Origin of the sequence: Faecalibacterium gallinarum, from assembly GCF_022180365.1 — a bacterium.
Taxonomy (GTDB): domain Bacteria; phylum Bacillota; class Clostridia; order Oscillospirales; family Ruminococcaceae; genus Faecalibacterium; species Faecalibacterium gallinarum.
The window spans coordinates 55,513-112,771 of record NZ_BQKV01000026.1 but is presented as its reverse complement, the minus strand read 5'-3'; the positions used below and the strand labels follow the sequence as shown (position 1 = coordinate 112,771).

54 protein-coding genes (2 of these 54 running past the window's edge) are annotated in these 57,259 nt (G+C 59.2%); 6 read left to right on the top strand and 48 right to left on the bottom strand.

The window, feature by feature from the left end; translation table 11 throughout:
- The 31 genes from radA to hprK form a co-directional block, all read right to left on the bottom strand.
- Positions 1-685, bottom strand: the 5' portion of a protein-coding gene (radA, locus tag JCM17207_RS03875) for a DNA repair protein RadA (RefSeq protein WP_273494073.1). Its footprint begins 719 nt before the window's first position; the window shows 685 of its 1,404 coding nt (coding positions 1-685); its start codon is at positions 683-685; the stop codon falls past the left edge of the window.
- Between the two features lie 95 nt (positions 686-780).
- Positions 781-1,587, bottom strand: a complete 807-nt coding sequence (locus JCM17207_RS03870) for a hypothetical protein (RefSeq protein WP_238316347.1) — start codon at positions 1,585-1,587, stop codon at positions 781-783.
- 72 nt (positions 1,588-1,659) lie between these two features.
- A complete protein-coding gene (locus JCM17207_RS03865; RefSeq protein ID WP_238316346.1) occupies positions 1,660-2,058 on the bottom strand; it encodes a TIGR04086 family membrane protein in 399 nt (132 codons plus the stop codon).
- 73 nt (positions 2,059-2,131) lie between these two features.
- Positions 2,132-2,452: a preprotein translocase subunit YajC gene (gene yajC, locus JCM17207_RS03860; RefSeq protein ID WP_238316345.1), complete on the bottom strand. Its 321-nt coding sequence runs from the start codon at positions 2,450-2,452 to the stop codon at positions 2,132-2,134.
- Positions 2,453-2,530: 78 nt separating this feature from the next.
- Positions 2,531-3,676, bottom strand: coding sequence for a tRNA guanosine(34) transglycosylase Tgt (gene tgt / locus JCM17207_RS03855; RefSeq protein WP_238316344.1), 1,146 nt, complete (start codon positions 3,674-3,676; stop codon positions 2,531-2,533).
- 62 nt (positions 3,677-3,738) lie between these two features.
- Positions 3,739-4,962 carry a peptidase U32 family protein gene (locus JCM17207_RS03850; protein ID WP_238316343.1) on the bottom strand — a complete coding sequence of 408 codons (1,224 nt, stop codon included), beginning with the start codon at positions 4,960-4,962 and terminating at the stop codon, positions 3,739-3,741.
- 28 nt (positions 4,963-4,990) lie between these two features.
- Positions 4,991-6,124, bottom strand: coding sequence for an endolytic transglycosylase MltG (mltG, locus tag JCM17207_RS03845; RefSeq protein ID WP_238316342.1), 1,134 nt, complete (start codon positions 6,122-6,124; stop codon positions 4,991-4,993).
- A 99-nt stretch (positions 6,125-6,223) separates the two neighbouring features.
- Positions 6,224-7,039, bottom strand: a complete 816-nt coding sequence (locus JCM17207_RS03840; RefSeq protein ID WP_238316341.1) for a GNAT family protein — start codon at positions 7,037-7,039, stop codon at positions 6,224-6,226.
- 55 nt (positions 7,040-7,094) lie between these two features.
- The gene (locus JCM17207_RS03835) at positions 7,095-7,760 is read right to left on the bottom strand and encodes a dTMP kinase (protein WP_238316340.1); all 666 of its coding nucleotides are present in this window, start codon (positions 7,758-7,760) and stop codon (positions 7,095-7,097) included.
- Positions 7,757-8,539 (bottom strand): FAD-dependent thymidylate synthase, encoded by a 783-nt coding sequence (gene thyX / locus JCM17207_RS03830; RefSeq protein WP_238316339.1) that lies wholly within the window; start codon positions 8,537-8,539, stop codon positions 7,757-7,759. Before thyX ends, JCM17207_RS03835 begins: the two co-directional genes overlap by 4 nt.
- 7 nt (positions 8,540-8,546) lie before the next feature.
- A complete protein-coding gene (locus JCM17207_RS03825) occupies positions 8,547-11,123 on the bottom strand; it encodes an ATP-dependent helicase (protein ID WP_373871915.1) in 2,577 nt (858 codons plus the stop codon).
- A gap of 123 nt (positions 11,124-11,246) precedes the next feature.
- Entirely contained in the window at positions 11,247-11,597 is a 351-nt protein-coding gene (locus tag JCM17207_RS03820) for an alpha-helical endospore appendage domain-containing protein (protein ID WP_238316337.1), read from the bottom strand.
- A 77-nt stretch (positions 11,598-11,674) separates the two neighbouring features.
- Positions 11,675-11,980 (bottom strand): YerC/YecD family TrpR-related protein, encoded by a 306-nt coding sequence (locus tag JCM17207_RS03815; RefSeq protein WP_238316336.1) that lies wholly within the window; start codon positions 11,978-11,980, stop codon positions 11,675-11,677.
- 374 nt (positions 11,981-12,354) lie between these two features.
- On the bottom strand, positions 12,355-13,077 hold the full coding sequence (locus tag JCM17207_RS03810; protein ID WP_238316335.1) for an acyl-[acyl-carrier-protein] thioesterase: 723 nt from the start codon (positions 13,075-13,077) through the stop codon (positions 12,355-12,357).
- A 72-nt stretch (positions 13,078-13,149) separates the two neighbouring features.
- Positions 13,150-14,382 carry an ABC transporter substrate-binding protein gene (locus JCM17207_RS03805; protein ID WP_238316334.1) on the bottom strand — a complete coding sequence of 411 codons (1,233 nt, stop codon included), beginning with the start codon at positions 14,380-14,382 and terminating at the stop codon, positions 13,150-13,152.
- 18 nt (positions 14,383-14,400) lie between these two features.
- Positions 14,401-15,243: an ABC transporter permease gene (locus JCM17207_RS03800; protein WP_238316333.1), complete on the bottom strand. Its 843-nt coding sequence runs from the start codon at positions 15,241-15,243 to the stop codon at positions 14,401-14,403.
- Entirely contained in the window at positions 15,243-16,058 is an 816-nt protein-coding gene (locus JCM17207_RS03795) for an ABC transporter permease (protein ID WP_238316332.1), read from the bottom strand. Before JCM17207_RS03795 ends, JCM17207_RS03800 begins: the two co-directional genes overlap by 1 nt.
- Before the next feature lie 6 nt (positions 16,059-16,064).
- On the bottom strand, positions 16,065-17,108 hold the full coding sequence (potA, locus tag JCM17207_RS03790; protein WP_238316331.1) for a spermidine/putrescine ABC transporter ATP-binding protein: 1,044 nt from the start codon (positions 17,106-17,108) through the stop codon (positions 16,065-16,067).
- A gap of 296 nt (positions 17,109-17,404) precedes the next feature.
- Entirely contained in the window at positions 17,405-18,433 is a 1,029-nt protein-coding gene (locus tag JCM17207_RS03785) for a DUF4340 domain-containing protein (RefSeq protein ID WP_238316330.1), read from the bottom strand.
- Between the two features lie 15 nt (positions 18,434-18,448).
- On the bottom strand, positions 18,449-19,891 hold the full coding sequence (locus JCM17207_RS03780; protein WP_238316329.1) for a DUF7088 domain-containing protein: 1,443 nt from the start codon (positions 19,889-19,891) through the stop codon (positions 18,449-18,451).
- A gap of 18 nt (positions 19,892-19,909) precedes the next feature.
- Positions 19,910-20,782, bottom strand: coding sequence for an ABC transporter permease (locus JCM17207_RS03775; protein ID WP_238316328.1), 873 nt, complete (start codon positions 20,780-20,782; stop codon positions 19,910-19,912).
- Positions 20,783-20,787: 5 nt separating this feature from the next.
- Positions 20,788-21,837, bottom strand: coding sequence for an ABC transporter ATP-binding protein (locus JCM17207_RS03770; protein WP_238316327.1), 1,050 nt, complete (start codon positions 21,835-21,837; stop codon positions 20,788-20,790).
- Between the two features lie 205 nt (positions 21,838-22,042).
- Positions 22,043-22,243, bottom strand: coding sequence for a 50S ribosomal protein L31 (gene rpmE / locus JCM17207_RS03765; protein ID WP_005926533.1), 201 nt, complete (start codon positions 22,241-22,243; stop codon positions 22,043-22,045).
- 209 nt (positions 22,244-22,452) lie between these two features.
- Positions 22,453-23,211, bottom strand: coding sequence for a sporulation transcription factor Spo0A (gene spo0A, locus JCM17207_RS03760; RefSeq protein ID WP_238316326.1), 759 nt, complete (start codon positions 23,209-23,211; stop codon positions 22,453-22,455).
- A gap of 172 nt (positions 23,212-23,383) precedes the next feature.
- On the bottom strand, positions 23,384-25,366 hold the full coding sequence (ligA, locus tag JCM17207_RS03755) for an NAD-dependent DNA ligase LigA (protein WP_238316325.1): 1,983 nt from the start codon (positions 25,364-25,366) through the stop codon (positions 23,384-23,386).
- A gap of 160 nt (positions 25,367-25,526) precedes the next feature.
- On the bottom strand, positions 25,527-26,501 hold the full coding sequence (gene pfkA, locus JCM17207_RS03750; protein ID WP_238316324.1) for a 6-phosphofructokinase: 975 nt from the start codon (positions 26,499-26,501) through the stop codon (positions 25,527-25,529).
- A gap of 222 nt (positions 26,502-26,723) precedes the next feature.
- Entirely contained in the window at positions 26,724-30,218 is a 3,495-nt protein-coding gene (locus JCM17207_RS03745) for a DNA polymerase III subunit alpha (RefSeq protein ID WP_238316323.1), read from the bottom strand.
- Positions 30,202-31,149, bottom strand: a complete 948-nt coding sequence (gene whiA / locus JCM17207_RS03740; RefSeq protein WP_238316322.1) for a DNA-binding protein WhiA — start codon at positions 31,147-31,149, stop codon at positions 30,202-30,204. Before whiA ends, JCM17207_RS03745 begins: the two co-directional genes overlap by 17 nt.
- A 34-nt stretch (positions 31,150-31,183) precedes the next feature.
- On the bottom strand, positions 31,184-32,047 hold the full coding sequence (rapZ, locus tag JCM17207_RS03735) for an RNase adapter RapZ (protein WP_238316321.1): 864 nt from the start codon (positions 32,045-32,047) through the stop codon (positions 31,184-31,186).
- 25 nt (positions 32,048-32,072) lie between these two features.
- A complete protein-coding gene (murB, locus tag JCM17207_RS03730) occupies positions 32,073-32,972 on the bottom strand; it encodes a UDP-N-acetylmuramate dehydrogenase (protein ID WP_238316353.1) in 900 nt (299 codons plus the stop codon).
- 30 nt (positions 32,973-33,002) lie between these two features.
- Positions 33,003-33,938, bottom strand: coding sequence for an HPr(Ser) kinase/phosphatase (hprK, locus tag JCM17207_RS03725; RefSeq protein WP_238316320.1), 936 nt, complete (start codon positions 33,936-33,938; stop codon positions 33,003-33,005).
- A gap of 348 nt (positions 33,939-34,286) precedes the next feature.
- Between hprK and JCM17207_RS03720 the strand changes: the two genes are divergently transcribed.
- Genes JCM17207_RS03720 through JCM17207_RS03710 form a run of 3 tightly spaced genes read left to right on the top strand, consistent with a single transcriptional unit; the run spans position 34,287 to position 38,110 of the window.
- Positions 34,287-36,074, top strand: a complete 1,788-nt coding sequence (locus JCM17207_RS03720) for a Na/Pi cotransporter family protein (RefSeq protein ID WP_238316319.1) — start codon at positions 34,287-34,289, stop codon at positions 36,072-36,074.
- Positions 36,075-36,077: 3 nt separating this feature from the next.
- On the top strand, positions 36,078-36,767 hold the full coding sequence (locus JCM17207_RS03715) for a response regulator transcription factor (protein WP_238316318.1): 690 nt from the start codon (positions 36,078-36,080) through the stop codon (positions 36,765-36,767).
- A complete protein-coding gene (locus tag JCM17207_RS03710; protein WP_238316317.1) occupies positions 36,764-38,110 on the top strand; it encodes a sensor histidine kinase in 1,347 nt (448 codons plus the stop codon). Before JCM17207_RS03715 ends, JCM17207_RS03710 begins: the two co-directional genes overlap by 4 nt.
- A gap of 9 nt (positions 38,111-38,119) precedes the next feature.
- On the opposite strand, the gene JCM17207_RS03705 is transcribed toward JCM17207_RS03710, so the two are convergent.
- The 3 genes from JCM17207_RS03705 to JCM17207_RS03695 are packed head-to-tail and all read right to left on the bottom strand — an operon-like array spanning position 38,120 to position 41,422.
- On the bottom strand, positions 38,120-39,106 hold the full coding sequence (locus tag JCM17207_RS03705; protein ID WP_238316316.1) for a hypothetical protein: 987 nt from the start codon (positions 39,104-39,106) through the stop codon (positions 38,120-38,122).
- On the bottom strand, positions 39,103-39,960 hold the full coding sequence (locus tag JCM17207_RS03700; protein WP_238316315.1) for a hypothetical protein: 858 nt from the start codon (positions 39,958-39,960) through the stop codon (positions 39,103-39,105). The genes JCM17207_RS03705 and JCM17207_RS03700 overlap by 4 nt, the downstream gene beginning before the upstream one ends.
- A 1-nt stretch (position 39,961) precedes the next feature.
- Complete coding sequence (locus JCM17207_RS03695; protein WP_238316314.1) at positions 39,962-41,422, bottom strand: spore germination protein; 1,461 nt, start codon at positions 41,420-41,422, stop codon at positions 39,962-39,964.
- Between the two features lie 96 nt (positions 41,423-41,518).
- On the opposite strand from JCM17207_RS03695, the gene JCM17207_RS03690 reads away from it, so the two are divergent.
- The 3 genes from JCM17207_RS03690 (at position 41,519) to JCM17207_RS03680 (ending at position 43,610) form a co-directional block, all read left to right on the top strand.
- Positions 41,519-42,217, top strand: coding sequence for a DUF421 domain-containing protein (locus tag JCM17207_RS03690; RefSeq protein ID WP_238316313.1), 699 nt, complete (start codon positions 41,519-41,521; stop codon positions 42,215-42,217).
- A gap of 4 nt (positions 42,218-42,221) precedes the next feature.
- Complete coding sequence (locus JCM17207_RS03685) at positions 42,222-42,590, top strand: DUF4363 family protein (protein WP_238316312.1); 369 nt, start codon at positions 42,222-42,224, stop codon at positions 42,588-42,590.
- 183 nt (positions 42,591-42,773) lie between these two features.
- Complete coding sequence (locus tag JCM17207_RS03680) at positions 42,774-43,610, top strand: glycosyltransferase family 8 protein (RefSeq protein ID WP_238316311.1); 837 nt, start codon at positions 42,774-42,776, stop codon at positions 43,608-43,610.
- Between the two features lie 96 nt (positions 43,611-43,706).
- Here the strand turns inward: JCM17207_RS03680 and nrdR are convergent, their stop codons facing one another.
- The 14 genes from nrdR to JCM17207_RS03610 form a co-directional block, all read right to left on the bottom strand.
- Positions 43,707-44,168: a transcriptional regulator NrdR gene (nrdR, locus tag JCM17207_RS03675; RefSeq protein WP_238316310.1), complete on the bottom strand. Its 462-nt coding sequence runs from the start codon at positions 44,166-44,168 to the stop codon at positions 43,707-43,709.
- A 57-nt stretch (positions 44,169-44,225) separates the two neighbouring features.
- Positions 44,226-46,571, bottom strand: a complete 2,346-nt coding sequence (secF, locus tag JCM17207_RS03670; RefSeq protein WP_238316309.1) for a protein translocase subunit SecF — start codon at positions 46,569-46,571, stop codon at positions 44,226-44,228.
- A gap of 78 nt (positions 46,572-46,649) precedes the next feature.
- Entirely contained in the window at positions 46,650-47,927 is a 1,278-nt protein-coding gene (locus JCM17207_RS03665) for an aspartate aminotransferase type Ic (protein WP_238316308.1), read from the bottom strand.
- Between the two features lie 247 nt (positions 47,928-48,174).
- The gene (gene clpX, locus JCM17207_RS03660) at positions 48,175-49,500 is read right to left on the bottom strand and encodes an ATP-dependent Clp protease ATP-binding subunit ClpX (RefSeq protein ID WP_238316307.1); all 1,326 of its coding nucleotides are present in this window, start codon (positions 49,498-49,500) and stop codon (positions 48,175-48,177) included.
- 26 nt (positions 49,501-49,526) lie between these two features.
- On the bottom strand, positions 49,527-50,126 hold the full coding sequence (locus JCM17207_RS03655) for an ATP-dependent Clp protease proteolytic subunit (protein ID WP_238316306.1): 600 nt from the start codon (positions 50,124-50,126) through the stop codon (positions 49,527-49,529).
- Between the two features lie 156 nt (positions 50,127-50,282).
- A complete protein-coding gene (gene tig / locus JCM17207_RS03650; protein ID WP_238316305.1) occupies positions 50,283-51,596 on the bottom strand; it encodes a trigger factor in 1,314 nt (437 codons plus the stop codon).
- Positions 51,597-51,791: 195 nt separating this feature from the next.
- Positions 51,792-52,475, bottom strand: coding sequence for a metallophosphoesterase (locus JCM17207_RS03645; RefSeq protein ID WP_238316304.1), 684 nt, complete (start codon positions 52,473-52,475; stop codon positions 51,792-51,794).
- 75 nt (positions 52,476-52,550) lie between these two features.
- Positions 52,551-54,011, bottom strand: a complete 1,461-nt coding sequence (gene thrC / locus JCM17207_RS03640) for a threonine synthase (RefSeq protein WP_238316303.1) — start codon at positions 54,009-54,011, stop codon at positions 52,551-52,553.
- A gap of 76 nt (positions 54,012-54,087) precedes the next feature.
- Entirely contained in the window at positions 54,088-54,453 is a 366-nt protein-coding gene (locus JCM17207_RS03635) for a YraN family protein (protein WP_238316302.1), read from the bottom strand.
- Position 54,454: 1 nt separating this feature from the next.
- On the bottom strand, positions 54,455-55,099 hold the full coding sequence (gene rnhB, locus JCM17207_RS03630; RefSeq protein ID WP_238316301.1) for a ribonuclease HII: 645 nt from the start codon (positions 55,097-55,099) through the stop codon (positions 54,455-54,457).
- On the bottom strand, positions 55,096-56,019 hold the full coding sequence (gene ylqF / locus JCM17207_RS03625) for a ribosome biogenesis GTPase YlqF (protein ID WP_238316300.1): 924 nt from the start codon (positions 56,017-56,019) through the stop codon (positions 55,096-55,098). Before ylqF ends, rnhB begins: the two co-directional genes overlap by 4 nt.
- Complete coding sequence (lepB, locus tag JCM17207_RS03620) at positions 56,016-56,573, bottom strand: signal peptidase I (RefSeq protein WP_238316299.1); 558 nt, start codon at positions 56,571-56,573, stop codon at positions 56,016-56,018. The genes ylqF and lepB overlap by 4 nt, the downstream gene beginning before the upstream one ends.
- 106 nt (positions 56,574-56,679) lie before the next feature.
- Complete coding sequence (rplS, locus tag JCM17207_RS03615; protein WP_238316298.1) at positions 56,680-57,021, bottom strand: 50S ribosomal protein L19; 342 nt, start codon at positions 57,019-57,021, stop codon at positions 56,680-56,682.
- Positions 57,022-57,228: 207 nt separating this feature from the next.
- Positions 57,229-57,259: the 3' portion of a TIGR03936 family radical SAM-associated protein gene (locus tag JCM17207_RS03610; protein ID WP_238316297.1), read on the bottom strand. Its footprint extends 614 nt past the window's final position; 31 of the gene's 645 nt are visible here — the last part of the coding sequence; the start codon falls outside the window, past its right edge; it ends in the stop codon at positions 57,229-57,231.

Here is a 57,259-nt window from a genome sequence, read left to right as displayed (position 1 = left end):
CGCCGTCCTTGTTGACGTGGCCCACGATGAACATGGGGACTTCCTGCTTTTTTGCTACCGCCAATAGCCGCGCGGTGCTCTCCTTGACCTGGCTCACCGTGCCCGCCGAAGAGGAAATGTCCGCGCAGCGCATGGTCTGGATGGAGTCAATCACCACAAGGTCCGGCTTTTCTTTCTCGATCAGGCCGCAAATCTCGTCGATGTCGTTTTCTGCGGCCAGATAAATGTTATCCTGGGGCAGATCCAGACGATTGGCCCGGAGCTTGACCTGCCGTTCCGATTCCTCACCGGTGATATACAAAACGGTGTGCTGGCCGGAGATGGCGCCGCAGAGCTGGAGGAGCATGGTGGATTTGCCCACGCCCGGCTCACCGCTGAGGAGGACCACGCCGCCCAGCACAATCCCGCCGCCCAGCACCCGGTCCAGCTCGGAGATGCCGGTGAGGATTCGGCTTTTTTCTTCGGTGCTGCGGATCTCGGCCAAGCGGTGGGCGGTCAAGCTGGTGACCCCTTCCTGCCGGGGGGCGGCTTTGGCCCCGGAACCGGCGGCTTTAGACGGTTCAGCCACCACATCCTCGTTCATGGTGTTCCAGCTGCCGCAGCTGGGGCAGCGGCCCATCCATCGGGGGCTGGTCTCCCCGCAGTTGGAGCAGACATAGACGGTTTTCAGCTTGGCATCTTTCATGGTTCCGTTTTCCCTCCGGCAATTTGTAGATCGCAATACTAGTATGATACCACGACCAGCCAAAACCCGCAAGAAAATCCCGGCAATGTTCTCCCTCAGCCGGTTCCCAGGCTGTTGGCAAGGCAAGCCAGCCCGGTGGCGATGCCGCAGATGGGCAGCAGGATTACATCGAACATCAGGTACTGCCCCAGCAAAAGCCGGGCCCCGCAGGCAGACCCCAGCCGGTCACGGCGCCCAAAAGCGGCGCGCTGCAAGCGGCTGCTGACCTGGAGCGCCGAGGCGCCAAAGAAACACAGGCAGGCGGCGACCCCTGCCGCAGGCAGCCCGGACAGAAGCAGGTACCCCAAAAATCCGCCCCAGGAAAGTTGGAAAAACAGCTGGAGGCCGATCAGACCGATCCCAAACCCATACAGCATGGTAAACAGATAGATCAATACCGGCCCAAACGCACACAGCCCCAGTACCAGTAGTGCGGTGATTGCCCCCACTACGGTGAGATACTGGACAGCGAAAAGGGTCAGCACCTGGCCCGGCCCCTCCACTGAGAAAAGAGAATACCAGTTGTCCAGATAATAGGCCAGCAGGTTCAGCTCGCTGGTCTCACAGAGGGCGTGTGCTACCCCGGCCAGAGCAGCCCCAAAGAGATAGGCTCCCGCCAAAAAGAGGCAATCCCGGGTTGCTTGTCCTCCCCGGCGGAGGGTACTGCGGGTGAGCTCAGGGGTCTCGAGCGGGGCGGTTCCAGTTTGTTCTGCCGCCGGGGTTTTCTGCGGGGCGGGCTGCACAGCCTCTGCTTTTTGTGCTGGCCGGGGTGCAGGGATTTTTGTATTCTCATCGGAAAAGGTGAGTTTCGCCTCCGGCGCAGGAGCAGTGTTCTGGAGATTTGATTGCTGGTAGACCCACATGGTAACTTGTCCTCCCAATCCTCAAACAAAGGTGCGGCCAAAGGGCCGCACAGTCGATTGACGTTCGTTTCTTTAATAGCGGCGGCGTTTCTTGCCTGCATTCAAAAGCCCAAGATAGCCCCCAATGGCGCCGAACAGGATCACCAGCCCCAGACGCAGGAGCTGTGCGCTGTCCGGGAAATTTCCGCTGGCCGCCGCCTGGGCCGTAAGCAGAGCGGAATAAAGCGCCCCCTGTATTGCGCCCCAAATTAGGCCCCGGGCTTTCTGCAAAAAGCCCATCAGCCAGCCGCTCAAAAGGCTGCCGGCGCTGACGGCGGCGGTGGCAAAAGGCCAGACCATCCCGTGCCCTAACCCCTGGGCTGCCATCAGGGCGGCCAGTGCAGCGGCGCATCCGCAGGCCGCTGCCAGCCCTGCGCCGAACGAGATCAGAAAATGCAGCAAAACAGAAGAATTTATCTTTCGAACACCCATAAAAAATGCGCCTCCCTGCTCTAACTGTATGCAGGGAGGCGCAAAGTTTATTCGGTTCTATGGGCCAGAAAGCTTACTTCTTGGCGGGAGCGTCGTCCATGTTCAGCTTTTCGACTGCGCCGATGGCAGTCTTGGTGAAGCGGATCTTCACCCGGTCGCTGCCGGTTTCCAGCACAAAGCTGTCGTCCTTGATGGCGACAACCCGGCCGATGACACCGCCGATGGTGGTCACCTGGTCGCCGATCTCAAGGTTCTTGCGCATCTCGGCGTCCTTCTTCTCCTGCTTCTTCTGGGGGCGGTAGATCATGAAGTAGAGCAGCACGATCATCAGGCCCAGGGTGAAGAACAGGCTCATATAGCCCTGTGTGGTAGCGGTAGTGGTTAAGAACTGCATGGGGAATCTCCTCTCAAAAAACGTATTTGGTTTAAGGCTATTATAATAGCTTGTCCTGCTGGTTTCAAGGCTTATTTGTCAAATTCGGGTGTCCAGCAGCTTGACATACCGGTCGTGGAACTGGGTAAAGGTGCCGGCGTCCAGTTCGTCCCGGATCCGCTCCATCAGGTGGTTGTAGAACCAGAGATTGTGCATGACAGCCAGCCGCATGCCCAGCAGTTCCTCGGCCTTGAACAGGTGCCGGATGTAGGCGCGGGAGTAATTGCGGCAGGCCGGGCAGCCGCAGTGGGGGTCAATGGGGCGCTCGTCCCGCTCGTACTTGGCGTTCTTGATGTTGATGATGCCGTTCCAGGTGTTCAGGTGGCCATGGCGGGCGTTCCGGCTGGGCATGACACAGTCGAACAGGTCCACGCCGCGGGAGACCGCCTCGATGATGTTGCCCGGGGTTCCGACGCCCATCAGGTAGCGCACTTTGTCCTTGGGCATAAAGGGCTCCACCTTGCTGATGATGTCGTACATCACCTCGGCCGGCTCGCCGACGGCCAGGCCGCCGATGGCATAACCGTCCAGATCCATCTCGGCGATCTGCTTCATGTGCTCCACCCGCAGATCCGCAAAGGTGCAGCCCTGGTTGATGCCGAACAAGAGCTGATCCGGGTTGACCGCCTTGCCCTCCTGCTTCAGGCGTGCCATCTCAGCTTTGCAGCGGGCCAGCCAGCGGACGGTCCGCTCACAGCTGGCCTTGGAGTAAGCGTGCTGGGCGGGGTTCTCGACGCACTCGTCAAAGGCCATGGCAATGGTGGAACCGAGGTTCGCCTGGATTCGGATGCTTTCCTCAGGGCCCATAAAGATCCGGTGGCCGTCCAGATGAGAGGCGAAGGTGACGCCCTCTTCGGTAATCTTGCGCAGCTTGGCCAGGCTGAACACCTGGAATCCGCCGCTGTCGGTCAGGATGGGGCCGTCCCACCGGGTGAACTTGTGCAGGCCGCCCATGTCTGCCACCAGCTGGTCGCCGGGGCGCAGGTGGAGGTGGTAGGTGTTGCAGAGCATAACCTGAGCGCCGATCTGTTTCAGATCCTGGGCCGACAGGCCGCCCTTGATGGCGCCGGCGGTGGCGACGTTCTGGAAAGCGGGGGTCTGGACGGTGCCGTGAACGGTGCGGAACTCGCCCCGGCGGGCGGCGTGCTTCTGCTTGAGGAGCTTGAAGGTGGTGAGTGAAGGCATAGTTTCCAAATCCTTTCTGTGCACGGAGAACAGCCGTGCGTTCTAGCGGCGTGGGTTACCGTTTACACGAGCTTGCGCCGCAGCAGGCTCATGGGGGGCAAAGCGGGGGTGGGGATGGTGTATCGCTCCATGGCGTGGGGGGTGGAGGTCACATTCTCCCCTGCCTCGTTTTTGATCCATTCGGGGGCGAGGGGGATGCAGCTGCCGTCGGGGGTCAGGGCCTCGATGGTGTCGCCCAGCGACCATTTGCCCCGCTGCTGACAGGAAGCTACGCCGTTCTGCCAGTCATCAACGGTGCCGACAAACTCCCAGTCCCGGATATAGGCGGCGCTGTCGGTGTTCTGCCGGGCCTGCTGGGACCCGAAATAGAACCCCGGCGAATAGTGGCGGTGGCTGGTGCGGGTCAGCTCCTCCAGAACACTCTGGGGCAGCTCAAAGTCGTCCGACATGGGGTCGGCAAGATAAGTATCCAGGGCCTTGCGGTAGGCAGCGGTGACGCTGGCCACATAGTAGAAGGTCTTGGCCCGGCCCTCAATTTTCAGGCTGTCCACGCCCGCTTTGCAGATCAGATCCAGGAAAGGCGCGGTGCACAGATCGTTGGCGTTGAGGATGTAGCTGCCGCCCTCCCCTTCGCCGATCTCATACAGCTGACCGGGGCGGGTCTCCTCGCTTAGATAATATTTCCACCGGCAGGGCTGGGCGCACTGGCCCCGGTTGGCGTCCCGTCCGGTGAGATAGTTGGACAAAAGGCACCGGCCGGAGACGCTCATGCACATAGCTCCGTGGACAAACGCCTCGATCTCCAGTTCCGGCGGGGTCTTGTCCCGCAGGATGGCAATGTCCGTCAGACTCAGCTCCCGGGCCAGCACCACCCGCTTGGCGCCCATCTTATAACAGGCGTTGGCCGCGGCATAGTTGGTGATGCCGGTCTGGGTGGACATATGGACGTCGATCTCAGGGGCATAGGTTTTGCAGGCGTCCAGGACCCCTAGGTCGGCCACAATAAAGGCGTCCACCCCGGCCTTGGCCGCCTGGCGAATGGCTTCGGGCAGGCGGTCGGCCTCCTCATTGGTGGGCAGGGTGTTCAGGGTCAGATAAACCTTTCTTCCTCTGGCGTGGGCGAAGATCACCCCTTCTTCCAGCTGTTCCGGGGTGAAATTGGCGGGGGCGGAGCGCATCCCAAATTCAGGCATCCCGCAGTAGACGGCGTCCGCGCCATAGCAGACGGCGTAGCGCAGACGCTCCAGATCTCCGGCCGGAGCCAGCAGTTCCGGGATTTGCAGCATAAAAATGATCCTCTCTTTCCGGGCCCGATCAGAGGGCCTTATTCACTGCCCAAGCAGTTTGGCAGTTGGCGTTGTGCTCGGACAGAGTGCGTGCGTAGTAGTAGTGGCCGGTCAGGTCGGTCACAAAGAAATAGCAGTCCTCTACTTCGGGGTCCGGGTCGGGCCAAAGAGATGCCTTGATGGCGTCCAGACCGGGGTTCGAGATGGGGCCTGCCGGCAGCCCGACACAGGAATAGGTGTCGTAGGCGGCCAGAATTTCCGCCGGGATATTCTCCCATCCGCCAAAATAAGGGGCTACCCAGTTCCAGAGGTAGTTGTTGTCCTCATCGTTCTGGATATAGCTGGAGGCGTTGCTCTGGAGCAGCGGATGGGGGGAATCTTCGGCCAGACGGTTGCGGAACACCTGGGCCACATTGCTGTCCTGGTCGTTGCCGGCTTCTTCCTGAACAAAGGAAGCCAGGGTGATCAGTTCGGGCAGGGTCATCCCCTGCTCTTCCATAGCCTGGTACATTTCCTCGGTAATCATGGAGTCAAACCGGGCATAGAAGGTGGCCACATAGTCGTGGACGGTGCCGTCGTTCAAGAACTCATAGGTGTCCGGGAAAAGATATCCCTCGCACTTCATGAAGCGGCCGGGGGCGTCGGCGTCCTCGGGCACATACTGCCAGAAAGTATATTCGCTGAAATCGCCGTGGTTGGCTTCTTCCAGGAATTCTTCTGCCGTGCACAGGCCGGCGGCTTCCATCTTCTGGGCGATGGCGATGGCGGTGCTCCCCTCGGGGAAGGTCAGCCGGGTGGACTCGGCGGCAGCATAAACCGACAGAGTCTCCACCACCGCGGCATAGCTCTGCCCCTCCTTCAGCTCAAAGGTGCCGTATTGCAGCTGGGCGGCAGCGCCCTGCTCCTTCACATACCAGCGGAACACCAGCGGGAACCGGATTACCCCGGCCTGGCCCAGCGCATCGGCGATGGCGGAGACACTGCTGCCTTTTTGGATGGTTACGGTCACATCGGCCCCATCCTCCCGGCCTTCGATCTCTCCTTTTACCGTGAGGGCCGCCGCGGCTGCTGCGAGGATAATCACCAACAGCAGTACCAGCAACACCTTGGGCCAGAGTCGTTTGTTTGCAGCATGGGCCGCGCCTGTATTCCGTTTGCTCATAAATTTCTCGTTCCTTTAATTTTGTCGTATCGTTTGATGGATACATCCCGAGCTAGGTTGCCCGGGATAAGGGGCGGATATGACCAGAGGGCAGCGGCTTTAATTTTCCAGCATCAGCCGCATATAGGTCTCGCTGACATCGAAGGGCGCCCCCTCAAAACGGATCATGCCGTAATCCATCCGGGTCCCCTCCCCCAAAAAGAGGTTTTGGGCCGCGCCGATGGTGACCACCGCCTTTTCGACGATGATCTCCTTTTCCCGCGCCGCTTCCATCAGAGTTTCGGCGGCGCGGTCATCCTCTGCCAGAAGCTCCACAAAATAGAGTGTATCATCCTGGCGGAAATAGACACCGTAGCCGTGGCTGTCCGAAATAAGGGTGGCCCCCCGGGAGTAGAGATCTCCCAGCACGATGGCCATCTGTTCCGGCGCCATCTGAACGGCGTTGGGGGCGTATTTCTGCCGCAGCTCACAGAGATTCTTGGCGGTTATGGTGTCAAACTCGGCCTGGCTCCAGATGTTCCGGCGGACCGGCCGGTTGAGGCAGCGCAGCGCGAACGCCTGCGCAAACCCGCGGCTGCGGAAAAACTCGGTCTGGGCGGCGCCCGAGGGCACCACTACGGAGAAATCGGCTCCCCGCTGCTTCTGCTGTGCGCAGACAAAATCCACCAGCCCGGCGGCGGTGCCGTTGTCTGTGCTGCAAAGGCCGTAGAGATAACTGCCGGCCCGCCCCCGGATGGAGATGGGAACCGCCAGCACCAAAGCCTGCAACTGACCGTTTTCCTCCGCGACGTATGCGTTTTCTGTGCCGGCAAAACGGCAGATGGCTTTCTCGGCAAAGTCGGCCGGTTCGCCGCGCTTGCATTCCCAGAGAGCTTTCATAGCCGCCAGATCGGACGGCTGCATCAACCGAAACATAATATCAGGATTCCCCTTTCTCTCATTTTTTCCAAAGGGCTGCAAAATGGCCCTGTTACAGTGCGCCGAGCCGCTGGACGATCTCGCTCTGAATGTCCTCGATGGAGCGCATCTGCCCCCCATGGGTGCAGTTGATCGCCTCCCAGCGGTATCTCTGGGCGCAGTATTCTGCCGCGCAGCGGCTGTGGGCCAGATAAGCCAGATCTTTTTCGTGAATATCCTTTTTGCTCTCGTCGCCGTGGTAGCGGCCGGTCATCAGCTGCTGGCTGACCGCCGGGTCCACCCGGAGATAGAACACCCGGTCCGGCGCGGGCAGCCCCAGCAGCCGGAACTCGTAGTCGAACAGCCAGTCGAGGAACGTATCCCACTCTTCCGGCGGGAGCTTCGAGCACTGGTGCACCGCATTGGAGGTGGTATACCGGTCCGCGATGACAATGCCCCCCGCTTCGTAAAAGCTGCCCCAGTTGGTCTTATAGCTGGCGTAGCGGTCCACCGCGAAAAAGCTGGAAGCCGCATAGGCGTTCACATCGTCGGGTTTCTCGCCGAACTGTCCGGCCAGGTACATCCGCACCAGGGCCGAGGAGTCGCTCTCATAATTCGGGAAGGTAATCTCCCGCACCTTTTGCCCGGCCTCCGTCAGAGCCTGGGCCAGGAGCTTTGCCTGGGTGGCCTTGCCGCTGCCGTCCAGCCCCTCAATGACGATCAGTTTCCCCTGGCTCATCGGGCCGCCTCCTGTGCTTTCAGCTGGGCGTATTTCTCCCGCACCTGAGCGGTCCTGCCGCAGCACATCTTGCCCTCCGGGCAGGGGCCTTCCAGGCAGCCGGGGCCGGCGGTGCGGAAGAGATGGGGCACAACCGGATAGACCAGCCGCAGCATTTCGTCGGCCAGGGCCCGGATCTCCCACTGGGCCCGCTCGCAACAGCGCAGCCGGAAAAAGTTCAGCAGGCTGCGGGCGTTCATGGTGACCACCATCTTTGTCTCGCAGGCGTTGGGCAGCACAAAGCGGGCGTCCTCGTTGGCCTGTTTGGAGGCCTTGGCCCGGGCCTGCTTTTCGGGCAGCCCTTCTTCCATCAGGCGGGCGGTGTGGGCCTCTTCCAGCTTGGCGACAAGATCGAGGTAGCGGGCGGCATCCTCTTTCATGCTGTCGAGAAAAGCCGCCTTTGCCTCGGGGATGGCCTCGATTTCAGGGGGAACCACATAGCGGAAATCGTCCAGCCGGACGTACCGCTGGCTCTGGACGCTGAAAGAAGCGATCCGGTGCCGGGTGATCTGGGCCAGCAGCGTCCGGCTGACCCCCTCAATGCCGAAGGTAAAGCTGGCATGTTCCAGGGGGCTGGCGTGGCCCAGATCGCTGAGCATCTCCAGGAAGCGGGCGGCCTTTTCGGCGTCCAGACCATCCAGAAGGTCCTCGATGTGGGCGTCCGAGTAGCAGAGCTTGGCCGCCGCAGCCACCACTTTTTCAGGTTCCGGTGTGTGCGCAATCAGTCGAACCGTCATCATACTTCCTTCACTCCTCCGAAGATACTTTGGTCAGCGGGGCGAAGTTTGCCATTGTCTTTTTGACGCCGACCTTTTCAAAATTGATTTCCACGATAAAATCCCCGGCGGCGGGGGTCACCCGCAGCACCTTGCCCCGGCCAAAGACCTTGTGCATCACAATGTCCCCGGGAGCGTAGCGTTTGCTGCCCGGGGTGGGTTTGGCGGGGGCAGCGGGGGCCGGACGAGAGGCGCCGGGGGTTCCGGTTCCCCGGGCGGCATACCCGGCGCCAAAGCCCCGGCTGGCGGGGCGCTGCTCGCCGGCGTTGTACTCCCGGTTCAGGTAGGCGGCGCGGCTGTAACCGGCGCCAAAGCCGCCGGAAGCCGCTGTCCGGCCCCAGCCCGACGGACCGGAATAGCCCGATGCGCCGCCCGGGACGGTGTCGGAGTAATCCTGCCGCCAGCCGCCCATCCGGCTGGCACGCTCCAGGGCGGGGCTGCAGCTCTCTTCCAGATACTCGGGCTCAATCTCCCGCAAGAACCGGCTGGGCTCGTTGCGGCGGGTCTGGCCGTAGAGCATCCGGCTGACGCTGTTGGAGAGATACAGTTCCTTTTTGGCCCGGGTAATGCCCACATAGGCCAGGCGGCGCTCCTCCTCCAAATCGGCCTCGGAGTACTTGCTCATCTCGCTGGGGAAAACGCCTTCCTCCATGCCCACCAAAAAGACATAGGGAAACTCCAGGCCCTTGGCGGAGTGAATGGTCATCAGCACCACCTGGTCGCTGTCCTCGTTGTAGCTGTCGATGTCGCTGATCAGGGCGATTTCCTCGAGATAGCCCTCCAGGGTGGCGTCCACCCCCTTCTGGTCGCAGTAGTTTTTGACGTTATTCACCAGCTGACCCAGGTTCTGCAGCCGGTCCTCGGCGTCCTCGTGGCCCTGGGCGGCCTGCTGTTCCAGCATCCGCTTATAGCCGGTCAGCTCGATCAGCTGGCTGGCGAAGAGATCCAGGGGGCTGGTTTCCAGCGCGTCGCAGAGCTTCTGGTACATCTGGTAGAAGCTGAGCAGCGGCATCACGGCCCGGGACAGCCGGGCATACTGATCGGCCCGGCTGATGATGTGCAGCATGCTGACCCCCTCCTGGGCGGCCAGCTCGGCGATGGTCTCGATGGTGGTGGCGCCGATCTTGCGGGCGGGTTCATTGATGATCCGACGCAGTCGGACGTCGTCCTGGGGGTTGGCCACAATGGACATATAGGAGTGGATGTCCTTAACCTCTTTGCGGTCGTTAAACCGCTGCCCGCCCACAATCTTGTGGGGGATGCCCGCCCGGGTGAAGTAGTTTTCGATGGGGGCCGACTGGGCGTTCATCCGGTAAAGGATCGCGTGGTCGGACAGATGCCCCCCGGCCCGCAGGTGCTGGCCGATGACGTCTGCAATGTGCATGGCCTCGTCGGACTCGTTCTCAGCCCGATAGACATGAACCTTTTCTCCCTCGCCGTTGTTGGTCCAGAGCTCCTTGCCCTTTCGCTCGGTGTTGTGGCAGATCACACAGTTGGCCGCGTTGAGGATATTGGAGGTGGAGCGGTAGTTCTGCTCCAGCCGGATGGTCCGGGCGCGGGGGTAATATTTCTCAAAGTTGAGGATGTTCTCAATGGTGGCGCCCCGGAACCGGTAGATGCTCTGGTCGTCGTCGCCCACCACGCAGATGTTCTGCTCCGGCCCGGTCAGCAGGCTCACCAGCTGGAACTGTGCCACGCTGGTATCCTGATACTCGTCCACCAGCAGATAGCGGTAACGCTCCTGGTAATACTGGCGCACCTCGGGGTGCTCCCGCAAAAGAATCACGGTCTGGTAAATCAGATCGTCGAAATCAAAGGCGCCCGCATCTTTCAGCTTCTTTTCGTATTGGGCGTAGATTCGGGCGGCCAGCGCACCCTTGGTGCTGCCGGCGTTGGCCTGGGCTGCTTCGGCGGGGCTGACCAGCTGGTCCTTCCAGCGGCCGAGCTGATTCAGCGCCGACTTGACGGGGAGAAACTTGTCGTCTACATTCAGCTCTTTGTAGACGTTCTTCATCACCCGCTGGGCGTCGTCGGTGTCGTAGATGGTAAAACTCCGGGGCCAGCCCAGTTCCTCGGCATACCGGCGCAAAAACCGCACGCAGGCCGAGTGGAAGGTGGAGGCAAACACCTCCTGCCCTGCCTCCTCCCCCAGCATCCCGCACAGGCGGCTGCGAAGCTCCCCGGCGGCTTTGTTGGTGAAGGTGATGGCCATGATGTTCCAGCTGCGGACCGGGCTGCGGCTGAGCATCCCCTCCAGCCAGGCGGGGGCCTGGGTTTTGTTATCCACCGCCGCCCGCAGCGCGCGGACGTCCTCGGCCGTCACCTCCCGGGGGGTCTCCCGGCTGCCGTGGGCACTGCCGAACCGGATCAGGTTGGCGATCCGGTTGACCAGCACGGTGGTTTTGCCGCTGCCCGCCCCCGCCAGGATCAGGAGGGGGCCCTCGGTGGTAAAGACCGCCCGCCGCTGCATCTCGTTCAGACGGCCGAACTGCTGCTCGATGTATGTATCCCGGAGGGTACAAAATTCTGTTCTCAAGTCTGTTGCCATTCAGTCTACCCATTCCTTTTCGTAAATCAAATAACAGTATACCACATTCTCGCTGTATTTCACAGAGCTTTGGCGCAAAAAAGCCCGCCCCGGGCGGGGCGGGCAGGTGCAGATTAAGTTTTGTCAGCAGTCGTCGTTGTCGTCGTCGTCATCGCAGGAAGAATAGCAGAAGTTGTTGGTCACAAACTCCAGCTTATCCTTGAGGGCCAGCTCCAGATTGGCGACGGCGTGGACCATATTGGTGGCGGAGTCGTTGATCTCCAGCAGCTTGCACAGATCCAGGCCGTCCATCTCCATAGCGGTCTGCATCTTCTGGCTCTCTGCGCAGAGGATGTGGCTCAAGGCGTTCTCCTGCATGGCGATGCTCTCCAGCAGGTTGAGGATGACCTCATCCATCGACTTGGAGACAAAGCCCGGGCAGGAGGCGCAGGCGTTGTTCATGGAATTCATGGCGTTTGTATTCGATACTGTCATAGCGTAAAACCTTCCTTTCTGGATATGGGTTTACGCCAATGTATGCACCATCTGCTGCAGATGTGCGCCCTGAACGCTTATTTTTTGGTCTGTTCGCGGCTTTTTTCAATGGTTTGGCGGTATCCGCCCGGCCCGTACTGGATGCAGCGGTTGATCCGGCTGATGGTGGCGGTGCTGATCTCGGCGGATTTTACAATCTGCTCATAGGTGCAGCCGTCCAGCAGCATCTTGGCGGCGGCCAGCCGCTGGGCCATGTCCGAGAGCTCTTTCACCGTACACAGGTCCTCGAAAAAGTTGTAACACTCCTCCCGGGTTTCCAGGCTCAGGATCGCGTCGAAGAGTGCGTCGGTCAGTTCGTTTCGTCTGGGTTTTTTTTCTGCCATATTAAGATGGGTCCTCCCTCCGTAGATTGCCCTATAAGTTCCCCTCCACTTTAGCACAGGAAAGTGACGAAGTCAAGCCGCTGTTTCGGGCAATCCCCACAAACAAAAAAACCCGTCGGAATCGACGGGTTTTTTTGCACACACATTTGAGATATTGCCTGTGCAGCGCAGACCGAACAGCTGAGAAGGAGAGCAGCCGGAGGAGGAATGGCCTGCGCTCAATATCTCTGAACAAGAAGAAAAAGATTTTTACAGTTCCAAGGTTTTGTCCCTTGCTGTAACCATATTGTAACTCTTTTTGGAGAGAATTGCAAGAGGTTTTTGTAATTCTTTTGTAATTTAATCGAAATTCTTTTGTAACCACCCGGGATGGCTTACCATTGGTATTCCAGCTCAAAGGACGCCTGGCCCTCTCTCCGGCCCATCACATACCAGCCCGTCTCGGTTTTCCCCCAGAAGACCTCCATCTCCTGCCCCAGAGGCACTTCCCGGTGGTATTTCACCGCCGCAGAGCGGATCGGCCCCTGCTGGATCACTTCCAGAGGCAGCGCGTCACAGGCGATGTCCAGATAACAGGCGTTGTTGATGTGGCCGTTGATATCGCACCGGGAGTAGCTGGCCGGCCAGATCCCCGCGCTGGTCAGTGTTTCCGCCTTGTGAATGGTCTGAGGCAGCTCATAGGGAATCTCAGGGTTCCAGAGGTTGTCCAGTTGTTCCGGCGGGCGGCGGAGAATCCGCCCGGTCTCGGTGTCCACCAGAATCCAGCGGGCGTCTACCTGAGCGATCACAGTTCCGGCAGTGTCCTCCACCTGTAAAATCCGTTTGTTGGTCCCCCGCCGGCTGCGTTCCGGCAGAGTGGTCAGAAGGAGTTTCTCCCCTTTTTGGGGCACCCGCTGGAATTGCAGCGCCTGTTTGCCCAAAAGGTATGCCAGATGATTGGCGCGGAAAAAATCATCCCCCATGCCTTTGGAGTGGGAATGTCTGGTGGCCATGTGCTCGGCATACCGCAGCAGGGCCGATGGCTTCATTAATCCGCGGTAGTCTACGTCGCTCTCCTGTACCGTGACAGCTTCAGTATATTTAACCCAGTCTTCCATGGTTTTAAAACCTCCCGAATTGTAATAGAAAAAGCAGGCCGCGCCGTTGCTGCACAGCCTGCCCGCGTGGATTTAGTACATGTTCCGGTTTTTCCGGCGGACCTTGCGCCAGATATTGAAGCAGGCCAGGGCCAGCATTGCCAGCAAGAGCAGCAGGAACAGATAGCCGCTGCCCCCTTCGTTGTAGCTCTTCATCTCGCTCCACTTCATATCCAGTTCGCTGTTGACCTCGTCGCTCAGGGCGGTGAACACCTGCTCTTTGGCGGCGATTTCCTCCGAGGGATAGGCGATCTCGCTGTACTTGAGCTCCTCGTCCAGCACCTCCCAAACCGCGTCCATGGGGGTGGTGTAGCCGATGTATTCGGCGTTGGCCGCGCCCACATCCACCTCACACATGAAGTTGATGAACATCTCGGCGGCTTCCTGCTGGGTGCTGGTGGCGGGGATGCACATGCAGTCCACCGACAAAACACTCCCCTCTTCCGGGAAGACCCAGGCCAGGTCCGGGTTGTCGTCGATCATGGTGATGGCGTCGCCGGAATAATAAACGCCGATGGCCGCTTCGCCGCCGATCATCTTGTCGAAAATCTCGTCCATCACATAAGCCTGAACCAGGGGCTTCTGGGCTTTGAGCTCCTCCACCACCTCATCCACCTCCGCGGTGGTAGCGGGGTTGATGCTCTTCCCCATCTTAAATGCGCCGATGGCGTAGGCGTCGCGGCTGTTGTTGAACATCAGGATGTTGCCTGCATACTGTTCATCCCACAGATCGGCCCAGCAGGTGGGCGCCTGCTCCACCATGGTGGTGTTGTAGATGATGCCGGTGGTGCAGAGCATATAAGGCACCGTATAGGCGTTGTCGGGGTCGTAATCCGGGTTGTGGTACTCCTCGTTGATCTGCTGGAAATTGGGGATGTTGTCGTAGTTCAGGGGCAGCAGCATATCCTCGGCGATCATCTTGGCCACCATGTAATCCGAGGGGATGACAATGTCGTAGCTGGCCGCGCCGGACTTGAGCTTGGCGTACATGGATTCGTTGGAATCGAAGGTGGTGTAATTGACCTCGATGCCGGTGAGTTTTTCAAAAGCGGCCACCACATCCACACTGTCGTCCGAGCCGTTGGAGATGTATTCGCCCCAGTTGTAGACATTCAGGGTGACTCCCTGCCCGGCGAAGCGGGTCCAGTCATAGTCGGCCGAGACGCTGATCTCCTCGGTGACTTCGAGGGTCCCCTGGGCCGAAGCCGCCAGCGGGAGCGCCAGCCCCAGAGCCAGCGCCAGCAAGAATGCATAGATGCGTTTCATCTGTCTTCCCTCCCCTTATCATGCGTCTTCACGCGTCGCCTTCTGGTTGAGGCGGTAGCGGCGGCTCTCCATGGCGTTGGACACCAGGATGATGCTCAGGATCACCATAAACATAATGGTGGACAGAGCGTAGATCTCCGGGCTGACCTTTTTGCGGGTCATGGAATAGATGGCAATGGGCAGCGTCTCCACCGTGCCGCAGTTGAAGTAAGAGATCATAAAGTCGTCGATGGAGTAGGTCAGGCAGATCAGGAACGCCGAGAGAATCGCCGGGCTGATCTCGGGCAGAATCACTTTGAAGAAAGCCTGCCGGGGGTCACAGCCCAGATCCAGCGCCGCCTCATAGAGATGGATGTCCATCTGGCGGAGTTTGGGGCTGACGTTGAAGATCACATAGGGCACATTGAAGGCAATGTGGGCGATGAGCAGGGTGGGCAAGCCCATGATGGTATCCGGCAGCCAGGAGGCCCCCACCGCAAATTTCTGGTAGGCCACAAAAAGCAGCATCAGGGAGATACCGGTAATAATCTCGGGGTTAACCACCGGGATATAGGTGATGTTGGTGACAATCAACTGAGACTTGCGGCCCATGGAGGCGATGCCCAGGGCAGCGGCTGTGCCCAGAACGGTGGCGATGACCGCCGAGATCAGGGCGACTTCCAGCGAAACCCAGAGGGCCCGAAGAATGGATGCGTTGGAGAACAGGCTGGCATACCATTTCAGGGTGAAACCGGTGAAGAGAGAATACCCCTTGCTCTGGTTGAAGCTGAAGACGATCATATAGGCGATGGGCAGATACATAAAGGCGAAAAAGAGCACCACATACGCCCGCTGCATCAGACGGAGATGTTTGGTTTTCATCAGGACACCCCCTCCATTTCGTTTTCATCAAAGCTCGAAGTGAAGCTCATGCAGACCAGAACAATGATCATCAGCACCAGGCTCATGGCCGAACCGGTGTTCAGGTTGTAGCTGTTGCCCAAAAACTGCATCTCGATCAGGTCGCCGATCAAGAGGTTTGAGCCGCCGCCCAGCATACGGCTGATGACAAAGGTGGACACCGCCGGGACAAACACCATAGTAATGCCGGTGCAGATGCCGGGCACACTCATGGGGATCAGCACCCGGAACAGGGTCTTGGTGGTGTTGGCGCCCAGATCCTGGGCCGCCTCCACCAGGCTGGGGTCAATCTTGGTCATGCTGGTGTAAAGGGGCAGGATCATATAGGGGAGATAGTTGTACACCATGCCCAGAACCACTGCGCCGGAGGTGTTCAGCATGTTAAAGGGTCCGAGATTGAAAAAGCCCAGAACCGCATTCACCGGGCCGTTGACACTGAGCAGGCCCATCCAGGCGTAGGTGCGGAGCAGAAAGTTCATCCACATGGGCAGCATCACCAGCATCAGCATGATGTGCTGCTTGTTGACCCGCAGCCGGGAGAGAAAATATCCCACCGGAAACGCCAGGATCAAACAAATCACAGTGGCGATCAAAGCCAGCAGCAGGCTCCGGGCAAAGACCGAGCCATAACCGCTGATGGCCAAAAGGTTATCCAGAGTGAAATTCCCCTCTCCGTCGGTCAGGGCGTAGTACACCACGATCAGGAGCGGAATCACGGTAAAGAGGGCCATCCAGACAAAATAAGGATAGGCCAGTTTCTTGTCATAAATTTTCATCCGGCATCACCCCTCACGCGCCATAATGTGGATCTCGTTGGGGCCGATCCGCATACCGATGGTCTCCCCGGGCGTGCAGGCGCGGGTGGAGTGGATCAGCCACTCCCGGCCGTCGCAGTCCACATGCATCTCGTAATGGACACCCTTGAAAATCACGTCGTTGACCACGCCGGTGAGCTGGCCCTCCAGCGGGGTGACAATCTCGATGTCCTCGGGGCGGACCACCACCTGGACGCTCTGCTCGGGCTTGAACCCGCGGTCCACACAGGGGAACTGTGTCCCCGCAAAGGAGACCAGGAAATCCCGGTGCATAACGCCGTCGATGATGTTCGAGTCACCGATAAAGTCCGCTACAAAGGCGTTCTTGGGCTCGTTGTAAATCTCCTGGGGAGTACCCACCTGCTGGATGCGGCCGCCGTTCATGACAACCACCGTGTCCGACATGGTCAGGGCTTCTTCCTGATCGTGGGTAACATAGATAAAGGTGATGTTCATCTCCCGCTGCAACCGTTTCAGTTCCAGCTGCATTTCCTTGCGCAGCTTGAGGTCCAGTGCGCCCAGGGGCTCGTCCAAAAGCAGGATCTCGGGCTCGTTGACCAGGCTGCGGGCGATGGCCACGCGCTGCTGCTGGCCGCCCGACATCTGGCTGATGCTCCGGCGCTCGAAGCCTTTCAGGCCCACAACCTCCAGCATATCCCGAACCTTGGTGCGGATGACGGCCTCGTCCAGCTTTTTCAGCCGCAGGCCGAAGGCGACGTTTTCAAAGACATTCAGATGCGGGAAAAGCGCGTACTTCTGAAACACGGTGTTTACCGGACGCCGATAGGGCGGCACCCCGGTGATGTTCTTGCCCCGCAAATTGACGGTGCCCGAATTGGGCTCCAGAAAGCCGGCAATCAGGCGCAGGGTGGTGGTTTTGCCGCAGCCGGAGGAGCCCAGCAGGGTTACAAACTCCTTGTCGTGAATGTCCAGATTCAGCCCGTCCAGAATTCGCTGGCCGTCAAATTCCACAACAATATCCCGCAGGGATACAATCACCGAATTATCCATTATCTTTTTTATACCTCCCCATATGTTCAGCCGGCTTGGGGCAGCAAGCGCTCTGGCCCAGAGCGTGCCGACGCCCCATCCGGCAGTTCGACAAAAAGTCCTTTAATTTTTATCTTAAACAATCCCCGGGTAAAAGTCAATTCCTTCTGTATCCCCTCTCACCGGTCTTTTTTGAAAAATTGCGTTTTGTCAAAATTTTCTGTTTTATTTTTCTGTATCCGTTTTATATTCTGCCGCCCAGGGTCAAAAAAATCCCGGAGCAGCTTTTTCACCAGCTGTTCCGGGAGGAATTTGTCTTACGATTCGCTTGCAGTTTCGGTGTTCTCTGTGCTGGTCAGCTCCGCCGGGGTGCGGCAGAGATTCTGGACGGTGGTCAGATCCACCCGATAGATGGAGTCGTCCCCTTCCACCCACAGGTAACAGCCATCCTCCGCGATGGAATACCGCAGGTTGACCACCGTATCAAAGGTGGTGGCCCGGACTGTTACCGCCGGAGCATCCAGCCCATAATCCGCCAGGGCTGCGCCGGTGATCTGACCCGAGACGTAACTCGTCAAAGAGGAAAAAATCTGGTCCAGAACGGTTTCGTCTAGTACAGCATCGGGCTCCGAAGTCAGCCGCCAGACGGTGGTGTACTCCACCGCCTCGCTCTCCGCCGATTCGGTGCTGTCCGCTGCGTCTTCCTCCACCGGCTGGGAGACTGCCTGCAAGCAGACGGTGTAGCTCTGATCTCCCTCCGAGACGGTGTACTCCACCTGTTCCAGCTCACTGGAACTCAGGCCCGTGGGGTTAAAGGATTCAAAGAGCGCCTCTTTGGTGTATTCAAAGCACTCCGCCTTGGAGGAAGAGGCGGTATAGATGGCCGTGTCCCCTTCTTTTTGCAGGTAGATGTCTCCGGTGACCGGGTTTGTGTCGCCAAAGGTGAATCGGTTGGTCTGACCGGCTGCCGTCACCTGGACGGTGAGCAGGGGCGATTCCGTGCCGTAGCTCTCCCCTTCCTCTGCGGTCAGCCGGCGCTTGGCGTTGAAATCGCAGAGGGCTGCGGCCATGCTGTTGCAGAGGGTCTGGTTGAGGTGGTAGTCCGGGTCATCCGCCAGAGTCCAGTTCTCTCCGTCATAATTCAGGAGGAGCGTTTCCTCCTGATAGGTGTATTGGATCTGGGTCAGATCTTCCACCGCGAAGCTCGACAGCGGGATGGTCCCCTCCTCGGCGGCACTGGCCGCCTGTTCCGCCTGGGTGTTTGCATTGACCACAAAGGCCAGCGCCGCCCCGGCCAGGAGGATCAGCACCAGCAAGATCCCCAGGGTTTTCTGTTTTGCCTTCAATGCGGCTCCCTCCTTTTATCTTCTGCGCCGGCGGATGGAGACCACCGCTCCCACAATCAGAAGCACCGCCGGGATCAGAATCACAAATACCAGCCCCAGGATGGAAGCCACTCCGCCCGGGATGGTCAGCTGGTCGGCTTCCAGCGCTTTGGATTCAATGAGGATCGAGCTGGACTGGCCGGTGAGAGAGGCTGCGCAGCCCAACAGGAAATCACAGTTGCCCGGTACGCTGAGATAGACATTTTCGTTGTCCATGTTGGCGCAGCCGATCCAGATCACTTCTGCGCCGGTGGTGTCGTTCTGAGCGTAAGCTGCCAGGGCAAAGGGGCCGTCCAGATCCCCTTCCTCTTTTTCCACGGTGGTCATATTGTACCCTGCCGTTTTGCTGTATGCAGAGTCCGAAGTGGTCAGCAGAGCCTCGGAGAAAATACCATCCATCTGGGTCATGGTAATGCCCTGAGCCATCTGAAGCAGAACATAGCGGCTGGTATCCAGGCCGTCCAGGGCGGTGCTTTCTTCGGTATAAGCGTAGTCCGGCAGCAGGTAGTAGTTGTAGCCGTAGAGGCTGTAATTGGGGTCGCCTTCCACCACCAGACCCTCCACCCGGGAGAGGCCGAACTGGGCCAGGACGCTGTCCAGGTTGGGGGTGCTGTAATAGGCGTCGGTCATTACCATCAGTTTGCCGCCGTTTTCCAGATACTCGGTCAGGGCGGCAACCTCGTTGACCAGCCCTTCCTCCGCGGTAAAATCGTTGGCCGGGCAGTTGATGATCAGGAGCGCACAGTCATCGGGGATTTCGCTGCTCAGCAGATTCAGCTCCTGCGCTTCGATGTTCTGGGCGTCCAGAGCATCCAGCAGGCTCTGGGTCAGGGCCAGCTCGCCGTGGTTGGTGGTGTAGTAGGCGGCGCTTGCCTCCCCGCTGGTCAGCCGATAGAGGGCCGAGGTGATCCTGTCCTCCCCCGCAAACTTCACGCTGTAAGTGCCCGAGTAATAGTAATCGGAGTAGTCGTATTCATAGAGATCGGCGGCGTCCAGCACAACGCTGTCCTCCCCTGCGTCCAGGATCAGGCTGCCCGAGGAGACATTCTGGGCGCCGTACTGTGCGGCAAAGGTGGGGTAAACCGCCGGGTCTTTCTGCTCCCAGGTCAGATGGCTGCTCTCGGAGGCATACCGGTCCAGCAGCCGGGTGATGATGGCATCCTCGCTGCCGGTTTCGCAGAGGTAATAGATGGTGATGTCCTGTTCGAGGCTCTGGGTCAGTGCGCCAGATTGCTCGCTCAGGGTGTAGAGTCCGGCCTCCGAGAGGTCAAACTCGGTGTACCGGGTGGGGATCATCCGGACGACCAGGTTCACCAGCACCGCCAGCACCACCACTGCCGCGAGGATCGCTGTGGAGAGCAGCCCGTTCCGAAAAATCCGCCCGCCGTCCAGTGCGGGGGTATTCTGTGTTTTCTTCATGGTGTTTCTCCTTTTCGGTCAGTTCCAGCGGCGTTTTTCAAGGCTCATCCCGCAGAAAAAGAGGAACAGCCCCGTCGCGCTGAGGTAGTACACCAGCGCCGGAATGGAAAAGCTGCCGTTGACAAAATCCTCGAAGGGGGTGAAGAGACACAGCGCCTCCAGCACCGCGCTGAACGCTTCGGTGAGCCAGGTGCTCTGGATCACAAAGAGGGCGGCCAGCCCCATACAGAGCAGCGTAAACACCCCGCAGCCCAGGGTCAGGCTCCGGGTACGGAGCCCGGCGATCAGGGCGGCGGCGGCCGCAATGCCGGTAAAGACGGCCAGCGCGGCGGCGCTGCCGGCATTAAACATACTGCGCAGGCTGGGCATCAGATAGGCCAGCAGAAGCACCGAGAAGCTGGACACCGCAGCAATGATCTGGTTTTCGGTCAGGCCGGAGATGTACTCTCCCATGGCGATGGCCGCGCAGCCTAAAAGGAAATAACACAGCAGGCCGGCCAGGTTGGCGGCCAGAGTGGTGGCGGTGGCGCCCAGAGCCCACAGGACCAGGATCATCACCAGATCCAGCAGGCAGGCCAGGCTAAACACGGCGCACATGGAGAAGAATTTGCCCAGTACAATCCCCCACACCGAGACCGGGCTGGTCAGCAGAAGCTGATCGGTGCGGCTGCGCCGCTCTTCGGCCAGGCTGCGCATGGTCAGCACCGGCACATAGAGCAGCAGCATGAAGATGGTGCGGTAGAGGGTGTAATAGCTGAAGTCCGTCAGCCCATACCCCAGGTTCAGCGCCAGGAAATACAGGCCCGAAGACGCCGCCAGAAAAGCGGTCAGCAGATAGCCCATCATGCCGTGGAAAAAACCGCGGAATTCCCGCTTAAAAATTGCAAGCATGGTCCTTACTCCTCCTCGCCGGCGTCATCCCCGGCCTCTTTCTCTTCCGGGGCGTCCTGGGTGCTTTGGGTTTCGTCCTCGTCGGGGGCGTCCTCCGGCTCATCGGTGTTCGCTTGGTCCGAACCGGCTCCGGTCAGCTCCAGGAAAACATCCTCCAGGCTCTTGGTTTCGGCGGTCAAAGACAGCACAATACAGCCCGCCGCCGTCAGTGCCCGGGAGATGTCTGCCCGGATATCCTCGCCCGTAGCGCTCCGGGCGGTAAGATTGACTTCGTCTTCCTTAAAAGAAGGAGTAACTTCTACCTTTTCCACTCCGGGCAGGGATTGGACGGCGGCCAGCACCTGGTCCCGGGTGCCCAGTGCGGTGGCGTGCACTACGCTGTGAGAGCTCAGGGTTTCGCTCAGCTGTTCGGGCGCACCGATGGCCACCAGCTGGCCCTTGGAAAGGATCAGAACCTGGTCGCAGACCGCCTGCACCTCGCTGAGGATATGGCTGGAAAGGATGACCGTATGGGTCCGCCCCAGTTCCTGGATCAATTTTCGGATCTCGATCACCTGGGCAGGGTCCAGGCCAACGGTGGGCTCATCCAAAATAATAATCTGGGGTTTGCCCAGCAGAGCCTGGGCGATGCCCACCCGCTGGCGGTAGCCCTTGGAGAGGTTGCGGATCAGCCGGGGCAGCACTTCCTCCAGGCCGGTCCGCCGGGCGGCGTGGAGCACCTGGTCCTTTCGGGCGGACCGCTTGACCCCTTTCAGCTCGGCGGCAAAGGTCAGATATTCCTGTACCGTCATATCCAGATAGAGAGGCGGCTGCTCGGGCAGATAGCCGATGCACGCCTTTGCCTGGTCGGCCTCCTCCGGCAGCGGATGGCCCGCGATGGTCACCAGGCCGCTGCTGGCCGAGAGATACCCGGTCAGGATGTTCATGATGGTGGATTTGCCGGCGCCGTTGGGCCCCAAAAGACCGTAGATCTGGCCGTCCTCCACCACGAAGGACAGATCCCGGACGGCGGGGCGGCCGCCATATTCTTTGGTCAGATGCGATACTTCAATCACTGCAAAACGCTCCTTATCCTGTTTGGGCGGTCAGCTGGTGCCGCCTCAACGCACAAAAAACGGTTTTCCATGCAGACATTTTAGGCGGAAAATGTGTTCAAATTAAGGCAAAGGGGTGTTAAATTTGGAATCTTCCCCCCGCAGAAAAAACAAAAAGTGCCGTTCCCCGACAAAATCAGGAAACAGCACTCTACTTTGAGCCAAATTACTTGCGGCCAAAACGCTTGTTGAAGCGCTCAACACGTCCGCCAGTGTCAACCAGCTTCTGCTTGCCAGTGTAGAAAGGATGGCACTTGGAGCAAACTTCGACGTGGATCTCAGGCTTGGTGGAACGAGTCTTGATCACATTGCCGCACGCGCAGGTGATGGTGCAGTCAACGTAGTTCGGATGGATACCCTGTTTCATTCTTTTCACCTCATTTCTGGTTCTGACAGTTTGGGGCCATATTGAAATGTATGCGCCCATCACAACCTTCAATTTCGGCTACCCCGTCGAGCGGCCTTGGAAACGATTGCTGTAATATTATATCACTCTTTTGAAAAAATGCAAGTGGATAAAATAAAAAATTCCTCTCCCAAACCGTAATTTCTGGTTTGGGAGAGGTCTCTCTCACATCAGCCGACCCGCTGCTTTTTGTCCAGCCGCATCTTGTCCGCAATCATGGCGATAAACTCGCTGTTGGTGGGTTTGCCCCGCAGATTGTGGATGGTGTAGCCAAAATAACTGTTCAGAGTATCCACATCGCCCCGGTCCCAGGCCACCTCGATGGCGTGGCGGATGGCCCGCTCCACCCGGCTGGCGGTAGTGCCGTTCTTTTTGGCGATGGCCGGGTACAGCCGTTTGGTGACGGCGTTGATGTAGTCCGGGCAATCCATCGTCAACAGGATGGCGTCCCGCAAAAACTGGTAGCCTTTGATGTGGGCCGGTACACCGATCTGGTGCAGAATCTCGGTGACCGTCAGCTCGTCGCTGTCCACGCTGGTGTGCAGCACCCGCCGCTCGTGCCCGGCAGCCGCTTTGAGAACCCGGCTGACCAGAACGCTCTCGTCAAAGGGTTTTACAAAATAATAAGCGAACCCTTCATCCAGCAGTTCCTGCACCATTTCCTCGCTCTGGAACGCACCCGTCACAAAGAAAGAAGTCCGGCGCTCCCCCGCTGCGTTGTACCGCTGCTTGACGGCCAGGGCATCCAGCCCCGGCATAAAGGCGTCCAGCAACACAACTTGCGGGCGAATCGAGAGCATTTTCTGCAACACTTTCATTCCATCTTTTTCAACGACAGTTACTTCAACGCCCTTCTGCTCCAATGCCTCGCGGCACTGGGCAGTGATTTCAGCTCCGGTATCAGACATCAAAAATCTTATTTTGTCCATGGTTCTTTCCTCCAATGTGTGCTGTTCCCTTAACACAATGGATTTTACCATATTTTACCAATTACTTCAACAGTAAAAAATGGCAATTTTTGGCAATTATAGTCGGAGCCGTTTTGATATATCGTTTGTTTTTTCGTCATTCCCTGGTTTTGAGCGAGTTTCCGGCCTTGGATCAGCTTCCAATAATTGCCAAAAACTCTGCTTCCGAGAGGACCGGCACCCCCAGAGACTGGGCCTTGGTCAGCTTGGAACCGGCGGCTTCGCCAGCCACAACAAAGCTGGTTTTCTTGGAGACCGAGCCGCTGGCTTTGCCGCCGTTTTTCACGATCAAAGCCTCTGCCTCGCTGCGGGAAAGGCTCTCGAGGGTGCCGGTGACCACGATGGTTTTGCCGGCCAGTTTGTCGGTCTTGGGCTCCCCTTTCCAGCGCATATTGACCCCCAGGTCAGCCAGCCGGTGGACCAGATCCGAGGTGCCCTCTTTGGCGAAGAACTCCACCACGCTCTGGGCCATCACTCCGCCAAAGCCGTCGATCTCGCTGATCTGCTCAATGGTTGCCTCCCGGATGGCTTCCATGGTCTCAAAATGCTCGGCCAGCAGGGCCGCGGCCTTGTCGCCGATGTTCCGGATGCCAAACCCAAAGAGCAGTTTGTCCAGATTGTTCTGTTTGGACCGTTCAATGGCGGCCAAAAGATTGTCGGCGCTCTTGTCCTTGAATTTATCCAGGGTCAAAAGCTGTTCCCGGGTCAGCTCATAGAGATCGGCTGCCGAGTGAACCAGCCCTTTTTCCACCAGCTGGGTGGCGACCGCGGTGCCCAGGCCGTCGATGTCCATGGCGTCCCGGGAGGCAAAGTGGATGATGTTTCGCAGCGCCTGGGCGGGGCACTCCGGGTTGACACAGCGGAGAGCCGCCTCGTCCTGCAAGTGAACCACCGGCGCACCGCAGGAGGGGCAGACGGCGGGCATCTGGTAGGGCCGGGCATCCTCGGCGTGGGCGGTCACCGCGATGACCTCCGGGATGATGTCCCCGGCTTTCCGCACCTGAATGGTATCCCCCAGGCAGAGCCCCAGCTGGCGGATAAAATCCTCGTTATGAAGGGTGGCACGGGAAACGGTGGTGCCCGCCAAAAAGACCGGTTCAAAGGATGCGGTGGGGGTCAGCACACCAGTCCGGCCCACAGCCACCTCGATCCCCAGCAGACGGGTCTCCTTGACCTCCGGCGGGTATTTATAGGCGATGGCCCAGCGGGGGAATTTGTTGGTGGAACCCAGCTGTTCCCGCTGGGCAAAGTCGTTTACTTTAATGACCGCGCCGTCCATATCAAAATCCAGGCTGGCCCGGGAGGCGCCGATCTGCTCGATCTCCGAAATGGCCGTCTCGATGTCGTGGACGATGTGATACCGGGGCGAAACCGGCAGGCCCAGACCTTTCAGATAATCCAGGCTTTCGGCGTGGGAATGGAACTCCACTCCCCTGGCCTGCTGGACATTAAAGACAAAGATCGCCAACCCGCGGCTGCCGGTTACCTTGGGATCCTTCTGGCGCAGAGACCCTGCTGCCGCGTTGCGGGGATTTTTGAAAGGGGTCGCCCCCTGCAATTCTTGCTCGGCGCATAATTTTCGGAAGGCTTCATGGGGCATGTAAACCTCGCCCCGGACTTCCAGATATTCGGGGGCGTTTTTCAGTTTTTTGGGGATGCTGCGGATGGCGGACACATTGGCGGTCACGTCCTCGCCCACCACGCCGTCCCCTCGGGTGGAGGCCCGCACCAGCACGCCGTTTTCATATTCCAGGCTACAGGAAAGACCGTCGATCTTGATTTCTACAACATATTCCGGCTCGAGGCCCGCCTCCCGCACCCGGCGGTCAAAGTCCCGCAGCTCGTCAAAGCTGAAAGCATCCAGAAGGCTCTCCATCTTGACGGCATGGCGCACCTTGGCAAACCGGCTGCTGGCGGTGCCGCCCACATGCTGGGTGGGAGAAGTCTCGGTCACCAGCTGGGGGAATTCGGCTTCCAGTTTGCGCAGTTCCTGGGTCAAAGCGTCGTATTCGTAGTCTTCCAGCTCCGGCGCGTCCTGGTCGTAGTAAAGGCGGTTGTTATATTCAATGACAGCGCGCAGTTCCTCCGCGCGTTTTTTGGCCTGTTCCAGTTCCAAACGAATTCACTCCTGTTCTGCTGCCGTGAAGGGGCAGGTTTTCTCTTATTATATACCATAAAAACGCCCTTAAGGCGAGGGGCTCTCTGCGTAAAACACAAAAGGCGGCAGCCGGTGGTGATACCAGCTGCCGCCAGATAGGGTATGGATTTTTGTTCGCTTAGATCGAGATGGTGTTGCAGACATCGATCAGGACGGGATCCAGAGACTTGGTCATCTCCAGAGCCTCATCCACCGGGTAATCCACCAGGTGCTCACCCTTCATACCGACAATGCGGTTGAACTTGCCCTCTTCGATCAGGCAGACCGCACGGTAGCCCATGGCCGAAGCGTTGACACGGTCCCGCAGAGTGGGAGAACCGCCGCGCTGGACATGGCCCAGGATGGTTGCGCGGGAGTCGATGCCGGTGCGGGCCTGGATCTCGTTGGCGATCTCCTGTGCGTGGCCCACGCCCTCGGCAACAATGATGATAAAGTGGCTCTTGCCGGTCTTCTGGGTCTCGGCGATCTTGTCCAGAATGTCGCGCTGCATGTCAAAGGGCTTCTCGGGCAGCAGAACGGCCATGGCGCCCGAAGCGATGGCAACGTTCAGGGCGATGTAGCCGGCGTTGCGGCCCATAACTTCGACCACGCTGCAGCGGTCGTGGCTCTGGGTGGTATCCCGCAGCTTGTCGATCATCTCCAGGGCGGTATTCATAGCCGTATCATAACCGATGGTGTACTCGGTGCAGCCGATGTCGTTGTCGATGGTGCCGGGCAGGCCGATCATGGGGATGCCGCGGTGGGCCAGAGCCCGGGCGCCGCGGTAGGAGCCGTCGCCGCCGATGACCACCAGGGCGTCGATGCCCAGCTCACGGCACTTGGCAGCGCCCTTGTCCTGGCCTTCCTTGGTCTTGAACTCAAGGCAGCGGGCGGTGTACAGAATGGTACCGCCGGCCTGAATGATGTTGGAAACGCTCCGCAGATTCATTTCAAAGCACTCACCGTTCAGCAGGCCGCTGTAGCCGCGCTGGATGCCGATCATCCGGAAACCCTTATGCAGGCCGGCGCGCACCACAGCGCGAACTGCCGCGTTCATACCGGGGGCGTCGCCGCCGCTGGTCAGCACACCGATGGTCTTGATTTGCTTTTCCATAGTAGAGAACCCTCCATTAACTCTATCATTTCCCTGTTTGAAAACTCTGGGTTTTGTGAGGAGCCGCGCCATCCAACGGGAAAAACCCTGCCATGTCCCCCGCCCAAACCGGCCGGCGGCGCCTCGGAAACAACCCATGATGCTCACATGTCATAGGTGTATTATAGCACATTCCCTTTAATTTGGAAACAGGTCACCCGTTACAATTCATTCACAGAAATGTTATTTTGTTGCAACATTGCCCGCGCCCAGGATGTGTTCCAGCTCCTGATACAGCAGCGGATGCTCCAGCGCATACAATCTGCGGGGCACAGCCAGCTTCTGTTTTTGATCGTTTAGATAAAGGATGACCGGGGTGTTGCCGCTGAAAATTTCCAGCAGATTGATGACCTTGTCGTACTCACGGCAGCTGCGGGAGGGCAGCCGGATATAAAGCCGCTGACCCTGGGGCTGGGCCGGGGCTGCCTGGCTCTGCCCCGGGCCGCGGTAGCGGTCCACCGGGATAATGGCGTCTGCCATCAGCTTGGCGGGTTCGTCCTCCCGCACCGACAGCCGGCCTTCGATGACTACTACTGCGTTTTCCACCAGGGCGTCCCGGTAATTGTCCAGCACCCGGGGAAAGACAATGACCTCCAACGTGCCAGTGAGGTCTTCCACGCTGGTAAAACACATCATGCTGTTGGATTTGGTGGTCATCATCCGGTTTTTCACGATGGTGCAGACAATTCGCACACGGGCTTCGTCCAGCTGGTGGGCGTCCTCTCCGGTCAGGGCCTTGATGGAATGGGTGGCAAACTTGGCAGATTGTTCCCGATAAGCGTCCAGTGGGTGCCCCGACAGATAAAGGCCGCTGACCTCTTTTTCCATTTGCAGCAGTTCCACGTGGGCGTATTCGGGATAGGGGCGGATTTCATAGCCATCCCCTTCGCTGGCCTGGGGCCCGCCCTCCATGGCGGAGAACAGATCCAGCTGGCCTTCCAGATTAAACCGGGCGTCGCTCTCGATGCTCTTGAGGATGCCCTCCACTGCCTCCATCAGGCTCCGGCGGTTGTACTCCATGCAATCGAAAGCACCGGCTTTGATCAGGCTTTCCACCGCCCGGCGGTTCAGTTCGCACCCGTGCATCCGCTTGCAGAAGTCGTACAGCCCCGTAAAGGGGGCCTGCTGCCGCTCGGCCACCACCTTCTCGATCAGGTTGCGGCCCACATTTTTTACGGCGTTCAGGCCAAACCGAATCTGGCCCTTGTCGTCCACCGTAAAACCGCCGTTGGAAATGTTGATGTTCGGGGGCAAAACCTTAATCCCCAGCCGGGCGCACTCGCTGGAATACTCGATGACCTTGTCGGTGTTGTCCAAAACACTGGTCATCAGCGCCGCCATAAACTCCGAAGGATAATGACATTTGAGATAGGCGGTCTGGTACGCCACATAGGCATAGCAGGCTGCGTGGCTCTTGTTGAAGGCGTAGGAGGCGAAACTGGACATTTCATCGTAGATTTCGTTGGCCACCGCCTCAGGGATGCCGTTGGCCACACAGCCGGGGCACTCGTGGCCGGGCTCGGTGCAGCCATGGATAAAATGCTCCCGCTCGGCCTCCATGACGGCGTGCTTTTTCTTGCTCATGGCCCGGCGCACGTTGTCGGCCTGGCCAAAGGAAAAGCCCGCCAGCTCCCGGAAAATCTGCATGACCTGTTCCTGGTAGACGATACAGCCGTTGGTCACGTCCAGAATGTGGGCCAGCTGGGGCGTCTTGTACCGGATCTGGTCCGGCTGGTGCCGGTTGCGCAGATAGGTGGGGATGGAATCCATGGGCCCCGGGCGGTAAAGGCTGATCAGGGCGATGACATCTTCCAGGTTCTTGGGCTGCAGGCCGATGAGGACCTGTTTCATCCCCGAAGATTCCAGCTGAAAAACGCCTTCCGTCTCCCCTTCTCCCAGCATGGCATAGGTGGCGGCGTCATCGTAGTCCAGTTTTTCCATGGAAAAGCCCGGCTCCCGCAAACGGACCGCGTTTTCAGCGTCCCGGATCACCGTCAGGGTCCGAAGACCCAAAAAGTCCATCTTTAAAAGGCCCAGCTCCTCGATCTCGGTCATATTGAACTGGGTCACGGGCAGGCCGTCATTGGTGGCCAGGGGCAGATAGTAGTCGGCGGGCTCAGGGGTGATGACTACGCCTGCCGCATGGGTGGAAGCATGGCGGGGCATCCCCTCCACTTTAAGGGCAGTGTCCACCAGTTCTTTCACCTGGGGGTCGCTGTCGTACATCCGCTTGAGTTCCGAGGAGACTTCCAGCGCCCGGTTGAGGGTCATTTTTAGCTCCATGGGCACCAGTTTGGCCACCACGTCCACGCTCTGATAGGACATGCCCATCACCCGGCCCACATCCCGGATGGCGTTCCGGGCCGCCATGGTGCCGAAGGTGACGATCTGGGCCACATGGTCCGCGCCGTATTTCCGGTTGACGTAGTCGATGACCTCCTGGCGGCGCTCGTAGCAGAAGTCCACGTCGAAGTCGGGCATGCTCACCCGCTCCGGGTTGAGGAACCGCTCAAAGATCAGATTGTAGCGGATGGGGTCGATGTCGGTGATCCCCACACAATAGGCCGCGATACTGCCCGCGCCCGAACCACGGCCCGGGCCCACCGGAATATTCTGGCTCTTGGCATAATTGATGTAGTCAAAGACGATCAGGTAGTAGTTGGTGTACCCCATCGACTTAATGACGCCGATCTCGTATTTCAGCCGTTCCTTGTTGGCCTCAGGGACATTGGGTCCATAGCGGCGCTCCAGCCCCTCCCAGCAGAGTTTTTCGAAATAGAGCTGGTTGTCCATCCCATCCGGCGCTTTATAATAAGGAATCTTGGTGTGACCGAAATCAAAGTCAAAGTTGCACTGCTCGGCGATTTTTGCGGTGTTGGCGCAGGCTTCGGGGGCCATCGAGAACAGATCGTACATTTCATCGGTGGTCTTGAGATAGAATTCCTCGGTCTGAAACTCCATCTTATCCGCGTCCTGGATGGTTTTGCCAGTCTGGATGCAAAGGAGGATGCTCTGCATTTTCGCGTCATCCCGGCGCAGGTAGTGGGCGTCGTTGGTGGCCGCCATGGGGATGCCCGTCTCCCGGGAAAGTTTGATCAGCTGGGGCAGAACGATATCGTCCTCTTCCAGGCCGTGATCCTGGAGCTCGATATAATAGTTGCCCTGGCCAAACAGATCATTGTACCAGAGAGCAGTTGCCTTGGCGCGCTCGTAATCCCCCGCCAGAATCGCCTGGGGAATCTCCCCCGCCAGGCAGGCCGAGAGGCAGATTAACCCCTCGTGGTGCTGTTCCAGCAGCTGCTTGTCCACCCGGGGCTTGGAATAAAACCCCTCAATGAAGGCGGCCGAAACCATCTTAATCAGGTTTTTGTAGCCGGTTTCGTTCTTGCACAGGAGGATCAAATGGTTGTTGCCGTCGATCCGGTTGACTTTATCAAAACGGCTGCGGGTGGCCACATAGACCTCACAGCCGATGATGGGCTTGATTCCCGCTTTCTTGGCGGCTTTGTAGAACTGCACACAGCCATACATGACGCCGTGGTCGGTGCAGGCGATGGCCGTCTGGCCGCACTCCTTCACCCGGTCCATCATCCGGTCGATCCGGCAGGCTCCATCCAACAGGCTATATTCTGTGTGAACATGCAGATGCACAAAATTGCGTTCAGACTGGTTGTCCATTGGCTTCGTTTCTTTCCCCCTTCTCGTTCCGGGCCTGAATCTGCTGTGCCAGCCCCTCCAATTTCTTCATCCGGTGCGAAAGGCCGGATTTGCTCAGTGCGGGCTCGAACTGGCCGCAGAGCGCCCCCAGAGAGAGATCCGGGTAGGCCAGCCGCTTTTCGGCGGCTTCCCGCAGAGGCTCGGGCAGAGCCTCCAATGCGCCTTGTTCTTTCAGGTATCGGATGGCCCGCAGAGTCTGGGCGTTGGCCCGAATGGTCTTGCTCAGATTGGCGGTCTCACAGTTGGTGAACCGGTTGACCTGGTTTCGGACCGATTTCACCGCCTTTTCGCTCCCGATCTTTTTGGCGGCTTCTTCCGCCCCCATAAAAGACAGCAGCGCCTCTACATTGGCGCTGGCCTTGACATAGATCAAATTGATGCTTTTGCGGCGGGTGCGGTGGGGAGCAAACTCATGTTCCGCCAGCAGCGCCTCAAAATCCCGCGCAAGGTTGGTGCGCGGGGTCAGAAATTCCAGGTTATATTCTTTTTGCGGGTCGGTGACCGTGCCGCTGCACAGGAATGCCGAACCAATGTACACGCCAACACAGCCCCGGCAGCGCAGCAGCGCCGGATTGATCTGGAGACTGGTCTCCTCTCCAGTGGTGCCAAACAGGGCGTGCATCTGGGCCACCTCAGCAGGCTCGCGGATGGCGAACTCATAGACGGTCCCGCTGGGGCGCTGTTTTTCCAGGATGCCGCCCTGAACGCCGCAGCGTGCAAACATTTCCTGGGCATAAAAGGCCGTCTTTTTCTGTTCGGTCTGGAATACCAGCCCCTTGGCGTCAAAATATTTTGCAAAACAGGCCACGCCGTAACAGGCCGCCCGCACACAGCAAACTTTCTGTACGCTGCGTGCGACGATCTCCTCCCGTGCCTCAGAAGCAAAGCTCATAGCTTCGTTCCCCTTTTCCTTGATTGTTCCGGGTTCAGCGCGTGGCGTCCCGGTGCTGGACGCTCGGGGCATACCCCTGTTTTTCACAATATTCAGCGATCTTGCGGGCAAATGTAATGGAACGGTGTTTGCCGCCGGTGCATCCCACCGCAATGGTCAGCTGGCTTTTGCCCTCCTTGACATAGAGAGGCAGCGCATACTCCAAAAAGCTCTCGATCCGGCGGAGCAGCTCTTTGGCTTCCTCAAACCCCATCACATAATCTACGACTTCCTGGTCGAGGCCGGTTTTGTGCTTGAGTTCCGGCACATAGAAGGGGTTGGGCAGGCAGCGGACGTCCAGAACCAGATCCGCCTCCTGGGGCAGCCCAAACTTGAACCCGAAGGACATGACCGTCAGCAGCATCGCCGCCCGGGCGTCCCCCCGGGGCAGGAACAGACCGCAGATCCGCTCCCGGTTTTGAGCCGTGGACAAGAGCGAGGTATCGATCACATAATCCGCCCGCCGGGCCAAAGGCTCCAGAATCTTCCGCTCCTGGGCCAGGGCATCCAGGGTGGAAGCCCCTTCTGCAATGCTGATGGGGTGACGGCGGCGGGTCTCTTTGTAGCGGCGGCAGAGTACCTCGTCCGACGCATCCAGAAAGAGAATCCGATACGGGATTTTGTGCAGGTCCAGCTGTTCCAGCGCGCTGAGAATTTCCTCGCTGGAATGGCAGCCCCGCACGTCCATGGAAATCGCCACCTTGGCCAGCTGGTTGTCGCCCGCTTTGGAGAAGGCGACAATCCGCGGCAAAAGCCCGGCAGGGATGTTATCCATACAAAAATATCCGATATCCTCCAGCGCGTTCATCGCCACCGATTTACCAGCGCCGGACAGTCCGCTCACAATCAACAGATCCATTTCCACATTCCCCTCTTTTGATCGATCAGCCCTTTACCACCCGGATCTCCTTTTCCAGCAGATATCCGGTTTTCTCCTGCACGATATCCCGCACTTCGTCGCAGAGCGCCAGCACATCCGCACAGCTGGCCCCGCCCAGATTGACCACAAAGCCGCAGTGCTTTTCGCTGATGGCGGCGCCCCCATGGCGATAGCCCCGAAGGCCGCACTGGTCAATCAGTGCGCCTGCGAACGCCCCGGCCGGCCGCTTGAAGGTACTGCCGGCGCTGGGTTTATCCAGCGGCTGTTTGTCCCGGCGGCGGCCCATGAGATCCTCCATCTTGGCCTGGATCTCCGCCGGGTCGCCGGGGGTCAGGCGGAACTCTGCCGAGAGGATGCAGCCGCCGTTCTCTTCAAAGATGCTGTGACGGTAGCTCAGATCCAGCTCGGCCGCCTCGGCGCAGACGATCTGCCCCTCCTGGTTGAGATACCGCACCCGGGTGAGGACATCTTTCAGTTCCCCGCCGTAGGCCCCGGCATTCATATAGACCGCGCCGCCCACCGTGCCCGGGATGCCATAGGCAAACTCAAGGCCCGTCAAACCGGCGCGCAGAGCCTCCCGGCACAGACTGCTCAAAAGCGTCCCCGCGCCGGCCCGGAGGGTGCAGCCCTCCCGCTGGATGGAGCTTTTCAGGGCAGACGTGTCCAAAATGACGCCGCTCCAGCCCTCATCGGCAAAAAGGATGTTGCTGCCGTTGCCCAAAAGGTAATACGGCAGGCCCGAATCTCTGCAAAGCAGAATAGCTTTACAGAGCTGTTCTTCCTCCTGCGGCGCAACAAAAACACGCGCAGGACCGCCGATTTTAAAGGTGCAGTGCTCGGCCAGGGGTTCATTCTCCCGGTACGGGATACCTGCTGCACCGAGCCCTGCTTTCAGTTGTTCCAGATTCAAAGTTCTTCTCCCTCTTTCTGTGGGTCAGTCCATCTTGTCGTCCAGACCCAGCCGGATCAGCAGCTCTTTGGCTGCGTTGTAGCCCATCTTTTTCTGACGGTTATTGATGGCAGCGGTTTCCAGCACCACTGCCAGGTTGCGGCCGGGCGAAACCGGGATGGAGGTGCTGGGGATGCTGACCCCCAGGATCTCATAGGTCTCGGTCTCGAGGCCGGTGCGCTGATAGTTTTTGCGGGGGTCCCAGGGCTCCAGCTGAACCACCAGGTCGACGGTTTCACTCAGCTTGACGGCGCCCACGCCGTAGACCCGGGCGATGTTGACGATGCCGATGCCCCGCAGCTCGATAAAGTGGCGAATGTTTTCCGGGGCGGTACCTTTAATAAGGCGGTTGGAGACCTTGCGCAGCTCCACGGCATCGTCCGCCACCAGACGGTGGCCCCGTTTGACTAGCTCAATGGCCAGCTCACTCTTGCCGATGCCGCTGTCGCCCAGGATCAGGATGCCTTCGCCGTATACCTCCACCAGAACGCCGTGGCGGGTCACCCGGGGGGCCAGCTCCATGTTCAGCACCGTGATCAGGCTGCCCATCAGGGTGCAGGTGGTCTCGCTGGAGCGCATCAGAGCCACTTTGTATTTTTGGGCCAGCTCCAGCATCTCGGGCAGCGGGGCCAGCTCATCGCTCCGGCTGACGATCACAGCCGGCGGCTGAAGGCTGAACAGCCGGTCCAGAGCTTCATAGCGCCGCTCCGGGGTCTGCTCCGAGAGAAAATTCATCTCCGCCAGGCCGAGGATCTGAAGCCGAAGCTTGTCAAAGTATTCATAGTATCCGGCCAGAAACAGGCCCGGGCGGTTGACCTCTGCAATCTCGACGCTGATTTTTTCCAGCTCGCAGGGGGTGTATACGACGTCCAGGCTGACTTTTTCGGTCAGCTTTTTGAGTGAAACGGTAAAAGTTCCCATATATTTTTTCCTCCCGTAGTGTGTCAAGCCGCATATCAGGCGATGAATATACTTATTATATTATAATGGAATTGGACGCAGATTACAATTCTTCAGCCCGCTTTTCCGCCTGTACAAATTACGGCATCGGCGATCTTTGGTAAAAGTATGTGCCTCTTCTATGCCGGATGCACAAAAATTTTTGAGAAAAAATTGAATTTCCCAAAAACTTTCCCTATAATAAAAACAGCGCCTCGTTTTACATGGATTTTACATAACGATGATTTCAGATTTTACATCCGCCCACTATACTCAAAGCTAAGGAGTATTGAAAGCAAATTTTTTGTAAAACAAAAGCGAGGAAGAATCATGACAATATTTAATGTATTCTCTCTGTTCGGCGGCCTGGCCATGTTCTTGTTTGGCATGGACACCATGGGCAAAGCCCTTGAAAAACAGGCCGGCGGCCAGCTCCAGAAGATCCTGAGCCGCCTGACCGATAACCCCATCAAAGGGTTTGCACTGGGCCTGATCGTCACCGCCATCATCCAAAGCTCCAGCGCCACCACGGTTATGGTGGTTGGTTTCGTCAACAGCGGCATCATGCAGCTGCACCAGGCCATCGGCATCATCATGGGCAGCAACGTGGGCACCACCGTTACCAGCTGGATCCTGAGCCTTTCCGGCCTGGAGGGCGACACATTCTTCATCCAGCTGCTGAAACCCAGCTCCTTCAGCCCGCTTCTGGCCTTCATCGGCATTATTCTTTATATGTGCCGCAGTGAGCGGAAAAAGGGCATCGGCACCATCTTCATCGGGTTTGCCATCCTGATGACCGGCATGAGCGCCATGTCGGCCGCCGTGGAGCCCCTGGAGCATGAGCTCTGGTTCACCGAAATGTTTGTCAAGTTCTCCAACCCCATCCTGGGTGTGCTGGCCGGCACCATTCTGACCGCCATCATCCAGAGCTCCAGCGCCAGCGTGGGTATCCTCCAGGCGCTCAGCTCCACCGGCGTCATCACCTACAGCAGCGCTCTGCCCATCATTATGGGCCAGAACATCGGCACCTGTGCTACTGCTTTGATCTCCTCGGTGGGCACCAACAAAAATGCCCGCCGCGCCGCAATGGTTCACCTGTACTTCAACCTGATCGGTGTCACGGTTTTTCTGGTCAGCTTCTATACTCTGAATAGTTTCCTGCACTTCAGCTTCGTTGGGGATATTATTGAACCCTGGGGCATTGCAATCGTCCACTCGGTGTTCAACCTGTGCACCACCATCATCCTGCTGCCCTTTGCCAATGTTCTGGAAAAGCTGGCGGTTCTCACCATTCCCGACGACGCAAAGAAAGAAGAGTTTGCCCTGCTGGATGAGCGTCTGCTGAACACCCCCGCAGTGGCCGCGGAGCGTGCCCGTGCCGCCACCGCAGATATGGCCGAGCTGGCCCGGGTGGGCGTGCTCCAGGCCATGAGCCTGACCCACAACTGGAACGAGGAGATGGCCCGCAAGGTCGCCGAGCAGGAAAAGCAGGTGGACCGTTACGAGGACGCCCTCGGCACCTACCTGGTCAAACTGTCCAGCTGCGAGCTGAACCATGAGGACAGCAAGCATGTCAATACCCTGTTGCACACCATCAGTGACTTTGAGCGGATCAGCGACTACTCGGTCAGCGTGATGGAGAGCGCCCGGGAAATTCATGAGAAATCCGTCTCCTTCTCCCACGATGCCCGGGAGGAGCTGCAGGTCCTGGAGGACGTTGTGCAGGATCTGCTCAACCGCACCACCGAGGCTTTCCGCAAGGATGACCTGCATCTGGCCGGCAAAGTGGAGCCCATGGAGACGGTGGTCAACGAGCTGGTCCGCGCCATCAAGGCCCGGCACATCGCCCGCCTGCAGGCCGGCAGCTGCTCCATTGAATATGGTTTTGTCCTGGACGATCTGCTGACCAGCTATTCCCGTGTCTGCGACCACTGCAGCAATGTGGCTGTGGCCCAGATCGAGGTGGCGCAGGACAGCTTTGACACCCACGCATACCTGAAAGATCTGCGCCACGGCAATGCCGCAGAGGAGAGCGAGGCGTTCCGCCGCCGTCTGGACCGGTATCGCGCTCGTTACCCCTTCCCTGCTGGCACCGAGAACAGCACGGAGGAAAAATAAGCCATGATTTATATTGTCGAGGACGACGCCGCCATCCGGGAGCTGGAACAGTATGCGCTGCAATCCAGCGGTTATGAGGTTGCTGCGTTTGAGTCATCGGAGCCGTTCTGGCAGGCGATGCGCACCGCCGAGCCGGAGTTGGTCATCCTGGACGTCATGCTGCCCGGCGAGGACGGTTTCTCGATCCTGAAAAAGCTGCGCAATACCCCCTCGCTCCGGCGGATGCCCATCATCATGATCACCGCCAAGTCCAGCGAGCTGGACACCGTCCGCGGGCTGGACTGCGGCGCGGACGACTACATTGCAAAACCTTTTGGTATTATGGAGTTCCTCAGCCGGGTCCGGGCTGCGCTGCGGCGCAATGCCCCCCAGACCAGACCCAACGTTTATTCCTTCCACGAGCTGATGATGGACAACGCCCGCCACAGCGTCACCGTCAACGGCGAGGATGTGGACCTGACCTATAAAGAGTACAGCCTGCTCCGGCTCTTGCTGGAAAACTCCAACCTGGTGGTCACCCGGGAAACCATCCTTCAGGTGGTTTGGGGCACCGACATTTCGGTGGAAAGCCGGACGGTGGATATGCACATCCGCACGTTGCGCAAAAAATTGGGCAGTGCCGGGAACTACATCCGCACGGTGCGCAAAGTCGGCTACAAGCTGGCGGATACCAAGGAGGGCACTGAGGAATGAAAATGCGCAGTATGGAGGAAAAGATCGGCTACCGCCTGTTTATGATGGGGTTCCTCGGGCTGGTGTGTACGGCTGTGCTGTGTATCTTTGTATTCCATAAGGCGTTTATCGAACAGGCCTGGCAGTCGCTGGAGTATCAGACCGCCCTGATTGCCGCTATTTATCAGGATAACCCCCAGAATCTGGAGAACATCAGCCCGCAGGAGATTCGCCTGACGCTGATCTCCCCCGACGGAGATGTTCTCTACGAGACTGCCACCGACCAGCAGACGATGGAAAACCACATCGGCCGGCCGGAGATCCAGGAGGCTCTGGAATCCGGTGTGGGGCAGGATATCCGGGATTCCCAGACCATGGGGTATCAGACCTACTATTATGCCCAGCGTCTTTCGGACGGCAACATCCTGCGGATCGCACAGGACTCCCAGAGCCTCTGGTCCATTTACGACGAAGCCCTGCCTGCTATCCTGTTGAGCTGCTTGCTGATGATGGGGATTGCCGCCATCACCGCCGGTATCCTGACCCGGACCCTGATTCAGCCCGTCCTCAAAATGACGGAGGATCTGGACCACATTCAGGAAAATGTCCCCTACCGGGAACTGGCTCCCTTTGCAGAGGCGATCCACTCCGACCGTGTCCTGCGGGAAAACAACGAAAAAATGCGGCAGGAGTTCACCGCCAACGTGAGCCATGAGCTGAAAACCCCGCTGACCAGCATTTCCGGCTACGCCGAGCTGATCGAAACCGGGATGGCAAAACCCGAGGATGTGGCCGAATTCGGCAGCAAAATCCACCGGGAAGCCAGCCGGATGATCCGCCTGGTGAACGACATTTTGCAGCTGTCCCACCTAGACAGCGTCCGCCCCGAGGGCGAGGCGGTCACCATGGAAACGGTGGATCTGCTGGAGCTGGCCCGTGACTGCGTGGAGCGCCAAAAAGTCAACGCCCGGCACGCTTATGTGGCCCTGAGTTATTTGGGCGAGAGCGCCCCGGTGCTGGGGTCCCGCACCCTGCTGGAAGAGCTGTATCAGAACCTCTGTGACAACGCCATCCGGTACAATCGCCCGGGTGGCAAGGTCCAGCTGGCGGTGGGATGCACACGGGACGGCCACGCATATCTGACCGTCCGGGACAATGGCATCGGCATCCCGAAGGACGCCCAATCCAGTGTCTTTGAGCGTTTTTACCGTGTGGACAAGAGCCGGAGCAAAGCCACCGGCGGCACCGGATTGGGGCTGGCCATCGTCAAAAATATTGCCCGAATCCACAACGCACGGATCAAGCTGGAAAGTGAGGTCGGGGTGGGAACCACCATCACCGTCACCTTCGAGCTGGCCCACTGAGTTTTTACATCACAAAACCGTCGTGAAACGAACGTCTGTCCGCAGCTGCGGGCAGGCGTTTTTTGTTGGGGTAAGATAAGCGCTCTCCCCTTCCCGCAGAGCCTGGTAACTGCCCAGGGACAGAACATCCACCCCTTCGGCCCAGAGTTCTTTCACAGCCCGGGTGCAGGCTTCGGCCAACCATTGGGTGTAGCGGCTGTCGGGGGTCTGGCCCGCTGCCGTGTGGCAGTCCAGCCGGAGGGTGAACTCCCCTGCCCCGTGACAGGTAACCGAGATGGTACAGCGGCGCAGCTCCAGAGGGTGGCCGTCCGGCCAGAACCGCCGTACCCCACCCTGGCCGGTGAGCAGGCGGTAAAGCTCGGTCCGCTCACTGTCCCATTCTGCTCCGCCGCTCTGGGTGAGGAAAAAGCTGTCCTCCCGCAGGGCGGCTTCTCCATTTTCCAGGACGATCCGGGGCAGCAGCAGCCCCTGGGAGAGATTCTTCTCGTACAAATGGGAGGAGATTTCTGCGGCCTCTTTGGCGGTATCCAAAAGACTGGCTAAAACTTTTTCGGATTCCTCACTTTCCGCCGAGAGTTCCTCGCAGTCAAAGCCGCAGACTTGAACCGAGGCAGCGGTCCGTCCGCACTGCTGGGCCAGTACCAGAGCTTCGTAATCCCCCAGGGTCTGCCAGCTGCACCCCGGCGCCAGAAGCAGGTAGTCGCACAGCCGGTAGTTGGCCGCCTGGGGCAGGGCCTCCTGGGCAGCGGTCAGGGCTTTTTCCAGGGTGGAATCCTGGGCGGCCGCGAACTGGATTTCCGCGCTGGCTTTGGAGGAATCTGCCGAGGCTTCCGGCGCCTGGTAGAGCAGCCCCACCGTCCAGCCGCCCTCGTTTTGTTCCAGCAGAATCACCCGGATCATGCTCTCCTGGGTGCTGTCTGCCCGGAAAAACGCCAGGCAGTAGATCGCCAGCAAAAAAACGGCCAGAACTTTCAGCCGGTAATAGGGTTGGGTCATGCGGTGCCCTCCTTCTCTGTTTTTACAGGCCGGAAGCCCAGCCCCTCCCGCCAGAGCAGCCGAAGACAGCAGATCAGAAAACAGATCCGAAACAGGGCCGTCGCCAGCCAGAACAAAACCAGCAGTGCGTCCAGCCGGGAAAAATATCCCATCCCCCAGGCCCGCAAAAGCTCAATCCCTGTATACTCGGGGCTGCGCATCCGGCCCAGGACCAATTCCAGCGCCAGGGTATAACCTGCCTGGATTCCAAAACACCAAAAAGGCAGCAGCGCCCCGCTGCGTTCCTTGCCCTTGGTGCAGAGAAGGGGCAGCGCAAAGTATTCAGGATAAAGCCGCAGTTGGGGCAGCCCGGCCGCCCAGAGACTGGCTGGTTCAGGCCCAAACAAACGCTGCCAGTGCATTCGTCCCCCGAGGCCCAGCAGACAGGCGATTCCCCCCACCAGGAGCACCCACCAGAGAATCCGGGCGGTATAGTTGATGGCGTGGTTTTCCATCCGCCAGCTCAAAAGCACCAGCAAGGGCAGAAGGCCGATCAGGGCGTTGCTGGAGAACTGCTGGCGGCAAACCGCCTGGGCCTGGAGCACGGTCCCCGCCAGTTCGACCCCAAACCAGACCAGAAAGGCGGCGCTCACCAGCCGCCCGGTCCAGGTCTGGGCGCTGAACAGGTTGTAACGCAGGGCGATGGCGCAAAACAACAGGGACGCTGCCGAGAGTGCCAGCGCCCCCGGCAGGCCCAACAGAATCACACCCCGGGCCGAAGATGTTCCCCCCAGCTGGGCAAAGTTTTGCGCCAGGGTGACGCTCACCAGCCCGAGGCCAATGGCAGAAACCGAAAAACCTTTGGATTGGATCATTTTATCTCCTCCGTTTCTGCCAGATATTAAAGGGCCGCCGGGATAGGGTGCGGTAGTTTTGGCGGATCATCCCGTCCTCTGAGATGGGCCGCTGGGGGAAAGGCCGGTCGGCCAGGTATGGCACGCCCATGGCCGACACCCCCGACAGGCTGAACAAAAAGAACAAAAAGGCTGCCACCAGCCCCACCGGCCCGGCCAAACCGGCCGCCACCACGACCACCAGCCGCAGCAATGTGGCCGGCTCATAGAGGGACGGGGTGATAAACACCGCAATGGAGGTGATACTGGCCACCAGGATCACCGGGGTGCTCATCAGCCCCGCCGCGATGGCCGCGTCCCCGATGATCAGGGCCGCTACCAGACTAACCGAATGGCCCAGGGACTGGGGCATCCGAAGCCCGGCTTCCCGGATGATTTCCAAAATCAGAATGACCATGATCATCTCGGCAAAGAGGGGCAGCGGGGTGGCCATCTCTGCCGCCGTGATTTTATAAAGCAGCTGGGGTGGGATCAGCTCCGGCAGATAGACTGCCAGGCAGACAAACACCCCCGGCAGAAAAATCGTCAGGTAGAACGAAACATATTTCAAAATCCGGAGAAAAGAAGAAAAAACCGCCGTGGTGGCATAGTCGTCGAGGCACTCGAAGTTCTCGGCGAACAGGGCCGGCAGCACCAGCGCCGATGGGCTGCCGTTCACCAGGATCACCAGTTTCCCCTCGCAGATTTTGGCTGCGGCCACCGCCGGGCGCTCGGTATAGCTCACCGGGGTGAAGAGCCGGGTCCGGCTGGGCAGAAGCCAGGGAACAAAATAACTGGAATCCAGCAATAATTCCGGTTTGGCGGTTTTGAGGATTTTTCGCACCTTCTCAAGCATCGCCGGGTCCGCCTTGTCCCGGCAGTAGCAGAGGACATATTCGGTCCGCATGGTGGTATCGGCCTGGGCGGCCTCCATGGTAAAGGTGTCGTTCCGGATCAGCCGCCGCAGAAGGCTCAGGTTGATCCGCAGAAGATCGGTGAACCCCTCCCGGGAACCCCGTAGGTTGCCCTCGGCGGAGGGCTCCCCCACCGAGCGGAATTTCATGCTCTGAACAGAAAAAGCGATGGCTTTGTCGCAGCCGTCCAAAAGCAGAATCGCCATGCCCGCGGTCAGGAACATAATCAAGGTATCCATGTCGGCGATGACCGCGCTCTGGGCGGGCAGGTCAGAACGGTGCATCAGCGCCTGGTACACCTCTGCCCCCGTGTGATAAACCTGGGATTCAAAGGGCGGCCGGCTCTCCCGGTTGACGGCGTCCAAAAGCAGCCGCCATAACCCTTCCAGACTGGCCATGCCGTCGAAAATTATAATAGCCCCCGGGCAGCCGTAAAGCCGGATCTGCTTTGCATAATAGTCGGCCGACCCGCCAAAGATTGTATCAAGTGCCGAGAGATTTTCTCCCAGCTGCAATTTGAGTTCCTGCACCCTGAAACACCGTCCTTTTGCTGAACAGTATGCCCGCCCCCGGCGGAGTTCATACCCTGGGGCCGGGCCATTTACCATACCAAGGAGGGGCCGTTTGTGAAGCTCTTAATCGTCCGCACTGTCTTGATCTACCTCTGCGTGCTCTTTGCCATGCGTCTGATGGGCAAGCGTCAGCTGGGGGAACTCCAGCCAGAGGAGTTGGTTTCGACCATCCTGATCTCCAACCTAGCCTCCATTTCCATCGAATCGGAGGAGGTCCCCATCACCGCCAGCCTGATTCCCCTGTTCCTGATTGCGGCCCTGGAGCTGCTGGGCTCCATCCTCAGTTTCCACAATCAGAAATTTTCCAATTTGATGGCCGGCCGCCCCAAAGCGGTGATTCAGGACGGCATCATCGACCAGGAAGCCCTTCGGATGCTCCGGCTGACGGTGGCCGATCTGATGGAGGCGCTGCGGGGCAAGGACGTTTTCGACCCGCGGGATGTCTCCTATGCGGTGGTGGAGACCAACGGGAGCTTGTCGGTGGCCCGGCGTCCGGAAAAAGAGGCCGCTACCCTCTCCGATCTGGGGGCCGCCGTCCGGCAGGCCAACGCCACCATTCCCTTTGTTTTGGACGGGCAGATTTTGGAGGAGAACCTCCGCTGGTGCGGCAAGGACCGGGCCTGGCTGGAGCGGACGGCCGAGGCCAACACCCTGCTGCCGGAAGAGATCCTGCTGCTGGTGGGCAACGACACCGAGGATTATTTTTTGCTGAAAAAAGAAAAACGCCCGGCGGGCGGTTTTGCTGCGAGGTGATGGAATGAAACGATTCTATGCCTGTATTGCCATTTTGGTGGCGGTCGTATTTTTGGCAGGTTACAGCAGCCGCAAGGTACAGAATTTTGTCCAGGATATTTCGGATGTGTTGTACCAGGCGGAAGAATCCCTGGAACAGGAGGATTATCCCGCCGCTTACCGTACCTTAGCCTACGGGGCTGAGCGCTGCCGGGAGATTCGCCACCAGATGGAGACCATCCTGCGCACCGACGATTTCACCAAGCTGGAGGAATATCTCCGGGCTGCCTGCGGTTATCTGGAGCAGGGTGCTCAGGAAGAAACGATCGGAGAACTGCGTCGCGCGGCTGTGGAGGTGGAACGGCTGAACCGGCTCTCCCGGCGTTTGGTGTAAAATGTCGGGCATTTCCGTGATTGCACTGCCGGCAGCCTGTGTGTATAATAAGACTGTACTGTGCCTGACTCCGGGCTGTTTTGGGACGGAGTCTGGCCTTATACATTTTTAAGGGGACGGCGTTCCGCCCCTATCCCCTATTCCAAGAAAAATCCCTTTCCCAGATATAAGGAGGAGCTGCCTATGGACCCGATCCGACTGCTTGTTTCCCTGGACCAGAACTACATCCCCCAGCTTGAGGTACTGCTGGCATCCGTTTACTGGAATAACCCCGGCGATTCTATGGAGGTTTATCTGCTGCACAGCGGCATCCCTGCGCCTGCCCTGGAACCGGTGGGGCGGCTGTGTGAGCGGATGGGATATAGTTTTTACCCGGTGCCCGTGGAGGATGCCCTCTTTGCTAGGGCGCCGATCATGAAGCAGTACCCCAAGGAGATGTATTACCGGCTTCTGGCGGCCCGGCTGCTGCCCCCGCAGCTGGACAAAATCCTCTATCTCGACCCGGACATCCTGGTGATCAATCCTCTGCGCCCCCTCTGGGAGATGCCGCTGGAGGGGCGTTTGTTCGCAGCGGCGGCCCACATCGGCCGGGCAGAGCTGGCCGGCAACGTCAACCGCCTGCGGCTGGGGACCAAAGCGCCCTATTACAATTCCGGCGTCCTGCTCATAAATTTGGAGGAATGTCGGAACAGCATCTCTGAGCAGGAGATTTTCCGTTATGTGGAGGAGCATAAAAAAGAGCTGGTGCTGCCGGATCAGGATGTCCTGAACGCCCTGTATGGAGACCGGATTCTCCCTTTGGACGACGCCATCTGGAACTACGACGCCCGGCACTATAAGTCCTACCACCTGGCCAGTTCCGGCCAGCACGACACCAAATGGGTGATCCAAAACACGGCCATTCTCCATTTCTGCGGCAAGGCCAAACCCTGGAAGCCCGGCTATTTTTATCGCTTCGGGGCCTTATACCTGCACTACGCCCACCGGGCCGGCCAGTTTTTCGGACTGAAAGAAATCTGAGCTGTGTCTCCCCTCCCCCAGGAAAAGAAAGAGGACCCGGCAGATCCTGCTTAAAGCAGAGTCTGCCGGGTCCTTTTGTGCTTTTAAAAGCGGGGCTCAGCCCTTGCGGTCGTCCATCAGCTTGCGCAGTTCGGTGAAGAAACTCTCCACATCCGCAAACTGGCGGTAGACCGAGGCGAAGCGCACATAGGCCACTTCGTCAATTTTTTTCAGTTCCTGCATGGTCAGCTCGCCGATCCGGACGCTGCTGACCTCCCGGTCATAGGAGTTCAGCAGGGTCTGCTCGATGTTGCTGACGGCTTTTTCCAGTGTCTGGTAGCTGACCGGACGCTTTTCACAGGAGCGGAGCATGCCGTTTAACAGCTTTTGGCGGTCAAAAGCCTCCCGGGAATTGTCTTTTTTGATCACCATCAGGGGCAGTGTTTCCACCACTTCGTAGGTGGTAAACCGTTTGCGGCAGCGCAGGCACTCACGACGGCGGCGGATCCGCTCCCCGTCTTCGGTGGGGCGCGAATCAATCACCTTGGATTCTTCGTCGCCGCAGTAGGGACATTTCATGTTAATTCCTCCATTATCAGCTTTGATCGCCTTGGCGGTATGCGATGATCGGGCGGATTACTGTTTCGCCCGGCGGGCAGACGAATTGCGTCCGCTCCAGATGACCCACGCCGAAGTGGAGATGCACAGCGAAGTGTAAACGCCGCTCAGCATACCCATCATCAGGGGGAAGGCAAAGGTGAAGATGCTGTCCAGACCGTACAGCTTGGACACCACACAGAGAACGCCCAGAGCCACTACGGTGGTCACCGTGGTCAGGATGGTACGGCGGGCGGACTGGTTGACCGAGAGATTTACCAGCTCCTCGAAGGGGACCTTCTTGCCCAGGAGCTTCCGGTTCTCACGGATGCGGTCGTAGACCACCACGGTGTCGTTGACCGAGTAGCCCAGGATGGTGAGCATGGCGGCGATAAAGTTGCCGTCCAAAGCAGCCCGAAGCACCACAAAGGTGCCAAAGACCACCATCAGGTCACACAGCAGGGCGAGAATGGCCATCAGGCCGCCGGTCAGGCCGCCGATGTTCTTGAACCGGAAGGCAATATAGATCAGGATCATCAGCAGCGCAAACCCGACCGCCACCAGGCTCTTCTGGAGGAACTTGGTGCCCATCGCGGCGCTGACGTTGCTGAGGGAGAGCTGCTCAAAGGCGTTGGCCTCGTATTCGCTGCCCAGCGCGTCCAGCAGTTCCTCGACCTGGTCGGTGGTCACCGTCTTGTTGCCGGGCAGAGAAATCTTCAGGGTAGACTCGCCGGTGGCAACGTTTTCGCCGGTCTGAAGGGTCAGGTTCTGGCTGCCCAGAGCCTCTTCCGCGGTGGTCTCCACAGAGGCGAGATCCAACTCGCCGGTGTAACTCAGGGTAATCATGGCGCCGCCGGTGAACTCGGTGTCCAGCCGAACGCCCAGAACCGCCGTGCACACCAGGATCAGGGCAATCAGCCCGGCCGAGATGGAGACAAGGATCTTGCGCTTGCCCATCACATCCACCGTGGCCGGAGCTGCGGCTGCCTTATTCTTGGAGGGAGCGCCGTACAGCCAGGGATTGCGCAGGGCGGGAATGGCCGCTGCGCCCCGGATCATCACGCGGGTAGCAAAGACGCCAAAGACGAAGTTCAGCAGAACACCGGTCAGCAGCGTATAGCCGAAGGCGTAGATGGTACCTGCCGTGGAAGGCCCGAAGGCAAAGAACACAAAGTGGAGCAGCTTGGAGAACACGCCGTCGGTGGGGCCAAAAGCGCCCATCAGGACAATGGCCACAATGACGATGGTCACGTTGCCGTCAATGATGGGGGTCAGACCGCGGGCAAAGCCGCTCTTGAGGGCGCCGTCCAGAGATTTGCCGCTGCGCAGCTCCTCTTTCAGCCGCTCCGCCGTGATGACGTTGGCGTCCACGCCCATACCGATGGCCAGGATAATGCCGGCGATGCCCGGCAGGGTCAAGGTAAAGCTCTCAAACACCGGGAAGTACCCCGACACAAAGGCCAGCGTGGCCGTCACCTGACCGGCCAGGGCGATGCAGGCCAGGAAGCCGGGCAGACGGTAGAGCAGGGTCATGATCACCAGGATCAGCACAAAGGCAATGATGCCGGCGTAGACCATGGCCTCCAGGCTGTTCTCACCCAGAGAGGGGCTGATGGTGGAGTAGCTGTCCACCGTCAAAGCAAAGGGCAGCGCGCCGGAGTTGATCTGACGGGCCAGACGCACCACATCCTCCTGGGTGAAGGGGTCCGCCGCCGAGCTGGTGATGATCGCGGTGCCGTCGGTGATGGCGGCGTTGACGGTGGCGGTGCTGATGTTTTCATTGTCCAGCCAGATGCTGATGGTTCCCTTTTCACCATACAGCCGGGTGGTGGCGTCGCCGAAGGCCTTGGCGCCCTCGTCGGTGAACTCAAGGACCACAAAATACTCGGAGGCGCCGCCGGTGGTGGTGGGGCCGTACTGAGCGGTGGCATTCTCGATCATGGAGCCGTCCAGGATCAGGGCGCCGTCGCTGGCGCTCCCCTCCCGGAAGGTCAGATAGGCGGTGGTGCCGATCTCCTCGATGGCGGCCTCGGGGTCAAACTCGGTCTCCCCCGACTGCCACGGGAACTCCAGAATCAGGCTGTCGTCCTGATAATCCACATACAGCTCGTAGTCGGTGACGTTCAGAGCCACCAGACGGTTCTCGATGACGAGCTGGGCCGCGTCCATCTGCTCGTCGGTGGCGTCGTAGTCCCCCGACGGAACAAAGGTCACATTGACGCCGCCCTTGATATCCACACCAAAGCGGATATCGGCCGCGCCTTTGAGATAGGTGGTGGTGACGTCGCCGTAACGGCTGGAGACACCGAAAAATGCGGTGCAGGCAAACGCCACAATCAAAATCGCCGTGACAAACAGATGCCACGCTTTGCCTTTTGTCTTCATAAAAATTCGGAAACCTCCCTATATAATAAATCTCTCTGCACAGGTTTAACACGCATACAGAGAGATTTTGTCAACAGGTCAGCGATTCTTGAGCAGAACCTCAATGGTCGCAAGGCGCGCGCAGAGGGTCAACAGCTGGGAAGCCGTCTCCAGCTCCTGCAGCGAGGGGTAAGTGGGGGCGATGCGCAGATGGCTGTCCTTGGGGTCCAGCCCGTAGGGATAAGCCGCGCCTGCACCGGTCAGGGTGACGCCGGCGTCCTTGCACAGCTGGACGGTCCGTTTGGCGCAGCCCTCCATCAGGTACAGGCTGATGAAGTAGCCGCCCTTGGGGTCGGTCCAGTGGGCGATGTCGCCGCAGGGGGACAGCTGCTCAGCAAAGGTCTGTTTGACCAGATTGAACTTGGGCTCCAGGATGGCGCGGTGTTTGCGCATATGGGCCAGGACGCCCTCTTTGTTCTTGAGGTACTGGACATGACGCAGCTGGTTCATCTTGTCGAAGCTGATGATCATGGGCATCATGTTCTTGAGGATATACCGGATGTTCCGCTCGCTGGCGGCCAGGGCAGCCACACCAGCGCCCGGGTAGGTGATCTTGCTGGTGGAGCAGAAAGTCAGGGGCCGCTCGGGGTTGCCCGCCTTCTGGCACTCATAGAGCAGAGCGGGAATCTCGATCTGCTCGTCGGTCAGATGGTGAACCACATAGGCGTTGTCCCAGATGATCTTGAAGTCGGGGGCAGCGGTCTTCATCCGGGCCAGACGGCGGACCGTCTCGGCCGAGTAGCAGTAGCCGTCGGGGTTGGAGTAGACGGGCACGCACCACATACCCTTGATGCTCTCGTCCTTCTGGACCAGGGCCTCCACCATATCCATGTCGGGGCCGTTCTCGGTCATGGGGATGTTGATCATCTGGAAGCCGAAATACTCGGTGATGCGGAAATGGCGGTCATAACCGGGCACCGGGCAGAGGAACTTGAGTGCATTGTAGTGCCGCCAGGGACGGGGCGAATCCACAAAACCCTGACGCCAGCCCAGGTCGATGAGGTAGTACATCAGCTGCAGAGACGAGTTGCCGCCCACGATCACTTCTTCCATGTCGGCATTCAGCAGCTCGGCAAAGAACCGCCGGGCCTCCGGCATGCCCTCCAGCACGCCGTAGTTGCGGGCGTCAAAACCATCCTCGCCAATGTAATTGTCCATCTTGAGCATTTCCTTGGACAGATCCAGCTGCTCGGTGCAGGGTTTGCCGCGGTCCATGTTCAGGTTCAGGCCCATATTTTTGTAGGTCTGATACTCAACCCGCAGCTTCTGCTGCTCTTCGACCAGTTCTTCCGAACTCATAGCAAGATAATTTGCCATTTCAAACACTCCTTTGCATACTTTCTGTTACCCTTTAGTATATCCATTCCGCCCGGCACCGCGTCAAACCGGCTCCCTGCCAGAGGAGTCTTCTGCCCCGGTTTTTCCCGGGGCGCCCGGTCATTCCCGTTTTGCGCCAGACTATCCTATATTATAGTACACTTTGGCCCCGTAGACAAGAATTTTAGGTCAAAAAAAGCCCGGCTGTGTGCGATGAACGCACAGCCGGACTGATTTTATTGGGGTCTTAGGTAAGGGACGCCTGGTTTTTATACCGTTTGCGAACCGCGCCATACTCCATGTGGGGCTCGCCGCCTTCCACCGTGTCCTCATCGATGGTGACGCGGATGATGGTTGCGTCGGTGGGCACCTCGTACATGATGGGCATCAGGAGATTTTCCATCACGCTGCGCAGACCGCGGGCGCCGCTCTTGCGCTCGATGGTCTTGCGGGCAATGGCACGCAGCGCCTCGTCGGTGAAGACCAGCTCCACATTGTCCATCCCCAGCAGGGCCTTGTACTGCTTGACCAGACTGTTGCGGGGCTCTTTGAGCACTCGCACCAGGGTGTCCTCGTCCAGGGCGTCCAGTACCGTAATCACCGGCAGACGGCCGATCAGCTCGGGGATCAGGCCGAACTTCACTAGGTCGTGGGGCTCCACCTTCCGCAGCAGGGCCTTCTGGGCCTCGCTGGAGTTGTCCTTGAGGGTGCCGCCAAAGCCCAGGGCCGAGCGGTCGGTGCGGCGCTGGATGTATTTGTCCAGGCCGTCGAAAGCGCCGCCGCAGATGAAGAGGATGTTGGTGGTGTCGATCTGGATGAACTCCTGCTGGGGGTGCTTGCGGCCGCCCTGGGGCGGCACGTTGCTGACGGTGCCCTCCAGGATCTTGAGCAGAGCCTGCTGCACGCCCTCGCCGCCCACGTCACGGGTAATGGAGGGGTTCTCGCTCTTGCGGGTGATCTTGTCGATCTCGTCGATATAGATGATGCCGATCTGTGCCCGCTGGACGTCGAAATCCGCCGCCTGGATCAGCTTGAGCAGGATGTTCTCCACATCCTCGCCCACATAGCCGGCCTCGGTCAGGGTGGTGGCGTCCGCGATGGCAAAGGGCACGCCCAGCATCTTGGCCAGGGTCTGGGCCAGCAGGGTCTTGCCCACGCCGGAGGGGCCCAGCAGCAGGACGTTGGACTTTTGCAGCTCCACGTCGTTGCCCTTGCCGCTCAGGATCCGCTTATAGTGGTTATACACCGAAACGGCCAGCACACGTTTGGCCTCGTCCTGGCCGATGACATACTGGTCGAGACCCTCTTTGATCTCGGCGGGGGTCATGATGTTGACCGACAGATTGTCAGCCGCCTGCACCCGGGGCCGCCCTGCCCCGCTCCGTGCCGGCCGGTTGCCGCTGGAGCGGTCCGGTTTATCGGTGAGCAGGTCGTGGCAAAGGCCGATGCACTCGCTGCAGATGTTGACACCCGGGCCAATGATCATCCGTTCCACTTCGTCCTGGTGTTTGCCGCAGAAGCTGCAAACCAGGTCTTTTTCGTTTTTATCTTTGCCGGAATTATTAATCGCCATAACCGTACTTTCCTTTATTCTTTGGTTCAGCGCCGAACGATCACGTCGTCCACCAAACCATATTCCTTGGCCTGCTGGGCGGACATAAAGTTATCCCGCTCGGTGTCCAGCTGCACCCGCTCCAGGGGCTGGCCGGTGTACTCGCTGAGCATCCGGTTGATCTTCTCACGGGTGGCGACGATGTGATCTGCGTGGATCTTGATGTCGGTCGCCTGACCCGAGAGGCCGCCGCCCTGACCGCCGGCGATCAGAGGCTGATGGATCATGATTTCAGCGTTGGGCAGAGCAAACCGCTTGCCCTTGGTGCCGCTGGCCAGCAGGAATGCACCCATGGAAGCCGCCATGCCCATGCAGATGGTGGAAACATCGCACTTGATATACTGCATGGTGTCGTGGATGGCCATGCCTGCGCTGATGGAGCCGCCGGGGCTGTTAATATACAGGCTGATGTCCTTGTCCGGGTCCTGGCCCTCGAGGTACAGCAGCTGGGCAACCACCAGGCTGGCCGTGGTATCGTTGACGTCCTCGCTCAGCACGATGATTCGGTCGTTCAGCAGACGGGAAAATATGTCGTAAGAACGCTCTCCGTGCGCCGACTGTTCTACGACGTAAGGAACAAAGCTCATATAATTCGCCTCCCAAATTAAACTGGTTCAGGTTTTTGCAAAATTGACCGATGCGGCTGCACAAAAACCGCCGCATCGGTCAATTTAAACAACATTTGCTTGCCGGGCTGTCCCCTTTGGCGGGGCTGGCTCAGCACGCGTGCAGCCCGGGCAGAATTACTCTGCGGCAGGTGCATCGGCCTGAGCGGCCTTTTCCACGACATTGGCGTGGCTCTTGATGAAGTCAATCGCCTTGTTGATGGCCAGATCCTTCTTCAGGTCATCCAGGTTGACCAGCTCGCGGACCTTGGACTCTTCCATCTTGTACTGATCGGCGATCCGCTTGATCTCAGCGTCCACATCCTCGTCGGAAGCGATGATGTTCTCAGCCTGAGCCACAGCCTCCAGAGCCAGACGGATCTTGACCTGCTTCTCAGCCTGGGGCATGAAGGAAGCACGGAACTGCTCCATGGTCTGGCCCATATACTTCAGGTAATTGTCCAGGCTCAGGCCCTGCTGCTCCACACGGAATGCGAAGTCGTTGACCATCTCGTCCATCCGGGTGTCGTACATAGCCTGGGGAATCTCAGCCTCCATGCCCTCGACCACCTGATCGACCAGAGCGTTCTCAACAGCCAAGTCGTCCTGCTTGTCCAGCTGCTCCTGGTTGGACTTGCGGATGGACTCCTTGAACTCCTCCAGAGTGTCGTACTCGGAGCAATCCTTGGCCAGCTCGTCGTCCAGAGCGGGCAGCTCCTTGTACTTGACCTCGTGCAGCTTGATCTTGAAGACAGCGGGCTTGCCGGCCAGCTGCTCAGCCTGATACTCGGCGGGGAAGGTCACGTTAACGTCGAACTCCTCGCCGGCGCTGTGGCCCACGATCTGATCCTCGAAGCCGGGGATGAAGCTGCCGCTGCCCAGGGTCAGCTGGTAGTGCTCAGCCTTGCCGCCCTCAAAGGCGACGCCGTCCTGGAAGCCCTCGAAGTCGATGTCCACGATATCGCCGTTCTCAGCAGCGCCCTCACGGGTCATCTCCCGGGCAGCACGCTCCTGCACGCGCTTGAGCTCGGCCTCGACGGTGGACTCCTCCACAGTATGGACGGTCTTCTCCACGTTCAAACCGGTGTAAGCGCCGATCTTGACCTCGGGCTTCACAGCGACCTTAACGGTCAGAACCACGCCGTCCTGCTCGCTGGCAGACTCGACGGTGACCTCGGGGCGGCCCACAGCCTCAATGGCGGCGGCAGCCACAGCGGCCTCGTACTCAGCCGGGAACAGGTTGTTGATGGCGTCGTAGGTGAACACGTCAGCGCCGTACATCTTTTCGATCAGAGAACGGGGAGCCTTGCCCTTGCGGAAGCCCTGAACGGTGTACTTTTTGCCTTCAGTCTTAAAAACCTTCTCGACCTCGGCCTTGAAAGCCGCGGCGTCGATGGAAAACTGCAGTTCAGCCATGCTCTTTTCGAGCTTTTCGCACTTGATGAGATTCATTTTGTTTATCCTCCGCTCAAAGTATTTCGTGCCGGGCCAGGTCTCGCCTGCCCTGCACCTGCGCTGTGCGCCATTTATACGAGCTATCAGCGCACACGCTCTTGGGGTGCAACAATCGCGTCAGCGTTTATTATATCACGCTTAGAGATGAATTGCCAGCCATTTTTTCAGCTTTTTGGAATTTCTTTTCCAGGTTCAGGTGATTTTGTAGGGGCAGAAACGCAGTCCGTCCGCGCTGATGAGCTTGTAACGGATGCCCTCCACATCCCCCTGCACGGCAAAACGGATCGCTGTACCGTGCAGATGACCGTAAAAACAGCGTTTCACGCCGTATTCTTTCAGTGTGGCGACGATCTCGGGGGCGCTGGCGTTGGTGTACACCGGCGGATAGTGGAGAAAGACCAGTTTCTCCTGCCCGGGCTCGGCGGCGTCCAGACTCATCTTGAGCCGGCCGATCTCCCGGTTCATCACCTTTTCGTCGTGGGGCTCGTCCACATCGAACAGCCACCCGCGGGTGCCGCAGATGGAGTAGCCCTCCACGCTGTAAGAATTGTTGTGCAGCAGGTGCAGGGTGTCGAACCCCTGCGCCTTAAAGTATTCCTTCATTTTGTTGGCGGTAGTCCACCAGTAGTCGTGGTTCCCTTTCAGGATGAGCTTCTGCCCGGGGAGACTTTGCAGAAAAGCAAAATCGTGCCGGGTATCGGTCAACCGCATGGCCCAGCTGATATCCCCCGCCAACACTACGGTATCTTCCGGCCGAACCAGCTTTCGCCAGTTGCTCTCCAGCCGTTCAACGTAGCCGTTCCAGCCGGGGAAGATATCCATTGGCTTGGCCGCGCCCAAGGACAGGTGCGGGTCGCCAAGCACAAAAAGAGCCATCGTTGTTTCTCCTGTTCTGCGGACTGTTCGACCGCCTGGGGCTGGGCAGGCCCGGTGGATTTGGATTTGTGGGGGTTACTGCTGATAGCTCAGCGCCACCTGGGCGATCTCGGCCGGGTCGATGACGGTGTTAAACCGCTCGGCCTTCTGCCGCAGGGCGGCCAGGCTGGCCGGGGCGGTGCGCCCGGTGGCCTGCTCCAGGGCCTGCATGGCCTCGAAATCGTTCTCCGGGGCTTCCTGGCCCAGGGCGGCCAGCACGCTGCGGGGGAACTTGAAGGGCGAGGCGGTGGAGAGAACCACCATGGGCACCCCTGCCCGCTGCTGGCGCGCCGCCACATGGAAGGCCACCGCCGTGTGGGTATCGCAGAGATAGCCGTTCTGCTCGTAGCGGGCGCGGATCTCGGCGGCCACCTCTTCCTCCGAGGCCCAGCCGCAGGCAAAACTCTCCTGGATGGCGGCCAGGGTCTCGGGCCGGACGGTGTAGCTCCCCTGCTCGCTGAGCTGCCGCATCAGGGATGCAACCTCGGCGTCGCTGCCGGTGACATGGCAGAGCAGCCGCTCCAGGTTGGAAGAGACCAGAATGTCCATGCTGGGCGAAGAAGTCTTGTAGAACTCCCGCTTGGCAGTATAGGTGCCCGTCTCGAGGAAATCGGTCAGGACATTGTTTTTGTTGGAAGCGCAGACCAGCCGGCCCACCGGCAGGCCCATCCGCTTGGCGTAGTAACCGGCCAGAATATCGCCGAAGTTGCCGGTGGGGACACAGAAGTCCACCTCGTCGCCGAAGTGAATCTTCCCGCCCCGGACCAGCTGGCCATAAGCGGCGAAGTAGTAGACGATCTGGGGCACCAGCCGCCCCCAGTTGATGGAGTTGGCGCTGGAGAGGCGGATGTTCCGCTCGGCCAGCCGGGCGGCGATCTCTTTGTCGGCAAAGACCCGCTTGACGCCGGTCTGGGCATCGTCAAAGTTGCCCCGGACGGCGTAGACGGCGACGTTCTCCCCTTCCTGGGTGGCCATCTGGAGCCGCTGGATCTCGCTGGTGCCGCCGGTGGGATAAAAGACCGCAATCTCCACCCCGGGGATATCGTGGTAACCGTCCAGGGCGGCCTTGCCGGTGTCGCCGCTGGTGGCCACCAGGATCAGGGTCTTTTCGGTGCGGCCCAGATTGCGCTTGGCTTCCACCAGGAGCTTGGGCATCAGCTGCAAAGCGTAGTCCTTAAAGGCACAGGTCGGCCCATGCCACAGCTCCAGCGCGTAGAGAGAATCCGACACAGGGGCCAGAACGTCGGGCTTGCCGCCAAAGGCGGGGCCATAGGTCTTTTCTGCGGCCCGGAGCAGAAACGCCGGATCGTAATCGGTCAGATACTGGCCGAGGATGGAAGCGGCCATGGTCGGATAGTCCAAGGTGCAGAGCTCCTGCGCGTCCACCTGGGGGAAGGTCTCCGGTACAAACAGACCGCCCTCACCCGACAGGCCCTGCGCAATCGCCTCCGAGGAAGTCACTTTCCGGCTGTAATCTCGTGTGCTGAAAAATTGCATTGTAATCGCTCCTTTTCGGCTTGGTCCGGCCCCCACAGGCCGGCACATTTCCCTATACTTTCCCATCTGCGCCCTGCTAATCGCAGGTAAATGCGCCCTTTATAATATGTACCATCCAGCGCCCCGTGTCAAGAGGAATCACTTCCGCCACATCAAAACGGACGGGCATATCACTCTGCCCCGTCTCCTGAAGGTACTGCTGGGCCGCCCGGATCAGCCGGGCCTGCTTTGCGGGGCTGACCGCTGCGGCAGGCCGGGCCAGAGCGCCGGCGCTGCGGGTTTTGACCTCGCAGAGGATCAGCTCCCCTTCCGGCGAGAGCAGAACCAGATCCAGCTCCCCCAGCCGGGTATGGTAATTATGGGTTTTCAAGGTATAGCCCCGGTCGAGATAATACCGGGCCGCTGCCTGTTCCCCACGGCGGCCGGTCTCGGCCCGATCCATTTTACAGATCCTCCTTTTTGCCGTGCCACTTTTTCAAAAAGCTGCGGCGATAAAAAGGCTGGATGCCGTATTCTTCCAGCAGTGCGTAGTGCTGCTGGGTGGGGTAGCCTTTGTGCTTGGCCAGCTGGTACTGGGGGTACTGCCGGTCCAGTTCCAGCATATACCGGTCCCGGCTGACCTTGGCCAGAATGGATGCCGCGCCGATGCTGGCGCTGGTGGCGTCCCCTTTTACCACCGGCTGACTGGGCAGCGCCAGAGCCGATGGGCAGCGGTTGCCGTCCACCAGAACCAGGTTGGGGACAATGTCCAGCCCTTCCACTGCCTGGCACATCCCGCCCATGGTGGCGTTGAGGATGTTGTCCCGGTCGATGATCTCGGGCCCCACAAAGACAATTTTGTAAGCCAGAGCCTTCTGGCAGATCTCGTCGAAAAGCTCCTCCCGCTTTTTCTCGGAGAGCTTTTTGGAGTCGTTGATCCCGTGCACCGGGTTTTCGGGGTCCAGGATGCAGGCCGCCACACAGACCGGCCCGCAGAGCGGCCCCCGCCCCGCCTCGTCTACCCCGGCAAAGCAGCCGTACTGGGCCCGGATGGCGGCGTCGTATTCATAGAGCGGGCGGGAGATTTCCTCGTCGGTCCGGCGTTTCATTCCTCGTCCTCCTCGGCGAAATCCGCCAGGTCATCCCGCTGGGGCGGGCGCTCCAGGGAGATCCGGCCCCACTTGCAGGCCCGGAACTCGTCCACCAGCATAATGGCGCACCGCTCGGTGTTCACCTCGCCGCCCCGCACCAGCAGGCCCCGCTTCCGGCCGATGGCCTCCATCAGCTCATAGGGGGGCAGCCGGAGAGTCTCGGCGTCCAGGTTGTACCGCTGGGCCACCAGGTCGGGATAGTTGCGGCGCACCTCGTCCAACAGGTTCATGGCCAGCTCCTCAATATCCAGGATATCGTCCTTGATGGAGCCGATAAAGGCCAGATTAGAGGCGGTGGCTTTGGAGTCGAATTTCTTCCAGAGAACGCCGGGCATGTCCAGCAGATCGAACTTGTCGGTGCTGACCCACTGTTTGCCCTTGGTGACGCCGGGGCGGTCGGCGGCTTTGGCCCGGGCCGCGCCGGCGAAGGTATTGATAAAGGTGGATTTGCCCACGTTGGGGATGCCGCAGAGCATCACCTGAGTTTTGGCCCCGCCCATTCCCCGCACCTGGCGGCGGGCCAGAAGCTCGGCCAGCTCCCGCTCAATGGCGGTTTTGACGGCGGCAGCGCCCCCCTTCTGCTTGGCGCTGATGGCCACACAGCCGGCGTCGGCGGCCCGGAAATACCGGATCCACTCTTCCGTCACCACGGGATCGGCCAGGTCGGCCTTGTTCAGTGCGTAGAGTTTGGGTTTGCGGGCGGTGATCCGCTCGATCTCCGGGTTCAGGCTGGACAGAGGAATCCGGGCATCCAGCAGCACCAGACTGGCGTCCACATGCTGGATCTCCTGCTCCATCATCCGCAGGGTCTTGGCCATATGGCCCGGGAACCACTGGATGTTATACTGGTTGGCAAACTGCAGTTCTTCGTTTTTCATTCTACCACTCCCATATCTTCAAGGGGCAAAAAGCAGACCAGAACCTTGCCCAAAATGTCAGTTTCGGGGATGCAGCCGATCTGGGACGAGCGGCTGTCCAGCGATGCGTTGCGGTTGTCCCCCATCACAAAGAGGGCGCCTTCCGGCACTGTATAGGGGAACTCGATGTCATAGCCCAGCCGGGTGGGCTCGGCCAGATAGGGCTCGTCCAGCAGCTGGCCGTTGACCACCACCTCGCCGGTGGCATAGTCAATCAAGATGGTGTCGCCGCCCTTGGCGATGACCCGTTTGACCAGCGGCTTGCCGTAGACGGTGTCCCCGTCCACGATCACCACGTCCCCCCGCTCCGGGGTGTAGCCCGCCCCCCAGACAATCAGCCGGTCGCCGTTGTGCAGGGTCGGAACCATGGAGCTGCCGTCCACCTGAATGATCCGGAAAAAGAAGGAGAAAACCAGCACCAGAACCACCACGGCCGAAACCAGGGTCTCGAACCATTCCAGCTGGTTCTGTTCTTTGGAAATTGGGGGCTGATTTGCGTGTTTGGATTCTTTCATGGTCTCGCCTCACATTCCGGTGCGGCCGCCTTGTTCGACTGCCCGAAGATAAATAAAGAAAAAAGGGACAACAAGTGTCCCTTTTCCCTTTTGAACTTGCAGATAATCAGATGCTGCTCTTGACCTTGGCAGCCTTGCCGGTGCGGCCACGCAGATAGAACAGCTTGGCGCGACGGACCTTGCCCTTGCGGACAACGGTGACCTTCTCAACGAAGGGGCTGTTGATGGGGAAAACGCGCTCGATGCCGACACCGTAAGCCACGCGGCGAACGGTAAAGGTCTCGGCCACGCCGCCGTGCTTCTTGGCAATGACGGTGCCCTCGAAAGCCTGAATACGCTCACGCTCGCCTTCCTTGATGCGAACGTCCACGCGAACGGTGTCGCCAACGTTGAACTCGGGGCGCTCAGCCTTGATGCAGCCCTCGGAAATAATCTTCAGTGCGTCCATTTTTGTTCCTCCATTTGTTTTTAGACGTTCATACACGGCTGCCTTTCAGCCGTCAGAGGACCGCCCGTTTAATGATTGTGTCATTAACCCCGCTGTGGTTTCAGCGGACACTAACGCCCTAATATGATAGCACAAATGCCGTGTGGATGCAAGCGATTTGCCGAAAAAAGATGCGAATTTTTTCTGTTTTGCGCAAAAGTCTCTCTCTTAGCAGAAAGGGGTCTTTTGGGCGGTCAAA

Bases quoted from the DNA above. Each gene is read 5' to 3' on its own strand.
- JCM17207_RS03870 (WP_238316347.1), bottom strand. From the start codon at position 1,587: ATGTGGGTCTACCAGCAATCAAATCTCCAGAACACTGCTCCTGCGCCG.
- JCM17207_RS03865 (WP_238316346.1), bottom strand. From the start codon at position 2,058: ATGGGTGTTCGAAAGATAAATTCTTCTGTTTTGCTGCATTTTCTGATC.
- yajC (WP_238316345.1), bottom strand. From the start codon at position 2,452: ATGCAGTTCTTAACCACTACCGCTACCACACAGGGCTATATGAGCCTG.
- tgt (WP_238316344.1), bottom strand. From the start codon at position 3,676: ATGCCTTCACTCACCACCTTCAAGCTCCTCAAGCAGAAGCACGCCGCC.
- JCM17207_RS03850 (WP_238316343.1), bottom strand. From the start codon at position 4,962: ATGCTGCAAATCCCGGAACTGCTGGCTCCGGCCGGAGATCTGGAGCGT.
- mltG (WP_238316342.1), bottom strand. From the start codon at position 6,124: ATGAGCAAACGGAATACAGGCGCGGCCCATGCTGCAAACAAACGACTC.
- JCM17207_RS03840 (WP_238316341.1), bottom strand. From the start codon at position 7,039: ATGTTTCGGTTGATGCAGCCGTCCGATCTGGCGGCTATGAAAGCTCTC.
- JCM17207_RS03835 (WP_238316340.1), bottom strand. From the start codon at position 7,760: ATGAGCCAGGGGAAACTGATCGTCATTGAGGGGCTGGACGGCAGCGGC.
- thyX (WP_238316339.1), bottom strand. From the start codon at position 8,539: ATGATGACGGTTCGACTGATTGCGCACACACCGGAACCTGAAAAAGTG.
- JCM17207_RS03825 (WP_373871915.1), bottom strand. From the start codon at position 11,123: ATGGCAACAGACTTGAGAACAGAATTTTGTACCCTCCGGGATACATAC.
- JCM17207_RS03820 (WP_238316337.1), bottom strand. From the start codon at position 11,597: ATGACAGTATCGAATACAAACGCCATGAATTCCATGAACAACGCCTGC.
- JCM17207_RS03815 (WP_238316336.1), bottom strand. From the start codon at position 11,980: ATGGCAGAAAAAAAACCCAGACGAAACGAACTGACCGACGCACTCTTC.
- JCM17207_RS03810 (WP_238316335.1), bottom strand. From the start codon at position 13,077: ATGGAAGACTGGGTTAAATATACTGAAGCTGTCACGGTACAGGAGAGC.
- JCM17207_RS03805 (WP_238316334.1), bottom strand. From the start codon at position 14,382: ATGAAACGCATCTATGCATTCTTGCTGGCGCTGGCTCTGGGGCTGGCG.
- JCM17207_RS03800 (WP_238316333.1), bottom strand. From the start codon at position 15,243: ATGAAAACCAAACATCTCCGTCTGATGCAGCGGGCGTATGTGGTGCTC.
- JCM17207_RS03795 (WP_238316332.1), bottom strand. From the start codon at position 16,058: ATGAAAATTTATGACAAGAAACTGGCCTATCCTTATTTTGTCTGGATG.
- potA (WP_238316331.1), bottom strand. From the start codon at position 17,108: ATGGATAATTCGGTGATTGTATCCCTGCGGGATATTGTTGTGGAATTT.
- JCM17207_RS03780 (WP_238316329.1), bottom strand. From the start codon at position 19,891: ATGAAGAAAACACAGAATACCCCCGCACTGGACGGCGGGCGGATTTTT.
- JCM17207_RS03775 (WP_238316328.1), bottom strand. From the start codon at position 20,782: ATGCTTGCAATTTTTAAGCGGGAATTCCGCGGTTTTTTCCACGGCATG.
- rpmE (WP_005926533.1), bottom strand. From the start codon at position 22,243: ATGAAACAGGGTATCCATCCGAACTACGTTGACTGCACCATCACCTGC.
- spo0A (WP_238316326.1), bottom strand. From the start codon at position 23,211: ATGGACAAAATAAGATTTTTGATGTCTGATACCGGAGCTGAAATCACT.
- pfkA (WP_238316324.1), bottom strand. From the start codon at position 26,501: ATGGAAAAGCAAATCAAGACCATCGGTGTGCTGACCAGCGGCGGCGAC.
- JCM17207_RS03745 (WP_238316323.1), bottom strand. From the start codon at position 30,218: ATGGACAACCAGTCTGAACGCAATTTTGTGCATCTGCATGTTCACACA.
- whiA (WP_238316322.1), bottom strand. From the start codon at position 31,149: ATGAGCTTTGCTTCTGAGGCACGGGAGGAGATCGTCGCACGCAGCGTA.
- rapZ (WP_238316321.1), bottom strand. From the start codon at position 32,047: ATGGATCTGTTGATTGTGAGCGGACTGTCCGGCGCTGGTAAATCGGTG.
- hprK (WP_238316320.1), bottom strand. From the start codon at position 33,938: ATGGGAACTTTTACCGTTTCACTCAAAAAGCTGACCGAAAAAGTCAGC.
- JCM17207_RS03720 (WP_238316319.1), top strand. From the start codon at position 34,287: ATGACAATATTTAATGTATTCTCTCTGTTCGGCGGCCTGGCCATGTTC.
- JCM17207_RS03715 (WP_238316318.1), top strand. From the start codon at position 36,078: ATGATTTATATTGTCGAGGACGACGCCGCCATCCGGGAGCTGGAACAG.
- JCM17207_RS03710 (WP_238316317.1), top strand. From the start codon at position 36,764: ATGAAAATGCGCAGTATGGAGGAAAAGATCGGCTACCGCCTGTTTATG.
- JCM17207_RS03705 (WP_238316316.1), bottom strand. From the start codon at position 39,106: ATGACCCAACCCTATTACCGGCTGAAAGTTCTGGCCGTTTTTTTGCTG.
- JCM17207_RS03700 (WP_238316315.1), bottom strand. From the start codon at position 39,960: ATGATCCAATCCAAAGGTTTTTCGGTTTCTGCCATTGGCCTCGGGCTG.
- JCM17207_RS03685 (WP_238316312.1), top strand. From the start codon at position 42,222: ATGAAACGATTCTATGCCTGTATTGCCATTTTGGTGGCGGTCGTATTT.
- JCM17207_RS03680 (WP_238316311.1), top strand. From the start codon at position 42,774: ATGGACCCGATCCGACTGCTTGTTTCCCTGGACCAGAACTACATCCCC.
- nrdR (WP_238316310.1), bottom strand. From the start codon at position 44,168: ATGAAATGTCCCTACTGCGGCGACGAAGAATCCAAGGTGATTGATTCG.
- secF (WP_238316309.1), bottom strand. From the start codon at position 46,571: ATGAAGACAAAAGGCAAAGCGTGGCATCTGTTTGTCACGGCGATTTTG.
- JCM17207_RS03665 (WP_238316308.1), bottom strand. From the start codon at position 47,927: ATGGCAAATTATCTTGCTATGAGTTCGGAAGAACTGGTCGAAGAGCAG.
- clpX (WP_238316307.1), bottom strand. From the start codon at position 49,500: ATGGCGATTAATAATTCCGGCAAAGATAAAAACGAAAAAGACCTGGTT.
- JCM17207_RS03655 (WP_238316306.1), bottom strand. From the start codon at position 50,126: ATGAGCTTTGTTCCTTACGTCGTAGAACAGTCGGCGCACGGAGAGCGT.
- tig (WP_238316305.1), bottom strand. From the start codon at position 51,596: ATGAATCTCATCAAGTGCGAAAAGCTCGAAAAGAGCATGGCTGAACTG.
- JCM17207_RS03645 (WP_238316304.1), bottom strand. From the start codon at position 52,475: ATGGCTCTTTTTGTGCTTGGCGACCCGCACCTGTCCTTGGGCGCGGCC.
- thrC (WP_238316303.1), bottom strand. From the start codon at position 54,011: ATGCAATTTTTCAGCACACGAGATTACAGCCGGAAAGTGACTTCCTCG.
- JCM17207_RS03635 (WP_238316302.1), bottom strand. From the start codon at position 54,453: ATGGATCGGGCCGAGACCGGCCGCCGTGGGGAACAGGCAGCGGCCCGG.
- rnhB (WP_238316301.1), bottom strand. From the start codon at position 55,099: ATGAAACGCCGGACCGACGAGGAAATCTCCCGCCCGCTCTATGAATAC.
- ylqF (WP_238316300.1), bottom strand. From the start codon at position 56,019: ATGAAAAACGAAGAACTGCAGTTTGCCAACCAGTATAACATCCAGTGG.
- lepB (WP_238316299.1), bottom strand. From the start codon at position 56,573: ATGAAAGAATCCAAACACGCAAATCAGCCCCCAATTTCCAAAGAACAG.
- rplS (WP_238316298.1), bottom strand. From the start codon at position 57,021: ATGGACGCACTGAAGATTATTTCCGAGGGCTGCATCAAGGCTGAGCGC.